The following is a 54030-nucleotide window of genomic DNA, read 5'->3' as shown; positions in this document are numbered from 1 at the left end:
CGCATATCAGGTAGAGGCCCGCGCTATAACCGATGACCGCGCAGCAGACAACGCCCCTCCCCCCCGGTTCCGCACTCGAATGGCGGATTACGCCCGGACGGCTTCCCTATACCGAGGCGCTGGCCGCCATGGAGGCGCGCGTCGCCGCCATCCGCGCGGGCGAGCAGCCGGAGGCGGTCTGGCTGGTGGAGCATGAGCCGACCTACACGGCCGGGACCTCCGCCAGGCCGGAGGATCTGCTGGAAACGCGCTTCCCGGCCGTCGCCGCCGGGCGCGGGGGGCAGTGGACCTATCACGGGCCGGGGCAGCGGACGGGCTATGTGATGCTCGACCTGAACCGGGACCATGGGACGGTGAAGGCGCGGGACGTCCGTGCCTTCGTCCATGGGCTGGAGGAGTGGATGATCCGCGCGCTCGACCGCTTCGGCGTGAAGGGGGAGCGGCGGGAGGGGCGGGTCGGCATCTGGGTGGTGGACCGGTCGCGCGGCACCGAGGACAAGATCGGCGCCATCGGCGTGCGCGTGACGCGCTGGGTGAGCTGGCACGGGGTGGCGCTGAACGTGGACCCGGAGCTGAGCCACTTCGGCGGGATCGTCCCGTGTGGGATCGCGGAGCAGGGGCTGGGGGTGACGAGCCTGCACCGGCTCGGCGTGCTGGCGACGATGGAGGAGGCGGACAGCGCGTTGATGGCGGCCTGGGGAGAGGTGTTCGGCTGAACCCCCCTCCCCCACCAGGTCAGTGGGTGTCGGTGCGGGAAGGGGCGGTCAGGAAGCTGTGGACCGCGTGGTGGAAGATGGCGCGGTTCTTCCCGAGGTAGCTGACATGGGCCATGCCCGGCAGCACCGCGAACTGGCGGTCCGTCGTGCCGAGGCCGCTGTAGAATTCCAGAAGATCCTTCTCGGTCGCGATGCCGTCATGCTCCCCGCGCAGAATCAGCGTGGGGCAGGTGATCTTGGCGGGGTCGTTCACCGGCAGGATGGAGCACATGTCGAGGTAGGTGCCGTTCGGCACGGTGTTGCCATCCGCCAGCTCCGCCGCGGCCAGGGCATCGGCGACACCTTCCTCCGAGGTGCCGGGATGGTCGCGGTTGAAGATGGTGTGGAAGAAGGCCTGGTTGATCGGGCGGCAATTCGTGTCCCGCCACTTGGCGATGTTCCGCCGCCGCGCGATCAGGGTCGGGGCCTGCCAGCCCGTCCAGACATAGGCATCGAGGATGAGGCGGCTGACGCGATCGGGCTTCGCCTCGGCGTATAAGGCCGCGCGGATGGCGCCGGAGGAGCTGCCGTAGAAGGCGACGCGGGACTGGCCGGTGGCCTTGGTCACGACCTCCATCGCCGCATGCGTATCGGCCACCGCGGTGTCGAAGCCGGAATAGCCTGATGTGCGGGCGGAGCGGCCATAACCCTCGAAGTCGAAGGTCCAGACATCGAAGCCGCGAAGTGCGAATTCGTCCATGAAGGAATAGCCGGGCTTGCCGGGGACCTGCAGGTCGAAGCCGTTCTTGCCGCCGAAGCTGCTGCCATGGACCAGCATGAAGACGGGCGCATCGGCGGGGGCCGAGGCCAGGCGCTTGCGATAGACGGACAGCTTGATGCCGTCCCGCTGCGTCCAATGATCCTCGGCGATGATCTCGGGCATGTCTCGCATTCTCTCCTTCATTCCGCGCGCATGTTGGCGGCGCGCACCAGGGTGGCCCAGCGGGGGACACTCTCCCGGATCAGATTGCCCAGGACCTCCGGCGGGCCGCCCACGATCTCGAACCCATTGTCGAGCAGGGTGGCGCGGACGCGAGGCTCCGTGAGCGCATCGTTGATGATGGTGTTGAGCCTGGCGATGATGGGCGCGGGCGTGCCGGCGGGGGCCAGCATGCCGTACCAGTTCGGGACATCGTAGCCAGGCAAAGCGATCTCCGCGACAGTCGGCACATCCGGCAGCAGCGGGAAGCGGTTGGGCGTGGTGATGGCGAGCGCGCGCAGCCGCCCGCCGCGGACATGGCCGATGACCGCACCCAGCGTGACGAAGGCGGCATCGACATTGCCGGCGATGAGGTCGTTGATCGGCGTCGCCCCGCCGCGATACGGCACGATGGTCCAGCGCGCGCGCGTCTGGTGCTGGATAACGGCGCCACTCAGATGCCCGCCGGAGCCGATGCCGGAGACCGCGACATTCAGCCGGTCCGGCTCCGCCGTCGCGACGCGCATGAACTCCGCGAAGTCGTTGATGGGGCTGCGGAGATGCGTGACCAGGATGTGCGGGATGCGCGCCATCAGGGTGACGGGGGCGAAGGAGGCGACGGGGTCGTACTCCACGCGGGCGTAGAGCGTCGGGTTCACCGTGAGGCTGTCGAGGCCGATCAGCAGCGTGTGGCCATCGGCCGGCTGCGTCGCGACATGGGCATAGGCCAGGTTGGAACCGGCACCGGGACGGTTCTCGACGAAGAACTGGCCGAGCGAGCGGCGGTTCAACTCCTCCGCCAGGACACGGCCGATGAGGTCCGTGGACCCGCCCGGCGCGACGGGTGCGACGATGCGGACGGGGCGCGAGGGGTAGTCCTGGGCGCGGGCCGTGGCGGGTAGCGCGAGTGCGGCGAGCGTAAGCGCCCGGCGCGTGAAGCGAGGGGACATGGACGGACTCCCGTTGTCGCGGGTCTCTGCCCGCAATCCTTTGCAGAAGACGTGGCAGCGGGGGCGCGGGGCGTCAACGGGCTTGCGTGGGATGACAGAGGGCAGAGCAGGCCAGGGGCGCTGCCCCTGGACCCCGCCGGGGGCCGTGGCGGCCCCCGGGCCCCGCCGTCAATGGAGCCATTTGCAGAGGGCGAGGGCGACATAGGCGGCGGCGACGATGAGATAGAGGGTGGGTTCGAGGGGCATGGCGGACACTCCTTTCGGCTTGTGCGAACGGAGGCTTCAATCCACCCTCGGAAAGGGTCGTGGCGCATCGCCTTTCCGGGTTTCCGGGCGGAAAGGCCGGCAAGGGCGGAAAGCAGAGTGGCGGAAAGGGCCTTTCATGAACTGCTTGCCGGGCACCTGGACGCGGGGACGCGGCCGGGGCTGAAGCCGGGTGCCGTGGGGGCGAAGTGGACGGCGGTGTCGTTCGGCAAGGCTGTCAGCTTTGAAGACCGCACGATCCGCAACTGGCGCAACGCCAGCACGCTGCCCGATTCCGAGGCCTTGGCCTTCATCCTGGCCGCGCTATTCGGCGACGACGCGGCGCTGCGCGCTGACCGCGCCGCCCTGCAAGAGGCCTGGGATGCCGCACAACGCCGGCGGCTGGAGCGGACGCCACAACAAGCATCCGGCCTGCGCTTCCGGGTTGAAGGCGAGCAGTTCGTCAGCGACGCCACGCCGGACCCGAACGACGCGGCCGCCGCGCGGGACGCGGCGGTGCGGCAGCAATTCGAGATCGTCCGGCAATCGGTGGCGAAACTCCGTGGGTTGGTAGAGCGGCGGCACAACAGTCTGACGCCGTACTGGGACGATCTTCTGCCCTCGGTAACAGCAATCGAGCGCCGGCTAAGCGGCCCGATCGAGGCGCTGCTGCCCAACATGAGCTGGTTCTACAACGAAGCCATCGCGATCGGGTCGCTGCTGGAGCAGCAGGCAAGCCTGCTGGCGCGCGCGGAGGAGGGTGAGAACCCGCTGCCGGGCGATCTGCATCGGGTGCTTGGCGACATGGTCGGCGCGCTGGCGCTGCTGGTTCGGGGTTTTCCATCTAACAGGGAGCGAGACGCCCAATTTGCCATGTTCTGGGACCGCGATGCGGTGACGGCGGCACGGGCTGTGAAGGCGATGGCTGCCGGGCTGCTGGCCGCCCCGGAAGCGGCGTTGTTGGATGCGGTGGAACGGACGGCGGAACGGCCTAGCGTCCAGGGCGATAAGGCAAAGGGGAGCCTGATTGCGAGCATCGGCAATCTGGCGCTGGCAGCGACGGTGAGCCTGATGCTGTCCGGCGTCGCCAATGAGTCGCCCTTCATCAAGAAGGTCAGCCAGTTTGTAGTGCGGATCGAGGAGCCCATCGGGCGGGTCCTGGGCAGCCTGCCGCAGGATATCGGGGCGGCCATCCGGTTCGCGATGGATATGGCGAAGGGACTGCCGGATGCCTTACCGCCGCGACGCATCGAGCGCGTGTCGCCGTCCACATCCGCCGGCGAAGTGCAAGAGGACCCACATACTGAAGACCAAGCGCCAAGTCCTGACGCTTTATACCCACCAAGATATAATTTCTGGAAGCTTCTCGAATACATCGAAGCGGGGGCCACACCCCCCGCATACATGGCTCAGCATGTCGTTGAGCTCAATCTTCATGGACGGCGTGTGCCAGACGCTTCGGTATTGCTTCACCTTCCTAATTTGCGCCGCTTAGGCTTCAGAAAATCAGGCGCGCCTGACCTGTCCCAGTTCAATCTGGCACACTCGCTGCGAGAGGTCGCAATAGCAAGGACGGATTTCACGTACGCGGCAGAGCCTAGATTTCCTGCATCCCTAAAAAAACTGAATATTTCGGGGTCGAATTTTAGAAGCCTTGATTTTTTAACAGAGCTGATCGCCCTCGAAGAACTGTCCTTAGGCGAAGTCGAAGTGCAGTCTCATTTTACATGGAACTCAGCGCCATTGAGGCATCTAGCTGGCCTGACGCATCTGGCTGTCTACAACAATGAAAACTTCGGTGTCGACTCCTTGAAGGACCTGACTAGACTCCACACCTTGAAACTGGAGCAAACGGGAATCCACGACCTGACGGAACTTGCAACGCTCAGGACCGTCCGCCACCTCAGTATCGCAGGCAACGCCGCTCATGATTTTATGCCACTCTCTAACATGACAGAGCTCAGGTCGCTAAAGCTGAGCAACACGCCAGTGACTGATTTGAGAGCGCTATCGAAGCTCCAAAAGCTCGAAACACTAAATCTATGCAACACCAATGTCCGTGATCTGCGACCGATAGCGCAGCTGCCAAATCTGAAATCCATTTATTTTCTCGAAAGTGACGCGATAGACGAGGCAATGGTGTCAGCATTCACGGCAATGGCGCCGCAGGTGCGCATCGTCCGCAACGCGCACGCCTACCATGCCGATACGCTCTCGGTGGCAGCCATCGCGTTTCAGCCATATGAAGAGTTGCCGCCTTAATGCTTTTGAGCGAAGGGGCGTTTGCTCGTACAAAGCCCCGACCGCTCATCACCGCATTACGGTCCGTCTTCCTCGATCTCCCACCCCTGCGCGAGGTATCGCGCCAAGATCGCCTCGTGGCGGTCGTCCTTGTGGCTTTCGATCACCTCGTCCTCGCCGTCCAGGACTTCGGTCTGGCCGTTGGCGGTGACGATGACGAGGGTGGCGGTTTCGCCTTTCATCAGGACGGTTTCGCGCATGGGGGGGCCTCTGGTTGGTGCGTCAGGGCGCGCCGTACCCCCACCCTGCCTCCCCCGCAAGCGCGGGGGAGGAGTTGTGGCGCGCGGGGTCGTCGGTTGGTTCGCGTTCCCCGTCCTGGCGCCAAACTGCCGACGGTCCAGGGGCATCACGCCCCTGGCGGAAGGGGTTTGGGGAAGGCGGAGCCTTCACCAAGCTTCACGAGAAGTGGCTAAGCCCCCTCACCCAACCCTCTCCCCCCGTCAGGGGGAGAGGGCTTTTTGTCACCGCTTGCGCAGGAAGGCCGGTGCGGCGTCGCGGAAGTCGCCGTCGCGCCAGGCGCGGTCCTTGGACGCGGCCGTTGCGGGGGCGGTCGGGCGGCGGACGGGGGCTTCGCCGCCGCGGGGCGTGCTCGGCTTGGCGGGGCGGGCCTGCTGGGGCGGGCGCTGGCCGCCGCCGCCACCACCGCCGGAGCGGCCTCGGCCGCCGGGCTGGCCGCGACCGCGGCCGGCGCCAGCACCGGCCGCGGGCTTGATGGCGTCGGGGCGGCCCTGGGTGCGGTACATGGGCACGGAGACGTCCTGGCGCTCATCGGTCGCCGGGATGGGCATGCGGATCAGTTTCTCCACCTGCCACAGCTTCTCCCGCTCATCGGGCGCGCACATGGCGACGGCGATGCCGGAGGCGCCGGCGCGGGCGGTGCGGCCGATGCGGTGGACATAGGCTTCGGGCGTGTCCGGCATGTCGTACTGGATCACGTGGGTCACGCCGTCCACGTCGATGCCGCGGGCGGCGATGTCGGTGGCGACGAGGACGGGCGCGCGGCCGGACTTGAAGTCGGCGAGGGCGCGTTCGCGCTGGCCCTGGCTCTTGTTGCCGTGGATGGCGTTGGCGGCGATGCCGTCGGCCTCCAGGTTCTTCACGATGCGGTCGGCGCCGTGCTTGGTGCGGGAGAAGACGAGCGCGCGGCCGACGCCGTCCATCCGCAGCAGTTCCGCCAGCTTGGCGCGCTTGCGGCCCTGTTCGATGACGACGAGCTTCTGGGTCACGCGCTCGGCGGTGGAGGAGACGGGCGCGACCTCGACGCGGATGGGGTCGCGCAGGATCTCGCCGGCCAGCTTGGCGACTTCCGTCGGCATGGTGGCGGAGAAGAACATGGTGTGCCGGGGCTGGGGCAGCTTCGGCAGGATGCGGCGGATGGCGGGCCAGAAGCCCTTGTCCAGCATCTGGTCGGCCTCATCGAGGACGAGCGCATTCACCATGTCGAGGCGCGCGGAGCCCTCATCCATGTGGTCCTGCAGGCGGCCCGGCGTGGCGACCAGGATGTCGATGCCATGAGCGAGCGCGCGGCGCTGCGGGCCATGGGGCACGCCGCCGAAGATGACGGCGACGGAGAGGCCCATGTGCCGGCCATAGGCCTTCAGGCTGTCGGCGATCTGGCTGGCCAGTTCGCGCGTCGGCGAGAGGATGAGCGCGCGGCAGCCGCCGCGGGGCGGGCGGCCCTTGGATTCGGCGAGGTTGTGCAGCAGCGGCAGGCCGAAGGCGGCGGTCTTGCCGGTGCCGGTCTGGGCGATGCCGAGGATGTCCTTGCCCTTCAGGGCGTGGGGGATGCTGTCACGCTGGATCGGGGTGGGGGTGGTGTAGCCCTCCTCCTCCAGCGCCTGGAGGATGCGGGGGGCGAGGCCGAGTTCGGCGAAGGTCGTCATGAAGAATGATCAAATCCGGTCATCCCGCGCGGCGCGGTGCCGGGCGGGAGGGTGGTGGAAGGACCTGCCCGCGTGCCGGGGCCGGTCCGATGTTGTCCACTGAGGCGCGGCTGCCCGGGGCTTTGGTCCCCTTCGGCAAGTGCCGCGTGCTGCGCCCCGGTCCGGGCCTCCGTCCGCGCCTGAGTCCCTGGTTGGGGTCCGGCGCCAGGCCCGCTCACGCGGCCGGGGCGCGGCGGGACATCGCCCGCCGACGGGGCGGTAGATAGGACAGTATGGTTAACCGGACAAGAACTATCCGCGGATGGGACGGATCAACCTGTCGGAAGGCGGTGGAAGCCGGGGTCGCCGGGGGGTTCGGCCAGGCTTTCGTCGATCAGGTCCACGCGGGCCAGCATGGGGCCGCGGCGGCAGGCGGAAAGCAGCGTCAGGACGGCACCTTCCTCCCCGGCGACCAGGGCCTGGACGCTGCCATCGGGCCGGTTGCGCACCCAGCCCTGCAGGCCGAGGCGGTTGGCCTGCTTCACCATCCAGTCGCGGTAGCCGACGCCCTGGACCCGCCCCTCGATCCGGAGGAGCCGGGCCTTCATGCGGCGGCGAGGGTGACGAGACGCGCGGCGAGCGCGATGTCGGCCGCGGCGCCGGCCCGGCGGGCGGTGGATTCGGGGTCCGTGCCCCAAAGCTCCTCCTGGAAGGTCTCGTCCAGGGTGGCGAGGCGGTGCGCCTCCTCCGGCGCCAGGTGCCCGCCGGCGACGGCGAGGCCGAGGACCAGGCTGCCGAGCGCCGGCACGGCGACGCCGAGCGCGGCCAGGGCGAGCGGCGTCTGGCGTTCGACGGCGTGGTGCAGGGCGCGGAGGGCCTGTTCCGTCTGCGCCACGGGCATGACGCCGGTGGTGACGCGGAGCGGCGCGTCGAGTGCGCGGGCGGACCAGGCGAGCCAGGGGTCCCAGGCCTCCGCCTGGCGGGCGGCGAGCTTGGATTCGCTCGCGCGGTAGCAGAGCAGGTCGCTTTCGCCGTAGCGGGCGATGGCAGCGACCGTGCCGGCGGGGTCGGGCGCGATGCGTTCCTCGGCAGTGCCGACCAGGCGGGTCAGCGGCACCTGTTCGGGGCGCATCTCGCCCCCCTTGGTGCCGCCGGCCTGGCGCCATTCCTCGGCGATGGCCTCGGCGAGGTCACGCGTCGCGACGCGGAGCTTCGCGCCGGAGGGAAGGCGCACGGGACGGCCATCGAGCAGGATGGCGAAGCCCCCCTCCGCCTCCTCGGCCCGCGCGTCGTCCCAGAAGCGCTTCACGCGAAGACCCGGCTCAGCGCGCCTGGGCGGCGGCGCGGGTCGTCGCGGCCGGGCGGATGCGCGCCGGCGTGGCGCGTTCCGGGCAGGCGGGCGCGGCCATCGGGTTCAGGATGTTGCGGTCGGAGGCCAGCGTGGCCAGGGAGTTCATGTCGGACTGCGCGAGCGCGACCTGGAACAGGGCCACGGCATTCGGGCAGAAGGCCGTGCCCTGGCGCAGGCCGTCCTGCGAATGGTCGTTGGCGAGCTGGGTGATGAAGCCATCGCGGGCGCGGGCGAAGTTGCCGCCGCCGGTGCGGCGGAAATGCGTCTCGATGGAGGAGTAGGCGCTGCCGAGTTCGCGGCGGAACTTGGTGACGAAGGCGTTGTAGTCCGCGTCGCGGCTGCAGGTCAGCGCGGTGACCATCAGCTGGCTCTGCAGGGCGCGGATCTCGAAGGCCGAACGCTCGGCGGGCTGGACGCAGGCCTGGGCGAAGGCCGGCCCGGCGATGCCGGCGGCGGCCAGGCCGGCGAGAAGGCGATAGGCGATGGTGGCGCGACGCATGGCGCGGGAACTCCCCCTTGAGGATGCCATGCCTGCCGCATCGGCTCGCGCCGCGCAACCATCGTTGCGTGACCCGAGCAGAGGGTGGGGCCCCCCGGCCCCCTCGGCATCCCCGGAATGGGGGAAGTCTAGCCTAATCCGGGGCCTGACGCACGCGGTTGAAGCGTCATCCGAGCACGCCGAAGAGCCAGAGCAGGATGATGATCGGGATGGGGATGCCGATGAGCCACAGGAGGATGCCGCGCATGCCACGTCTCCACGAGGGTTGCCCAGATGGGTAGTGGGGCGGCAACGCGGGGTCAGGCGGCTCGTTTCGCGCCCGCCCCCGCCTTGGGACGTTGCAATTTCGCGAGGCCGGCGAGGCGGCGGTCGAGGAAGGCCAGCGTCCGCGGGAAGCCCTCCTCCTCATCCTGCAGCCAGAAGGCCAGCGTCGCGCCATAGACGCCGGCGAGGGTGGCGCGGCGGGTGTACCAGGAGAAATCGGCGGAGGTGTCGCCGGCCGCCGCCCACATGGCGTCCGCGGTGCGCGCCACGGTGCGCATGGCGGAGGGGACGTTCCAGGGCAGCGCCTGGTGGCCGAGCGCCAGGCGGATCGCCTCCCGGTGCGGGGCGGCCTGTTCCAGCCGGATCACGATGACGCGGCGGATGCGGGCGGGGGTGCGCAGCGCCGAGAGGTCCTCGGCAGCGGCCGCCGCCTCCATCTCCCGGTCCGCCAGGTCGCACCAGGCCTCGATCGCCTCCACCGGTCCGCGCGGGAAGAGCCAGTCCTGCTCCAGCGCGTCGCGGCCGAGATCGGCGAGGCCGGCGGACAGGGCCGCGCGGGTCCAGCCGAGGCTCGGCACATGCGGGAGCGCGGCGCGGAGCGCGCTGTCCCGTTCCTCGCTGCGTTCGATCATGCGGCGTCTCCCTGGGTGGCGCGGGCCTGGACGGCGGCGCGGGACAGTTCCTCGGTGAAGCCGAGCAGGCTGAGATCCGGCATCCGCATGGGGTAGAGCACGCCGTCCAGGTGGTCGGTCTCATGCTGCATGACGCGGGCGGCCAGGCCGGCGGCCTCCCCCTCCATGCGGTTGCCGTCGATGTCGAAGCCGCGGAAGCGGATGCGCTTGGCGCGCGGGACGCAGCCGCGGAGGCCGGGGATGGAGAGGCAGCCTTCCCAGGCATCCTCCGTCTCCTCCCCCACCGGCTCGAGCTCGGGGTTGATGAGGGCGAGGATGTTGCCCGCGCCGCCGCGCCAGACGAAGAGGCGGAGGCCGACATGGACCTGGGGGGCGGCGAGGCCCAACCCCTGGGCATCCTCCATCGTCTCCGCCATGTCGGCGACCAGGCGGCGGATCTCGGGGGCGCTCGGGTCCTCCACCCGCAGGGCGGGCTTGATCAGGACGGGATGGCCCATGCGGGCGATCTTCAGGATGGCCATGGCGGCGGGAGTTCCGGATGCTGCGGGCGCGAAGAGGGCGCTGGCCTTAACGTAATGCGTGCCGGGCGGTGCGGGAGGGTCTTTCACAGCGCCGGGCGCCCATGCTATGGCACCCGCCTTCGCGTCGGCCGGTCCGGGCAAGCCCGGAACCGGTCGGCGCGCATCCGCGTTTCGTGCCATCAACCCCCAGTGAACCAAGGAGGTTCCACCGCGTGCAGGTCGTCGTCCGCGACAATAACATCGACCAGGCCCTGAAGGCGCTGAAGAAGAAGCTCCAGCGCGAGGGCGTGTTCCGTGAAATGAAGCTCCGCCGCCACTACGAGAAGCCGTCCGAGCGCCGCGCCCGCGAGGCGGCGGAAGCCGTTCGCCGCGCCCGCAAGGTGGAGCGCAAGCGCCTGGAGCGCGAGGGCTTCTGAGCCGTCCTTCCCGAGTCCCGGCGCGAGCGCCGGGTTCCGGGAGGTAGCGCCAGGCCTGCGGGGGCAGGACCCCCTCCCCGCCCTCCCCGGCGGAGCATGATGCCGACACCGATCGATGGTCGGTTCCGATGCCGAAAGGCCGCGGTGCGATGGCTTGTGCCCTCGCTAGCCGCGGCTTTTGGCGTTGTTGCCTTCCCAATCCGCATGTTGCGGCGCAGCAGGAAAGCCTGTAGCCCTGCCGCGATGGGTCGAAACCTCGTTCGCCTGAGGGCTGTGCTGGCGCCGCCGTAACGGCGGTCCTTGCCGGTTAGCGAATCGTCGCCGCAGCACCGCGCGGCACGTCCTGAGGCCTGGCCGCCTGCGCGGCCCGCAAGACCCGAGCATTGCCATGTCCCTCTCGAAACTCCGCGCCGAATGGGCGCCGGACATCACGCGCGACCTGCTGGCCGGCACGGTCGTCGCGCTCGCTCTGATCCCGGAGGCGATCGCCTTTTCCATCATGGCGGGGGTCGATCCGAAGCTCGGCCTCTACGCCTCCTTCTGCATCGCCGTCGTCACCGCCATCGCCGGCGGCCGGCCGGCCATGATCTCAGCCGCCACGGGCGCCATGGCGGTGGTGATGGTGACGCTGGTGCGGGATCACGGCGTACCCTACCTGCTGGCCGCAACGATCCTGACCGGCGTCCTGCAGATCGGCGCCAGCCTGTTGCGGCTCGGCGACCTGATGCGCTTCGTGTCGCGGTCGGTCGTGACCGGCTTCGTCAATGCGCTGGCCATCCTGATCTTCATGGCGCAGCTACCGGAACTGGTCGGGCCCCGGTGGGAGATGATGGGCTGGCCAGTCTATGCGATGGTCGCGGTGGGACTGGTCATCATCTACGGGCTGCCGCGGATCACGACCGTCATCCCCTCCCCCCTCGTCACCATCGTGCTGCTGACGGGCTTCGCCATGGCAACGGGGCTGGATGTCCGGACGGTGGGCGACATGGGCGAATTGCCGAGCGACCTGCCGGCCTTCGCCTGGCCCAGCGTGCCGCTGAACCTGGAGACGCTGCGCATCATCCTCCCCTATGCGGCGACGCTCGCGATGGTCGGGTTGCTGGAAAGCCTGATGACGGCGGCGATCATCGACGAGATGACGGACACGGATTCGAACAAGAACCGGGAATGCGCGGGACAGGGGCTCGGCAACATCACGGCGGGGTTGTTCGGCGGCATGGCGGGCTGCGCGATGATCGGGCAGTCCGTCATCAACGTCTCCTCCGGCGGCAGGGGGCGGCTGTCCTGCCTCTGGGCGGGTGTCTTCCTGCTGTTCCTGATCGTGGCCCTTGGCCCCTGGGTGACGCAGATCCCGATGCCAGCGCTGGTGGCGGTGATGGTCATGGTCTCGATCAACACCTTCCAGTGGCACTCGCTGCGCACGCTGGTCACGCATCCCCGCAGCTCCAGCATCGTCATGCTGGCCACCGTCGGCGTGGTGCTGGCCACGCATGACCTGGCGAAGGGCGTGCTGGCGGGGGTGGTGCTGAGCGGGCTGTTCTTCGCACAGAAGGTTTCCCGGTTCTTCGGCGTGGAGTCGCTGATGGAAGACGGGGTGCGGCGCTATCGCGTGACGGGGCAGATCTTCTTCGCCACCGCCGAGGCCTTCCACGGCGCCTTCGACTTCCGGGAGGAGGCGAAGGGCGTGGTGATCGACCTGCATGCCACGCATTTCTGGGACATCACCGCGATCAACGCGCTGGACCGCGTGGTGCTGAAGTTCCGCCACCACGGGGTGCCGGTGGACATCACGGGCATGAACGAGGCGACGCGCAGCCTGGTGGACAGGCTTGGCCGGCACGACAAGCCCCCGGGACCGAACGGGACAGCGGTGGCCTCCGCCGGGCATTGATCTTGCCCGCCTGGCGCCTGGCGCCCTCTACTCGCAGCGGACAGCTGGAGGCGGGGCCATGGACATGCCGGTGCAGGTTGGGGACCGGGAGGAAGCGCTGAAGGCACGCGCCCGACGCGTGCTGCCGGGCGGCACCTTCGGCAACTTCCCTGGCGACGTCATCGTCAGCCATGGCCAGGGCGGGCGCGTCTGGGACGTGGCGGGGCGGGAATATGTCGATTTCCTGTTGGGCTCCGGTCCGATGTTCATCGGCCATGGCCATCCCGAGGTGCTGGAAGCGGTGCGGGAGCAGCTTTCGCGCGGCACCACCTTCTTCGCCAACAACGAGGCCGGCATCGCCCTGGCCGAGGCGATCGTGGAAGCCGTGCCCTGCGCGGAGCAGCTGCGCTACGTCTCCTCCGGCTCCGAGGCCGATCTCTACGCCATGCGACTCGCCCGCGCCTTCCGCGGCCGCGACCGGATCGTGAAGTTCGAGGGCGGCTACCACGGCATGAGCGATTACGGGCTGATGTCGCTGGCGCCCCGGCAGCTCGCCAACTTCCCGCAGGCGGTGCCGGACAGCCCGGGCATCCCCCGCGCGGTGCGGGACGAGGTGCTGGTCTCGCCCTTCAACGACCTCGAGGCCGTGACACGGCTGGTGGAGGCGCGGCACGAGGAGATCGCGGGCATCATCGTGGAGCCGCTGCAGCGGCTGATCCCGCCGGCGCCGGGGTTCCTCCAGGGGCTGCGCGACCTCTGCACGCGCTTCGGGATCGTGCTGATCTTCGACGAGGTCGTGACGGGCTTCCGCTTCGCCTATGGCGGCGCGCAGGACTACTACGGCGTGACGCCGGATCTCTGCACGCTGGGCAAGGTGATCGGCGGCGGGTTTCCGCTGGCCGCGGTGGTGGGCAGGGCCGAGATCATGGCGCTGTTCGACCGTGCGGCGGTGGGCGAGGACCGGTTCCTGATGCAGGTGGGGACGCTGTCCGGCAACCCGATCGCCGCCGTGGCGGGGCTCAAGACGCTGGAAGTGCTGCGCCGGCCCGGCGCCTATGAGGGCGTCTTCGCGCGCGGCCGGGCGCTGATGGACGGGCTGGCGGCGGAGGTCGCGCGCGCCGGAATCGCGGCGCAGGTGGTGGGCGAGCCTCCGCTCTTCGACCTGGTCTTCACCGAGGGGGCGGTGGGCGACTATCGCGCGACGCTGCGGGCGGACAAGGCGATGGCCGCGCATGTGAACCGCGCCATGCGTGCCGGCGGCATCCTGAAGGGCGACAGCAAATACTACATCGCGACGGCGCATGAGGATCGCGACATCGACCAGGCGCTGGCCTCTTTCGCCACGGCCATGCGAACCCTGCCTTCCCAGGCGGGGTAACGCGGCCGGGCAACGCAGCGTTCACAATGCGGGACCAAACCGGCAGCACGCACAGTGCCGGGACGGCAGGAATGGTCACCAGCGATCAGCGGCTCCACCGCGTGGTCTATACGAGCCGCCTTTGCGAGGACCAGGCCGACGTCGAGGACCAGGTGGTGGCGCGGATCGTGGATTCGGCGCGGCGCAACAATCCCCGCCGCGGCGTCACCGGCGTGCTGGTCCACGGCAAGGGCGCCTTCGCCCAGGTGCTGGAAGGCAGGCCGCTGGTGGTGCGCGGCCTGCTGACGGTGATCCAGCGCGACACGCGGCACACCGACATGCGCGTGGTGAAGGTGGATGTGGTGGAGGACCGCATCTTCCCGAGCTGGAGCATGGCCCTGCTGCGGGACCTGGACGAGGTGCCGGCGGAATTCGCGGCGGGCAATGCCTCCCTCCTCATGCTCATGCGGCTGCGCACGCTGCTGCATACCGGCGAACTCGGGGCCTGAGACTGCGCTTAACCGCGCATTAGGGTTCGTCCCATATAAGATATTCGCCTCACAGGAGGCGATCACTCCCATGTCGAGCCTTCCCGCTCCGCTGACGCGAATCATCTACACCAGCCGTCGCGCCGCCCAGACCATGCATCTGGAGGAGGCAGCGCTGGTGGAGCAGATCCTCGGCGTGTCCCGCGTGAAGAACGCGACCTGGCGCCTCTCGGGGCTGCTGGTGTCCGGCCATGGCCGCTTCGCGCAGACGCTGGAGGGGCCGCCGGATCTGGTGGCGGGGATGTTCGACGTGATCCGGCAGGATGAGCGGCATCACGACGTGCGGCTGCTGCACCAGGCGCCGACGCCATCGCGCTGCTTCGCGACCTGGACGATGGCCTATCTCTCGGATCTCGACATGGTGCCGGCGGAGATGGCGATCCGGAACGACGCCATGGCGCTGGTGCTGACCCTGCGGGCCGTGGTGCGCGGCGGGCCGGCGGCCTTCGCGGCGACGCCCTTCGGCACGGTGGCCGAGGCGGCCTGAACGAAAAAGGGGGCCGCCTCGGCGACCCCCCTTCCCGTCGTTCCTGCCCGGAAGCGCCGGGCGCCCGGCCGCCTTTCGGCGGCCGCCGTGTGAAGTGCCGCGATTACTTCTGCAGGCTCTGCACGATCTGCTGCGTGACCTTCTTGGCGTCGCCGAACAGCATCATCGTGTTGGGGCGGAAGAACAGCTCGTTCTCCACGCCGGCATAGCCGGACGCCATGCCGCGCTTGACGAAGAACACGGTCTTGGCGCGCTCCACGTCGAGGATCGGCATGCCGTAGATGGCGGAGGACTTGTCGGTCTTGGCCGCGGGGTTCGTCACGTCGTTCGCGCCGATGACGTAGGCGACGTCGGCGTCGGCGAATTCCGCGTTGATCTCCTCGAGCTCATGCACCTCGTCATAGGGGACGTTCGCTTCGGCCAGCAGCACGTTCATGTGGCCGGGCATGCGGCCCGCGACGGGGTGGATGGCGTAGGAGATCTCGGCGCCTTCCTTCTTCAGCAGGTCCGCCATTTCGCGGACGACCTGCTGCGCCTGGGCCACCGCCATGCCGTAGCCCGGCACGATGATGATCTTCTGCGCGTTCTTCATGATGTAGGCCGCGTCTTCCGGGCTGCCGGCCTTCACCGGCGCACGGTCCGCGGCACCCGCGCCGCCGCCCGCCGCCGCCGCGCCGCCATCACCGCCGAAGCCGCCCAGCAGCACGTTGACGATGCTGCGGTTCATGCCCTTGCACATGATGTAGGACAGGATGGCGCCGGAGGCACCGACCAGCGCGCCGGTCACGATCAGCAGCAGGTTGCCGATGGTGAAGCCGATGCCCGCCGCCGCCCAGCCGGAATAGCTGTTCAGCATGGAGACGACGACCGGCATGTCCGCGCCGCCGATCGGGATGATCAGCAGGAAGCCCAGCGCGAAGGACAGGATCGCGATCAGCCAGAACAGGACCGGGCTGCCCGTGATGACGAAGGCGATGACCAGCACCAGCAGCAGCGCGCCGAGCGCCGCGTTCAGCATGTGCTGGCCCTTGAAGATGATGGGCGAGCCGGACATGCGGCCATCGAGCTTCGCGAAGGCGATCACGGAGCCGGAGAAGGTGATGGCGCCGATGGCGAGGCCGAGCGACATCTCCACCAGGGACGCGCCCTTGATGTTGCCGGGCACGCCGATGCCGAAGGACTCCGGCGCGTAGAAGGCGGCCGCCGCCACGAAGACCGCCGCCATGCCGACCAGGGAGTGGAAGGCCGCGACGAGCTGGGGCAGCGAGGTCATCTGGATGCGCTGCGCCAGCACCGTGCCGATGGTGCCGCCGATGGCGAGGCCGGCGAGGACGATGACGATGCCGCCCGCGCCCATGCCGGGTTTCAAGAGCGTGGCGACCACGGCGATCGCCATGCCGACCATGCCGAAGAGGTTGCCCTGGCGGCTGGTCTCGGGGTTCGAGAGGCCGCGCAGCGCCAGGATGAAGAGGACGGAGGCGACGAGATACGCCAGCGTCGAGAGCGTCTGGGCCATCGGCTCAGCTCCCCTTCTTCTTGAACATGGCGAGCATGCGCCGGGTGACCATGAAGCCGCCGAAGATGTTCACCGCGGCCAGCGTCACGGCGAGGAAGCCGAAGATCTTGGCGGCGATGCTGTCGGACAGGCCCGTCGCCAGGATCGCGCCCACGACGATGACGGAGGAGATGGCGTTGGTGACGCCCATCAGCGGCGAATGCAGCGCCGGCGTGACGTTCCACACCACGTGGTAGCCGACGAAGCAGGCCAGCAGGAAGATCGTCAGCAGCAGCAGGAAAGGCTCCGCCGCGGCGGCGACGGGGGCCACGGCCGTGGCCCCGGCGATGGCGAGCTGGCGCGCCTGCTCGGCCAGGGTCATGGCCTCCTGCGCGCGGGCGCTGGCCTGGTTGGCGATGTCGATCGCGTTCATCGGAATGCTCCTCAGGCCAGCGAGGGATGGACCACGGCGCCGCCGCGGGTGAGCGTGACGCCCTTCACGATGTCATCCTCGGCCGGCATGGCGGGCTTCTTCGCTTCCTTGTCCCAGAAGGTGGTCAGGAAGGTCAGGAGGTTGCGCGCATAGAGGGCGGAGGCGGCGGCGGGGATGCGGCCGGGCCAGTTGGTGAAGCCCAGCACCTTCACGCCATTCGCGGTCAGCGTCTCCTGCCCCGGCTGGGTGACGGCGACGTTGCCGCCGGCATCGGCCGCGATGTCCACGATCACGCTGCCCGGCTTCATGGAGGCGACCATCGCTTCCGTCACCAGCGTCGGCGCCTTGCGGCCCTGCACCAGCGCCGTGCAGATGACGATGTCCTGCTTGGCGATGTGCGCGGCGACGACCTTGGCCTGCTCGGCGTAGAAATTGGCGGAGAGCTGCTTGGCGTAGCCGCCCGCGGTCTGGGCCGCCTTGCTCTCCTCATCCTCATAGCCGACGAAGCTGGCGCCGAGGGACTTGATCTCCTCCTTCGCCGCCGGGCGGACGTCGGTGGCGGAGACGCGGCCACCGAGGCGGCGCGCCGTCGCGATGGCCTGCAGGCCCGCGACGCCGGCGCCCATGACGAAGACATTGGCGGCGCTGATCGTGCCGGCCGCCGTCATCAGCATCGGGAAGGCTTTGTCGAAGGCGCCCGCGGCCTCGACCACCGCGCGGTAGCCCGCCAGGTTCGCCTGGCTGGACAGCACGTCCATGGACTGGGCGCGGGTGATGCGGGGCGCCAGTTCCATGGCGCAGGCATCGATGCCGGCGCTGGCATAGGCGCTGGCCGCGTCCTTGTCGGCCTGCAGCGTGCCGATCAGGATGGCGCCGCGCGGGATGAGCGCCTGCTCCGCCGCTTCCGGCGCGCGCACCGCCAGCACGATCCCCGCGCCGGCCAGGGCCGCGGCCGGATCGGCCGCGACCTCGGCGCCCGCCTCGGCATACTGGGCGTCAGGGATGCCGGAGGAGAGGCCGGCGCCGGCCTCCACCGCCACGGTGCATCCCATGCCGATGAGCTTCTTCACCGTCTCCGGCGTGGCGGCCACCCGTGTCTCCGCCGCGCGCCGTTCGCGCAAAACCGCAACGCGCATCAATCCGACCCCCGTGCTCGGCCAAAGTGGCGGGCCATATGAACGGCTGTTTCACCAATGGCAAGCGCGCTGGCCCTGGCGAGGTGCTTCTTCGCGCGGCATTCTGCAAACCTTTGCGGAAAAGGGGGCGCGGATGCTGTTCCGGGAGGCGGCGGATGGCAGCTGGCTGGCGGTGAGCCAGCCCATGCATGCCCTTGTTTCCGGCCAGATGCTGCGCGCCTGGGGGGCGCCCGGCTTCGCCCGGCCGGATCCGTTCGAGGATGTGGCAACGGCCTGCGCCCACCACGATGTCGGCTGGATGGGGTGGGAGGCGGCGCCGACGCTCGACCCCGCCACCAAGCGCCCGCATGTCTTCCGCGCCATCGGCGCCCGATTCCATGCGCCGATGTGGGCGGAGGGCGTGGCGCGCGCGACCGCGAGCTGGGGGCCCTGGGTCGGGCTGCTGGTCAGCCGCCATGGCAGCCTGATCTATTCGCACTACGACGACCGCCACCAGGACCATCCGGAGGACGGCCCCGCCGCGCGCCACTACCGGGAGAGCCAAGCGGCAATCCAGGCGGCGCTGATGGCGCAGATCGGCGCGACGGAGGAACAGGTCGCGACGGCCTCCGCCCTGGTCGCGGTGACGGATGCGCTGAGCCTGGCCGTGTGTGGCGGCATCGCCACCATGGGGGGCGTCGGCCAGGCGCCGATGGCCGATGGGTCGCGGGTGCCCCTGACGCTGACCGAGGGCGACGGCGTGCTGGCCATCGCCCCCTGGCCCTTCATCGTGCCGGAGGTCCGGCTTTCCTGGCGCGGACGGCGCTTCGGCCGCGGCCAGGTCTGGATGACGGAAGCCGCGATGCGCGCCAGCCTGGCCGCCGCGCCAGTGGAGGAAGTGACGGCGCGGCTCGTGCCCGGTTAATCAGGCGGACCGGTCAGCTGACCGGTCCGAGCGCCCGAATGGGCGCCGCGGCAGGTGCGCCACGCCGGAGGCGTGCCTGCGGCACGGTCACGGCGCTGCCGTGACGCCAAGGAAACCGGAGGTTTCCGCGTCACGCCGAGGCGTGCCTGCGGCACGACGCGTCTGAGGGGGCCCTGAAGCGGAACGCGGAAGGGCCGTTGATCAAGCCGCGCGCAAGGCACCCAGCGCCTGGCCGATGCCGCCGCGGAGTTCGTGGCCCTGGCGGGCGACCTCCGTGCTGATGACCTGAAGCTCCTTCACCGCGCCGGAGGTCGCCTCCACGCCCCGGCTGAGATGCACCACGGCGTCGGAGACGCGGGTGGTGCCGCCGGCGCCGACCGTCGCGCTGCGCGCGATCTCCTGCGTCGCGGCGCCCTGCTGGGTGACGGCGGCGGCGATGGACTGAGCGATGGCATCGACCTCCCCCACCACCGTGCCGATGCCGCGGATGGCGTCCACCGCGCCGGTGGAGGCGCTGCGGATGGCCTCGATCTGGCTCGCGATCTCCTCGGTCGCCTTGGCGGTCTGGCTGGCCAGCGTCTTCACCTCGCTCGCCACCACGGCGAAGCCCTTGCCAGCCTCACCGGCGCGCGCCGCCTCGATGGTGGCATTGAGGGCGAGGAGGTTGGTCTGGCCGGCGATGCCGGAGATCAGGCGCACGACGTCGCCGATCCGGGCCGCGCTTTCGGTCAGGCCGCCGACGGCGATGTCGGCGCGGCGCATCTCCTCCACCGCGCGGCGGGCGACGGCGGCGGCATCGTCCACGCGCTGCGTGATCTCGTTGACCGACATGGAGAGTTCCTCCGCCGCCGCGGCCACGGTCTGGACGTTGCCGCTGGCTTCCTGCGCGCCGGCGGCGACTTCCCGGACCTGGGTCGCGGCGCTCTCGGCCGTGCCGCGCAGCACGTCGGTGGCGCCGGCGAGGTCGGTGGCGGAACGGCCCAGCGCTTCCACGATGCCGCCGACCGCGCTTTCGATGGAATCGGCGGCGCGGCGCGTCGTCTCGATGCGGTCGCGCTCCGCCTGCTCGCGCAGCGTTGCGGCCTCGGCCTCCAGGCGCTTGCCCTCCAGCAGTTTCGCATGCAGCACGGTGGCGGCGGCGGCGATGCGGCCGACCTCATCCTTGCCCACGGGCGGCAATACCACCTGGTCGAGCCGGCCTTCCGCCATGGTGTCGATGGCCGCCGTCAGCCGGCCGAGCGGCTTCGCCACGGTTTCGCGCACACGCCAGAGGATCAGCGCCAGGACGAGCACGACGGCGATGGCGCTGGTGGCAAGCAGCAGCGCCGCGGTGCGATGGCCGGCCTCGACCGTCGCCGCGGTCTCGCGGTCCAGCACCGCGGTCAGCGCCTCGTTGAGCTGGTCGAGGCCACGGTTGAAGGCTTCCCGCGCATTGCGGTTCTGGTCGTTGTTGCCGAGGCGGTTGGCGGCTTCCCGCCCCTCCTCCACGCCGATGCGGGCGAGGTCCGTGCGCATGGTGATGAAGGCGCGGACCGCGGGCTCCACGCCATCGGCCAGGCCCTGGAGTTCCGCCGGCAGGACGCGACGGAGCGCCTGCCATTCCGATTCCGTATCGCGCAGATGGGCCCGCAGACCGTTGGCGAAGCGCTCCGCCTGGGCGCGGTCGGCGGCGAGGTAGAGGCCGCGGCTTTCCATGACGACGGCATAGATTGCGCCGCGCATCCGTTCGATCATCGGCCGCGCGCCGGCCTGCTCGCGCAGTGCCTCCATCGTCTCGGCCTGGCGGCGGTCGGTCTCGAAGGAAACAAGCGCGCCGCCGAGGGCGACGAGGCCGAGGATCGAGGCAAGAATGGCGAAGCGGGCGCCGATGGTACGAAGGCTGAAAAAGGACATTGAGGCACTCCTGGCTCCGAGCCAGGATGGGCGGCAAGTATTGGGTTACCCTTAACGGCGCCGCCGCGCCCCGATATTCGTATGCAATAGGCGAGACTTCGCGAGACTTCCCGACGTCTCAGTCCCGCGGAACGCCCGCCGCCGCCACCGCCGCCGCCTGCCGTTCCGCCACGGCCTGCTCCGAGAAATCCTCGACCAGTTCCATGAAAAGGCGGTGCCAGTTGGCCTGGGCGCGCAGCCGGAAGAAGACGCTGCCGAGGCCGATGGCGGCGCGGTCCATCAGCGGGAATTCGCGCGGGATCTTCACGCCGCCCGTCCGCTTTAGCCCCTCATGCACGGTCTGCGCGACCTTCCGGCCATAGCTGGGGTCGTCGGAGGGCGTGATGGAGCGGACACGATCCTCGACGAGGGGTTCGTAGAGGAAGAGCGCCCAGAGGTTCAGCACCTCCATCGTTTCCTTCGACAGGTTCCGGAAGCCCCAGACGCCATAGGCATGGGCCGCCTTCTCGATGTCGTGGTCGCGCACCGCCTCGTACAGCATCACCACGCCGGTGACGAAGCTGGCGGGGAAGATGCGGATGACGCCGAAATCGAGCAGGTTCACGCCATGCCCGGTCTCGGCATCCTCCCGCACCTGGTAGTTGCCGAGATGCGGGTCGCCATGGATGACGCCGTAGCGGTAGAAGGGCACGTACCAGGCGCGGAAGAGCGCGCGGGCATAGGCGTTGCGCTCCTCCTCGCCAGGGTCTTCCTCCAGCCGCCGCAGGATCGGGCGGCCCTGCAGCCAGGTCATGGTCAGCAGGCGCTTGGTGGTGAGTTCCGGGATCGCCTCCGGCACCGCGACGCCGGGCGTGCCGGCCAGCATGGCGCCGTAGAGGCGCATGTGGGACGCCTCGCGCTCGTAGTCCAACTCCTCCCGCAGCCTTGCCGCGAGTTCGTTGTAGGCCTCCTCGTTGTCGAGGGTGTTGTCCATGCGGCGATAGACGCTCATCGCCAGCTTGAGCTGGCGGAGGTCGGCTTCCACCACGCTCGGCATGTCCGGGTATTGCAGCTTGCAGGCGACGTCGCGCCCATCGGGCAGGGTCGCGCGGTGCACCTGGCCGAGGCTGGCGGCGGCCGCGGCTTCCTGGCCGAACTTCGTGAAGCGGGACTGCCAGGCGGGGCCCAGCTCCCCCTGCATGCGCCGGCGCACGAAGGCCCAGCCCATGGCGGGTGCGTTGGATTGCAGCGTCGCCAGTTCCTGGGCGTATTCCTCCGGCAGCGCCTCCGGCACCGTCGAGAGGAACTGCGCCACCTTCATCAGCGGGCCCTTCAGCCCGCCCAGGATCTGCTTCAGATCCTCCGCATGCGCGGCCTTGTCGGTCTTGATGCCGAGGAAGCGTTCGCCGGCCACGCGGGCGGCGATGCCGCCGACGGCGCCGGAGGTGCGGACCATGCGGCGCACCTCCCCGAACAGGGTGGACTGCTTGCGGTCCTCGGCCATGCTGGTCAGCCCGCCTGTTCGAGTTCGTCGATGAAGCCGCTGATGACGTCGAGCCCCTTGCGCCAGAAGGCGGGGTTCGAGGCATCGAGGCCGAAGGGCGCGAGGAGTTCCTTGTGGCGCTTGGTGCCCCCCGCCTTCAGCATCTCCAGGTACTTCTCCTGGAACCGCGGATGCCCTTCGCGGAAGACGCCGTAGAGGGCGTTCACCAGGCAATCCCCGAAGGCATAGGCATAGACGTAGAAGGGCGTGTGCACGAAGTGCGGGATGTAGGCCCAGTAGACGCCGTAGTCCGGCGTGAAGTCGAAGGCGGGGCCGAGGCTTTCGGTCTGCACCTGCATCCAGATCTCGCCGATCCGCTCATGCGCGACCTCGCCCTTGCGGCGTTCCTCGTGCAGCAGCGTCTCGAAGCGATAGAAGGCGATCTGGCGGACCACCGTGTTCAGCATGTCCTCGACCTTGCCGGCCAGCAGCGCCCGGCGCTTGCGGGGATCCGTCTCCGCATCGAGGACGGCGCGGAAGGTCAGCATCTCCCCGAAGACGGAGGCGGTTTCCGCCAGTGTCAGCGGCGTGGAGGACATCAGGTAGCCCTGCTGCGCGGCCAGCACCTGGTGGACGCCGTGGCCGAGCTCATGGGCCAGCGTCATCACGTCCCGCGCCTTGCCGTGGTAGTTCAGCAGCAGGTAGGGGTGCGCGGAGGGCACGGTCGGGTGCGCGAAGGCGCCGCTCGCCTTGCCGGGGCGCAGCGCCGCGTCGATCCAGGGCTTCTCGAAGAAGGGGGCGGCGATCCGCTCCAGCTCCGGGCTGAAGGCGCCGTAGGCGGCGCGGACGCGCGCCACGGCCTCCGGCCAGGGGATCGTGGTGTCGGCATCGTCCGGCAGCGGCGCGTTGCGGTCCCAGTGCATCAGCTTCGGCAGGCCGAGCCACTTCGCCTTCATCGCGTAGTAGCGGTGGGACAGGCGGGGGAAGCTCTCCCGCACGGCGGCGACGAGGGCGTCCACCACCTCGTCCTCCACCATGTTGGCGCGGTTGCGCGAGGAGGTGGCGCGGGGGTAGCGGCGCCAGCCATCGATGATCTCCTTGTCCTTGGCGAGGACGTTGGTGATCAGGCTGAACAGGCGCACACGCTCCCCGAAGGCCGCCGAGACGCCCTTGGCGGCCGCGGCGCGCACGGCGCGGTCGCCGTCCGAGAGCTTGTTGAGCGCGGCGGAGACGGTGAGTTCCTCGCCCCCCACATCGACGCGCATGGAGGCGACCGTCTCATCGAAGAGGCGGTTCCAGGCGGAGCGGCCCGTGACCTCCTTCTCGTGCAGCAGCTTCTCCAGCTCATCCGACAGCTGATGGGCGCGGAAGACGCGGAGGTCGCGCAGCCAGGGGCGCCAGCGCGCCAGCGCCGGGGAGGAGAGCAGCTTCTGCTCCAGCGCCGCATCCTCCAGCCGGTTGAGTTCGAGCGTCAGGAACAGCAGGTGGCTGCTGATCGTCGTCACCCGTTCCTGGATGGTCTGGTAGAAGCGGCCATTCTCCGCCGATTGCGCATCGCCGGAGAAGACGAGCTGGGCGTAGGACATGGCCCGGCCCAGCACCTCCTCGATCGCCTCATAGGTGGTGATGGCGGCGGCCAGGGCATCGCCGGAGAGGCTGGCGAGGCGGCCGGCATGGCTGGCCTCGAAGGCGCGGGATTCCGCTTCGGCCCTGTCGAGGTCGGCGGCCAGGCGCGGGTCATCCGGCGCGGCATAGAGGTCGGACAGGTCCCAGGCCGGCAGCGCCTGCGCGGTGGCCGGTGCGTGGGAGACGGAATCGGGGGCGGCGGTGATGTTCTGGGTCACCTCCTGCATATAGCCCGCCCTCGCCCAAGGCCAACGGGGGCGGGCCCGATCCTTTTGGCCGGGTGCGGCGCGCTGCGGCCGTCAACGGTCCGGCAAAACATGTCCGGCATAACGGCCCGGATTGTCAGGAGTGTCGGTCCTTGCGCATCCGGATGCTGTTCATCGTCGGCTTCTGCCTGGTCGCCATCCCCGGCGGGCTTGCCAGCCTGTGGGTGGCGGGAGAGGCGATCCGGGACCAGCGGCGCATCGCGCAGGCCACGGCGCAGCTGCAGGCGACGGCCGATGCGCAGCGCGCGGTCAGCGCCATCGCGGTGGAGGTCGGCGCCTTCGGCACCGTGCTGCGGCAGGCCTCGCCGGATCGCGGGCAGCTGAACGGCGATGCGGCGGCGACGCGCCGCCTGATGCAGGCGGCCGCGGCCAGCGCCACGGCCGCCGGGCTGGATGGTGCCGCCATCGCGCAGCTGGCGACGGAGGTGGAGGCGGTGCGCGGCCGGGTGAACCAGGCGCTGGACCAGCCGCTAGACCGTCGCGATGCCGGCCTGGCAGCAACGGCGGTGGCGGCGCGCAACCGCGCGGTGGAAGGCCTGCTGGCCGTCGCCGCGAAGGGCGCGCAGAACGTGGCGCTGAGCGCGCCGGACCTGGCGCTGCTGGTGGAGGTCTCCTCCGCCGTGATGGATCTGCGGGACGTGGTCGGCCGGCGCAACGCGCAGATCCTGGCCTGGCTGTCCGGCACGCCGGTGCAGCTGGATGCCTTCCTGGGCGCCCAGGCGGCGACGGGGCGGGCGGAGCAGGCCTGGATGGCGGCGCAGCGGCTGATCGAATCCGCACCCGCCAACCCGCTGCTGCGGGATGCGCTGGCCCGGCAGCGGCAGAGCTATGCCGGGCGGGACGAAGGGGAGTGGCGCCGCTACCTGGCCACGGCGCAGCGTCGGCTGTCCGCGCCGGAGACCGATTTCGGCATCACGGTGCAGGCCTATCGCGACTGGTCGCGCGGCGCCCAGGCCTCGATCCTCGACCTGCGGGACGCGGCCCTGACCGCCGCCCTGCAGGGGGCGGAGGGGGCGGCGGCGGAGGCGGCGCGCACGCTGTGGCTGGCGGCGGGGCTGGCGCTGCTGTCCCTGGCGGCCGCCATCGGCGGCGCGGCGCTGCTGCTGCGCCGGCTGGTCGGGCCGATCCGCGACCTGACCGGGACGGTGGGGCGCATCGCCGGCGGCGATTTGGCGGTCGCGGTGCCGGGCCGCGGCCGGACCGACGAGCTGGGCGAGATGGCGGCCGCGGTGGAGACGCTGCGGGCGGCGAGCCTGGAGCGGCTGGCGGAGACCGAGGCGCGCGCCGCCGAACAGGCGCAGCGCCTGGCGCGGGCGGAGCGCGTGGACGCGATGCTGCGGGAGTTCGAGGAGAAGGCCGGGACCATGCTGGCGGGCGTCGCCTCCGCCGCCACCGAGCTGGATGCGACGGCGGAGAGCATGGCGGGCATCGCCAGCGATGGCAGCCAGCACGCCGCCGCCGTGGCGGCCGCGGCGGATCTCGCCAATGGCGGCGTGCAGACGGTGGCAGCCGCGACGGAGGAACTCGCGGCCTCCTTCGGGGAGGTGACGCGCCAGATCCGCCACGGGTCGGAGCAGGCGGAGGCCGCCACGGGGGCGGCGGAACAGGCCGGCCAGACCGTGCGCGGGCTGGCGGAGGAGGCGGAGCGGATCGGCGACGTGGTGCGGCTGATCAGCGACATCGCGGGGCAGACGAACCTGCTGGCGCTGAATGCCACGATCGAGGCGGCGCGGGCCGGCGAGGCCGGCAAGGGCTTCGCCGTGGTGGCCGGGGAGGTGAAGGCCCTCGCCGCCCAGACCGCCAAGGCGACGGAGGAGATCGGCAGCCAGATCGCCGCCATGCAGGCGGAGACGGGGCGCACCGTCTCCGCCATCGCGGAGATCGCCCGCATCATCGCGGTGGTGGGCGAAGCCACCGCCCAGGTGGCGGCGACGGCGGGCGAACAGGCGCAGGCGACGCAGGAGATCACCCGCGCGGTGGCGGAAGCAGCGCGGGGCACGGCCGACGTCTCCGGCCATGCCAGCGGGGTGAATGCCGATGCGGACCGGACGGGGCATGCGGCGGCGGAGGTGCGCACTGCCTCCGCCGACCTGTCCCGCCAGGCGGAGACGCTGCGGGCGGAGGTCGGGCGCTTCATGGCGGCGCTGCGCGCGGCCTGACGGACCCGTTGCGGAGAGCGGAATCGGGGCGCGACCCCGCCGCCATTCCGTGATACCCGGGGGCGCAAACCGGGGAGCGTCTTCAGGCCATGAGTAGCGCCGAGGCCAGGGGCTGGACCAGCCTGCCGCAGATGATGCTGGACCTGTCGCGGGGCTGGCATGGCAGGCCGATGCTGCGGGCCTGGCAGGGCAAGGCCTGGCGGCAGGTGAGCTGGGGCGAATTCGCCGCCCGCACCGCCTCGGTCGCCGCCTTCCTGCGGGCGGAAGGCGTGGCGCCGGGCGATCGCGTGCTGCTGGTCAGCGAGAACCGGCCCGAATTCCCCATCGCCGATACCGCCATCATGGCGATCGGCGGCGTCACCGTGCCGACCTACACCACCAATACCGTCGCCGACCACGCGCATATCCTGCGTGACAGCGGGGCGAGCGCGGCCATCGTCTCCACCCGCAAGCTGGCGGCGGCGGTGGCGGCGGCCTCCGCCATGGCGGGGCGGCAGCTGGATTTGCTGGTCTGCATGGAAGCCGAGGCGCCCGGCGCGGCGGTGGCCAGCCATGCCTGGGCGCGGGCGGAGGCGACGCCATCCGACCCCGCGGGCCTGCTGGCGGAGGCGGAGCTGATCCCGCCGGGAAGGCTGGCCTGCATCGTCTATACCAGCGGCACCGGCGGGCTGCCCAAGGGGGTGATGCTGCCCCACCGCGCGCTGCTGGCGAACCGGGAGGGCGTGGCGAGCCTGGCGAAGCAGCTGCAGCTGGAGGGCACGCCCTACCTCTCCTTCCTGCCGCTGTCGCACAGCTACGAGCATACGGTGGGCGGCTTCCTGCTGCCCTCGCTGGGCGTGGAGGTGGTGTATTCCCGCGGCGCCGACCGGCTGGCCGGCGAGTTCAAGGAGATCCAGCCCAGCATCATCACCGCCGTGCCCCGGCTGTTCGAGGTGCTGCGCGGCCGGATCGAGGCGGGGGTGGAGAAGGAAGGCGGCTTCAAGGCGGTGCTGTTCCGCCAGGCCCTGGCTCTCGGCCTGCGGAAGATGGACGGGCCGCCGCTCGGCCTGCTGGAACGCGTGCAGGATTTGGTGCTGGAACGGCTGGTGCGGGCCAAGGTGCGGGACCGCTTCGGCGGCAAGCTGCAGGCGATGGTCTCGGGCGGCGCAAGGCTGGACCCGGACCTCTCCGGCTTCTTCCTGGCGCTGGGGCTGCCGGTGATCCAGGGCTATGGCCAGACGGAAGCCGGGCCGGTGATCAGCGTGAACCCGCCCTGGGCCAATCGCCGCCAGACCGTGGGCCCGCCCCTGCCGGGGGTGGAGGCGCGGATCGCGGAGGATGGGGAGCTCTGCGTGCGCGGCGACCTGGTGATGGATGGCTATTGGGGCGATCCGGAATCCACCGCCAAGGCGCTGCGCGATGGCTGGCTGCACACCGGCGATGTGGGGGAGATCGGCGCGGGCGGCTACATCCGCATTACCGACCGCAAGCGGGATTTCATCAAGACGCTGGGCGGGGACATGGTGAGCCCGGCCAAGATCGAGAGCCTGCTCATGGCGGAGCCCGAGGTCGCGCAGGCGGTGGTGGCCGGCGAGGGCAAGCCCGGCATCGTCGCGCTGCTGGTACCGGCCGAGGGGATGGAGGAGAAGGTAGGCGCGGCGGTGGAGCGGGTGAACAAGAAGCTGTCGAGCATCGAGCGCATCCGCCACACCGCGGTGGTGCCCCCCTTCACGGTGGAGAACGGGCAGCTGACGCCGACCATGAAGGTGAAGCGCCGCGTGGTGCTGGAACAGCATGCAGCGGTGACGGAGGGGCTGTTCCAGCGGTGATCAGTCGATCCTGACGCGCGTCTCCCGCACCACGCGTTCCCAGGTCGCGGTCTGGGCCTCGATGAACTGGCCGAAGGCGGCGGGTTCCGACATCAGCAGGTCGAAGCCGAGACCCTCGCGCAGCCGCTGGCCGATGGTGGGCTGCTCGACCACCTTGATCAGCGCATCGCGGAACTGCCGCAGGATGGGCTCCGGCGTGGCGATGGGGGCCAGGACCCCGGTGAAGGAGACCGCGTTGATCCCGGGCACGCCGCACTCCGCCAGGGTCACGAGGTCCGGGTACTTCCCGGACCGCTCGGCGCCGGTCTGGGCGAGCGCGCGGACCAGCCCCGAGGCGACGTGGCCGGACAGCGCGGCGGCACCGAGGGCAAGGTCCGTCTGGTTGGCCGCCGCGGCCGTGGCGAGCGGCCCACCGCCATTGTAGGGCACGTGCAGGAAGGTGAGACCGAGTGCCTTCTGCATCTGCGCCAGCACGAGATGGGTCAGCGTGCCGTTGCCGTTGGAGGCGCAGGAGATGGCCTCCGGCTCCGATCGCCGGGCAGCGTCGAAGACCTCCTCCAGGCTGCGCCAGCGGCGGGGCGCGGGGGTGACGACCAGCATCGGCGTGGTGCCGATCAGCGTGATGGGGGCGAGGTCGCGCGCGGAATCGAAGCCGCGATTCGGCATCAGCGCGGGGTTGGTGACGTGGCTGTCGAAGACCAGGACGAAGGTCTGGCCATCCGGCGCGGAACGGGCGACGGCGGCGGTGCCCATGGTGCCGCCCGCGCCGGGCCGGTTCTCCACCACCACCGGCACGCCGAGATCGGCCTGCAGCCCGGGCTGCACCAGGCGGCAGACGGCGTCGACGGTGCCACCCGGCGCATAGGGGGCGACCAGGCGGATGGGACCGCGCGGCCAGGCGGGTTGCGCGAGGGCCGGCATGGCGAGACCGGTGCCGGCAGCCAGCAGATGGCGTCGTGACAGGGCCATGGTCGTCCTGATCCTCCCGTTTCGGGGGAGGTTAGGACGGAAGCGGCGCGGCGCTACCAGGCCTGCCGGCGCGTTCCGTATCCCGGAACGCGCCCGGGGTCACACATGCCGCGTCAGCCCGCCATCGACGCGCAGCGACTGGCCGGTGACGTAGGAGGCGTCGTCGGAAAGCAGGTAGGCGACCGCGGCCGCGATCTCCGGCGCATGGGCGTAGCGGCCCAGCGGGATGCGGGCGCGGCGCGCCTCCTTCTCCGGCAGGCTGTCAACGAAGCCGGGCAGCACGGCGTTCACGCGGATGCCCTTGGGCGCCAGCGTATCGGCGGCGAGCTTGGTCCAGGCGCCGAGGGCGGCGCGCAGCGTCGTCGCCGGGAAATCGCCCTCGGGCTCCAGCGCGGCGTAGGAGGAGAGGTTGACGACGGCGCCGCTGCCCTGCGCCTCGAAGGCCGGCAGCACGCAGCGCAGCGCGCGGATGGCGGAGAGCATCACCATGTCGAAGCCGGCATGCCACTGCGCATCCGTCAGGTCGAAGAGCGGCGCCTTGGGCGGATGGCCGGCATTGTTCACCAGCGCGTCGATGCGGCCGTATTTCTCCAGTGTCGCGGCCACGAGGCGCTCGATGTCGGCGACCTCCGTCACCGATCCGGTCACGCCGAGCGCGTCCGGCAGCGTGGCGGCGAGTTTCTCCGCGTTGCCGGAGGGCGACATGACGGCGACGCGCCAGCCATCGCTCGACAGGCGCTGCGCGACGGCGGCGCCGATGCCGCGGCCGGCGGCGGTGACGACGGCGACCTTCGACATCGTCAGTGGTCCCCACCGCCGGGGCGATAGGCGCCGTTGTCGGTGGGGCGGAGCGCGCTGAACATCTCCGTCACCTGGCTGTAGTCGCGGTAGCCGCAGCGGGCGACGGCCTGGGCCTTCACCGTGTCGAACAGCCCGTCGGTCAGGAACTCCTCATTGATGTGGACGCCGACGACCTGGCCCACGATCAGCCAGCCGCCAGTGCTGGTGCCATCGACGGTGTGCAACTCCATCGAGTGCACGACCTTGCATTCCAGGCTGGCGGGGGACGCCGCGACGCGGGGCACGGCCACCTTGTGGCAGGCGCCCTTCTCCAGCCCCGCGGCCTCGAACTCATCGACGCCGGCGCCGAGCGCGGCGGAGGTCGCGTTCATCGCATCGAAGAGCGGGCGGGAGACAAGGTTGAAGACGAATTCGCCGGTGGCGATGGCGTTCGCCGCCGTGTGCTTCATCCCGTCGCTGGAGAACATGCAAAGGGGCGTGCGCGTCTGCACCATGTTGAAGAAGCTGTAGGGGGCGAGGTTGGGACGCCCCTCGGCATCGAGCGTGGAGATCCAGCCGATGGGGCGCGGCGCGATGATGGCCTTGATGGGATCATGCGGCAGGCCGTGGCCGCTTCTCGGTTCGTAGAACATCCTGGTCGTCGCATCCCGGGCGCTGGTCGATGGAGGCTTGGCTGCCTGTCGCGGCTAGTTACGCCGCGCCGGAACGCGAAAACAACCCCGCCCGGGGCGCAGGCCGGCCGGTCAGTGCAGCGTCCGGTTGCCCGGGAAGACGATGATCCGCCCCTCCGCCGGCAGCCGCAGCCCCGCTTCCGTCATGGCGGCGGCGAAGCGCCAGGCGGCCTGCAGCGCGGATGGCACCGCTTCCTCCGGCAGCCAGTCGCGCAGCACCAGCAGGCCCGTGGCGCGGTCGGAAGCCTGCAGCGCGGCCAGGAGGCGGAGCATCGCCTCCTCATCCTCGCCAACGCCGCAGCAATGGCAGCAGCGCATGTCGATCAGCCGGATCGCCTGCGACCCGATCATGGACATCAGCGCATCGAAGGCCTGCACGCCCGGCGCGCCGACACCCGCCATGGCGAAAAGGTCGCGGCAATCCGGATGATCCTCCCCGGGGCGCATCAAGGGCGCGACCCAGCTGCGCAGCGTGGCGACGACGAAGAGCGCGGCGGCGTCGAGGTCGATCGCCTCCCGCGGCGCGCGGCTGCCCCCTGGCGCGGGCGCCGGATCGGCGGAGGGGTCGAGCAGGAAGGGCGAGAGGGGCGGCTTCGGCATGAGTGACCTCCGATGAAGCGACCATATTGCGAATGCGAGTGATTCGCAAATATGCTGGGTCATCCCGGATGGAACCGCCGATGCCCGACACCATGCCTGCCTTCAACCCGGCGCTTGCCGCCCTGCTGGCCCGCGCCTCCGTCCCCGCGCGGATGCTGCGCGATCCGGGGCCGGATGATGCGGCGATCGACCTGGCCGTGGCGGCCGCGCTGCGCGCGCCGGACCATGGCGGGCTGCGGCCCTGGCGCTTCGTCGTGGTGCGCGGGGAGGCCCGTGCGGCGCTGGGCGAGGTGCTGGCGGATTCGCTCGCGCGCCGGGCGCCGGATTCGTCGCCGGACCGGCTGGCGCTGGAGCGCGCTAAGCCGTTGCGCGCGCCCGTCGTGATCGTGGCCGGGGCGGCGCTGCGCCCTCAGCATCCCGTGCCGGTGTGGGAGCAGGAGGCTACGGCGGCCGCGGGCGTCATGAACCTGATGAATGCGCTGGATGCGCAGGGCCAGGGCGCAATCTGGCTGTCCTCCGCCGCGCTGCGCGACGATGCGGTGAAGGCCGCGCTCGGCTTCGCGGCGGGTGATGCGCTGCTGGGCTGGATCTATGCTGGCACCCCCGCGGCGGACCGCCCGCGCCCCGTCCGGCCGGCGCCGGACGGCTTCTGGCGGGAATGGCGCGGGGCGGATGACATGGCATGACGGATCTCGCGCGCTGCATCCCGATCCTCGCCTCGCTCGACCTGGCGGAGACGCTGGCCTTCTACGGCGAGCATCTCGGCTTCACGGGGGAGCGGTGGGGCGACTACGCCATCCTCCGCCGCGATGCGATGGAGATCCATTTCTGGCTGGCGCCGGACCGCATCCATCCCGAGCACACCTCCTGCTACATCCGCGGCGGCCAGGTTCCGGCGCTGCATGCGGAATTCAGCGCGCGCGCCGTGCCGGGGCTGTCACCCTTCGAGGTGAAGCCCTGGGACATGAAGGAATTCCACCTGATCGACCCGCACGGCAACCTGCTGCGCTTCGGCTGCGCGCCGCAGGAGATCGCGTCCCACCCCGACCCCAAGGAGGAAAGCTGATGTTCGTCGCCGCCAATCGTTTCCGAGTCATCCCCGCCGAGGCCGAGACCTTCGAGCGGACCTGGCTGAACCGGGAGAGCCACCTGCATGAGGTCGAGGGCTTCGTGACCTTCCACCTGCTGAAGGGGCCGCAGGCGGAGGATCACATCCTCTACTCGTCCTTCACGCTCTGGGCATCGCGCGAGGCGTTCGAGGGCTGGACACGATCCCAGCAGTTCCGACGGGCCCATGCCGGTGCGGGGGCCTCGAAGCCGGTGACGCTCGGGCCGCCGCAATTCGAGGGCTTCGAGGTGCTGCAGACGATCGGCGCGCCGGCGCGCGCCTGAAGCGTGAGGGCCGGCGCCGCCGCTGCGCGATCCGCGCGGCGGCGCCGGGACAGCCTACATGCCGAGCGCGCGGCGGTAGAGGTCGAGCAGCGTCTCCTGCTCCTCCACCTCGGCGGGCTCCTTCTTCCGGATGGAGATGATCTGCTTGATCACCTTCACCTCGAAGCCCGCGGACTTGGCTTCCGCGAAGATGTCCTTGATGTCCCCGGCCAGCGCCTTGCGTTCCTCCTCCAGGCGCTCGACGCGCTCGATGATGGAGCGGAGCCGATCGACGGCGATGCCGCCGACCTCGGGGTCCGGGTCCTTCTCCTGGCGGTCACGGCTGGCGGCCGCTTCCTGCAGGTCAACGTCGCTCATCGAGGGTGCTCCGGGCAGTGCGGCCGCGCGCGCCCTGAGGGGCAGGCGGCTTGGGTAGGAAGGGGCGCGATATACCCGTGGGAGAGGGGGGGCGCAAACCGCCTGCGCCCCTTCGGTACGTCAGTGGCCCGGGTTGGCGGCGGCGAACTTCGCCTTCTGCTCGGCGCTCGCCTCCTTCTGGTACTTCGCCTGCCATTCCTTGTAGGGCATGCCGTAGATGATCTCCCGCGCATCGGGGTCGGAGAGGGGGATGCCCTTCTCCTCCGCCGCGGCGCGGTACCACTTGGACAGGCAGTTGCGGCAGAAGCCCGCCATGTTCATCAGGTCGATGTTCTGCACGTCGTTGCGCTCGCGCAGGTGCTGCACCAGGCGGCGGAAGGCGGCGGCCTCCAGCTCGGTCTGGGTCGGCTGGTCGATATCGGGCATGGCTGGTCCTCCGGTGCTTGGGTGAATTTGGGGCCTGGGCGCCAGCCATGCCAGTGGCGCTACAGGTTCGCGCCCTTGATCGCGGCGATGACGGCGTCCGTCACCTCCGCCGTCGTGGCGGTGCCGCCGACGTCGCGGGTGCGGATGCCGGCCGCGCAGACGCGCTCCACCGCCTCCATCAGCAGGCGGCCGGCGACGGGCTCGCCCAGGTGTTCCAGCATCATCGTCGCGGTCCAGAAGGTGGCGACGGGGTTGGCGACGCCCTTGCCCGCGATGTCGAAGGCCGATCCGTGGATGGGCTCGAACATCGAGGGATGGCGGCGGGACGGGTCAAGATTGGCCGTCGGCGCCACGCCGAGCGAGCCGGCGACGGCACCCGCGAGGTCCGAGAGGATATCGGCGTGCAGATTGGTGGCGACGACGGTGTCGATGCTGCGCGGCCGCTGGATCATGCGCGCGGCCATGGCATCCACCAGCTCCTTCTCCCAGGTCACCTCGGGGAAGTCCTTTGCGACTTCGGCGGCGATCTCGTCCCAGAAGACCATGCCGTGCTTCTGGGCGTTGGACTTCGTCACCACCGTCAGCAGGCGGCGCGGGCGGTTCTTCGCGATCTCGAAGGCCGTGCGCATGATCCTTGTGACGCCGGCGCGGGTGAAGATCGCGGTCTCGGTCGCGATCTCCTCCGGGTGGCCGCGATGGGCGCGGCCGCCATGGCCGGCATATTCGCCCTCGCTGTTCTCGCGCACGATGACCCAGTCGATGTCACCGGGCTCGACGGCGCGGAGGGGGCTGGTCAGGCCGGGCAGCACGCGAGTCGGGCGGATATTGGCGTATTGGTCGAAGCCCTGGCAGATGCGCAGCCGCAGGCCCCAGAGGGTGATGTCGTCCGGCAGGTCCTTGTCGCCGACCGCGCCGAAATAGATGGCGTCGAAGCGCTTCAGCGTCTCCAGCCCATCCTCCGGCATCATGCGGCCATTGGCGCGGTAGTAGTCGCTGCCCCAGTCGAAATGCTCGACGTCGAGCCTGAAGTCGCCGCAGCGTTCCGCCAGCGCGCGCAGCACGGCGAGGCCGGCGGGGATGACTTCCTGGCCGATGCCGTCGGCGGGGATGGCGGCGATCCGGTGGGTGCGCATGGCTGTGGGGCCTTCCTGGTTGATGGTATGAAGGACGGGATGGACAACGCGCTGCGACAGGACCGGGTGAGACCGGCCGTCCCCTCCCCCGCCCGGCCAAGCCTGGCGGAAGCGGCCTATGCAGCGCTGAAGGCGAGCATCCTCGAAGGGCTGCTGCCGCCGGGGCATGAGGCGGTGGAACAGGCGATCGCCGACCAGCTCGGCATGAGCCGGACGCCGGTGCACGAAGCCGTGCTGCGCCTGCAGCACGAAGGCATGGTCCGCATCCTGCCGCGCCGCGGCGTGATGGTGCTGCCGATCGACCCGGAGGATCTGCGACAGACCTACCAGGTGCTGATCGCGCTGGAGGGCGAGGCCGCGGCGCTGCTGGCGGCGCGCGGGGCTGCGGCGGCCGATACGCTCGCCGTGATGCGGGACGCCACGGCGGCGATGGAGGCGGCGCTGGCCGGCGGCGACCGGGCCGCCTGGGCGGCGGCGGATGACCGCTTCCACCGCGCCCTGCTCTCGGGCTGCGGCAACCCGAAGCTGGCACGGCTCGCCGAGACCGCGGCCGACCAGGCGCAGCGCGCCCGCGCCGCGACGGCAGCACGGCGCGGGGAGCCGGAGACCTCCGGCATCGAGCACGCAGCCATCATGGCGGCGCTGGAGGCCGGCGACCCCGACGCCGCCCGGACGGCGCTGGCCCGCCACCGCGCCCGGGCGAGCGCGGACATCCTGCGGGCGCTGGGGCGCTGAGGGCGAAAACGCGGCACTCATCTCGCATGGTTTCTTCCATGCCACGAGGAATTCCACAAGCGCGCCGACGCCCGCCGTGGTTGATCGGCGCGCCGGCCCCGTCATGATGCACGCAACGCCGGGAGGGCGAAGCATGGCCTGGGATGACGCTGCCGCACGCGGGGCACTGGAGAAACTCTTTGCGGCGGCGGTGGCGAGTGCCGATCCGCGGGTGGTGCTGGCGCGGCACCTGCCGCAACCGCCGAAGGATGGCCGCGTGGTGGTGGTGGGCGCGGGGAAGTCGGCGGCGGTGATGGCGGCGGCCGTGGAGGCGGCCTGGCCTGACGTGCCGCTCTCCGGCGTCGTCGTCACGCGCTACGCCCATGGCTATCCGACGCAGCGCATCGAGGTGCTGGAAGCATCGCACCCCGTGCCGGATGCTGCCGGCGCGGCCGGGGCGCGGCGGGTGCTGGACGCCGTCACGGGGCTGACCGAGCGGGACCTGGTGCTGTTCCTGGTCTCCGGCGGGGGATCGGCGCTGACGACGCTGCCGGCGGAGGGGCTGACCCTGGACGAGCTGATGGCGGTGAACCGGGCGCTGCTGGCCTCCGGCGCCACGATCAACGAGATGAACTGCATCCGCCGGCACCTCTCCGCCTTTTCCGGCGGGCGGCTGGCCGTGGCGGCGCATCCGGCGCGCGTCGTGACGCTGGCGATCAGCGACGTGCCAGGGGACGACCCGACGGTGATCGCGAGCGGCCCGACGGTGCCGGACCCCTCGACGTTTGGGGAAGCCCGCGCGCTGGTGGCGCATTACGCCATGGCGCTGCCCGATGCCGTCGTGGCGCATCTGGCGCGGGGGACTGACGAAAGCCCGAAGCCGGGGGATCCGCGCCTCGGCACGGTCGATTACCGCTTCATCGCGACGCCGCGCATGGCGCTGGAGGCGGCGGCCGAAGCGGCACGCGGCATGGGGCTGGCGCCGCTGATCCTGGGCGATGCGCTTGAGGGCGAGGCGCGGGAGTTGGGCAAGGCGATCGCGGGCATCGCGCTCTCCGCCCGCGCGCATGGCCATCCCCTGCCCGGCCCCTGCGTGCTGCTCTCCGGCGGCGAGACGACGGTGACGATCGGGCGGGAGGGCCATGGCCGCGGCGGGCGGAATGCTGAGGCGCTGCTGGGCTGCGCCGTGACCCTGGCCGGTGCGCCGGGCATCTGGGCGCTGATGGGCGACACGGACGGGATCGACGGGTCGGAGACCAATGCGGGCGCCATCGCCACGCCGGATACGCTGGCCCGCGCCCGCGGAAAGAGCTTGGACCCCCGCGCCATGCTGGCGCACCATGACAGTTACAGCCTCTTCGCGGCGCTGGGTGACCTGCTGGAACCCGGGCCGACACTCACGAATGTCAACGATTTCAGGGCGGTGCTGGTGGCATGACCTTCGCGACGATCCCCCTGCCGGCGGCGCCGGACGTGTACGCCCCGGATGGCGCGGAGGTGCGGCTGCTGGTCCGCGCGGCCGGCGGCACCATGGCGCATTTCAAGCTGAACCCGGGGGAGGTCTCCATGGCGGTGACGCACCGCACGGTGGAGGAGCTGTGGTTCGTCATTGCCGGGCGCGGCGAGATGTGGCGCCGGGACGCGACGCGGGAGGAGGTGACGCCGCTCGTGCCCGGGGTCAGCCTCAGCATCCCGTTGGGGACGGAGTTCCAGTTCAAGGCGGCCGAGGACGAGGCCTTCGAGGCGGTGGCGATCACCATGCCGCCCTGGCCGGGGATGGATGAGGCGGTGCATGTGCAGGGGCGCTGGGCGTCGAAGGTGCCGGTCTGACGCCTGATCCATCGGATGAATGACAGGCATCAGATGGACCAATCATTCGATTGATCCGCATCAAGCCCGCGAAGCTTCCGTGCGGGCAAGGTTCGGCCATGGAAGGCGCTCCCGATTCAGGGGCCGCCGGGATGCCCGAGGAGGCAACCATGGCTTTCGACAAATCCGAGTTCGACGTGACCGATCCCGCCGTCGCCGTGCGGCTGATGGCCGGGCTGTTCTACGTGCCGCATGCGCTGTTCAAGGTGAACGGGCTGGAGGGCGCGGCGGGGCTGTTCGGGCGGATCGGCTTCCACCCGCCGATGCTCTGGGTGTGGCTGGCGATCGCGGCGGAACTGGCCTGCGCGGTGGCGCTGACCCTCAACATCCAGGTCAAGTGGATGGGGCTCGTCTCCGCCTTCGTCATGGCGCTCGCGGGCTATGCGGTGGTGATGACCAAGGGCCCGGTGTGGCTGTGGAATTTCGGGGGCGTCGAATACATCGCCTTCTGGGGCGTGGCTTCCCTCGCGCTCGCCGCGCAGGCCTGGAAGCGGGAATACGCAGCCTATGGGCGGGTCTTCCTGCTCTGGCCGAGCCTGGAACGCGGCGTCGTCCGGGCCTGATACGAGAACGGCCGGGGGATCGCTCCCCCGGCCGCCTTCGTCACGCCGTTGCGGGCGAGATCAGCGGAGCACGATCTCGACGCGGCGGTTCTGCGGCTCGCGCACGCCGTCGGCCGTCGCGACCAGCGGACGGCTCTCGCCGAAGGCCTGGACGCTGATGTTGCCGCGGGCAACGCCCTGGCGCTCCAGCTCGCTCGCCACCGCCGCCGCGCGACGCTCGGACAGGCGCTGGTTGTACTGCGGCGTGCCGGCGCGGTCGGCGTGGCCGGCCACCTCGATCCGCGTGGTCTGGACGCGCGTGGAGTTCTGCGCGGCGTCCGCGATGATCTGGCGGGCACGGTCCGTCAGGTCGGCGCGGTCGAAGTCGAAGAACACCAGGTAGGTGCGCGCGGGCGCGGGCGCCTGCACGACGGGCGCGGCCGGGGCCACGACCGGGGGCGGCGGCGGCGTCTGGCCGAAGGCGTAGCGGATGCCGAGCAGGATGGAGTGGTTGTAGTTCTCGCTGCGCGTGTCGCCGCGGGAGACCGTGAAGGAACCACCGCCGCTGCTGGTGTCGAGCTTGTGCTCCAGCGTGCCCATGAAGCGGTATTCCGCCGTGAACGCCAGGCCCGGGGCCCAGGCGGTCAGCGGCACGGAGGCGCCGGCGATCGCCTGGTAGGCGAAGCGGCCATCGGTGCCATCGGTGCGGACCTGGCCGCCCAGGACATTGGCGCGGACGTTGTCGAACTCGCGCCAGACATAGCCGGCGCCGACGCCGACATAAGGCTGGAAGGAGAAGCCGCCGAAGTTCAGGCCGAGGTCGAAATCGTACAGCGCATTGGCCATCACGCCGTAGCTGCGCGCCTTGCCCGTGGCGTTCGTCGTGCCGCCGAAGCCGCTGATCTGGTCGACCTCGTTCTCGCGGTAGCTGCCCTCGATCTCGGCCCGCACGCCGTTGCCGAAGCCGTAGCCGAGGCTGACCACGCCGACCCAGCCCATGTCGAAGGAGATGTCGCCGCGGGTGCTGCGGCCGCTGGCGGCGAGGGACTGGCCGAGCTGGCCGGTCGCCGAGAGGTCTGCATCCTGCAGCCAGTTCACGCCGGCGCCAGCGCCGATATAGAGGCCATTCACCTGCTGGGCCTGGGCCGCCGTGAAGGGCAGCGCCAGCAGCGTGGTGGCGAGGAGGGTTTTCCTGAGGCTCATAACATCTCTCCGAGGGAAGGCCGGACGGGCTGGCCAGCGGCCTTGCGAGCCACCGTGTCCGCTGGTCCCAACGCGGTTCCCGGGAAAAGTCGCCAAGGCGAAAAATGATTCGGGAGGGGTGTGGCGAATTGGACACAGGGCGGGGTGGCCGCCTTGTAACACACCGCGACGCGCCCGGACCGACACTTAAGTAAACTAAGCTACAATCCGAAACTGGCGTAGTTGGCTTAGATGACTTAAGGTAAGCCCATGCGCGACCCAGCCCTCGAAGCCCTGCTGACCCAGCGGGGCGCCGTCACCCGTATCGCCACCGCCCTCGGCATCTCCACCGCCGCCGTTTCCCAATGGAAGCGCGTGCCGGATGACCGCGTTGCCGAAGTGGCGCGTGCGCTTGGCGTGCCGCCCACCACCATCCGGTCCGATGTGCCGGAGGTGCTGCCCGAGTCCCCACGCCGCGAAGGATTTTCGAGAGTCATGGCCCAACGGATCCCGCTGCGACGCCGGCGCCGGACGAAGATCATCGCGACGCTGGGGCCGGCCTCGTCCTCCGCCGAGGTGATCGAGCGGCTGTTCCGCGCGGGGGCCGACGTGTTCCGGCTGAACTTCTCCCACGGCTCCCACGCCGATCATGCGGAGCGCATCGCCATCATCCGGGCGCTGGAGCAGAAGGTCGATCGCCCGATCGGCATCCTGGCCGACGTCCAGGGCCCGAAGCTCAGGGTCGGCAAGTTCCAGGGCGGGCGGGTGCAGTTGCAGACGGGGCAGAAGTTCCGCCTCGACCTCAGCCCCAACCCCGGCGATGTCCGACGCGTGCAGCTGCCGCATCCCGAGATCATCGAGGCCGCCGGCATCGGCACCACGCTGCTGCTGGATGACGGCAAGCTGCGGCTGCGGGTGCTGCACAAGCGGGAGGACCACCTGGAGACGGAAGTGGTCGTCGGCGGCGCGCTGTCCGACCGCAAGGGCGTGAACGTGCCGGACGTGGTGCTGCCGATCCCCGCCCTGACGGAGAAGGACCGCGCGGACCTCGACTTCGTGCTCGAGCAGGGCGTCGAATACATCGGCCTCAGCTTCGTGCAGCGGCCGGAGGACGTGATCGAGGCCAAGCAGATCGCGGCCGGGCGGGCCTGGATCATGGTCAAGATGGAGAAGCCGCAGGCGGTCGAGAACCTCGACGCCATCGTGTCGCTGGCGGATTGCGTGATGGTGGCGCGCGGCGACCTCGGCGTGGAATGCCCGCCGGAGGAGGTGCCGCTGATCCAGAAGCGCATCGTCCGCACCGCCCGCGCCGCCGGCAAGCCGGTGGTGGTGGCGACCCAGATGCTGGAGAGCATGATCACCGCCCCCTCCCCCACAAGGGCGGAGGCCTCGGATGTCGCGACGGCGGTGTTCGATGGCGCCGATGCGGTGATGCTCTCCGCCGAGACGGCGGCCGGGCAGTTCCCCTATGAGGCCGTGAACATCATGGACCGCATCATCGCGCGGGTGGAGAGTGACCCGGGCTGGCGGACGCTGACCGATGCGGAACGCCCGGCGCCCGAGAAGACCAGCGCCGGCGCCATCGCCGCCGCGGCCCGCCAGGTGGCGCAGACCATCGAGGCGGAGGTGATCGCGACCTTCACCTCCACCGGTTCCACCACGCTCCGCGTGGCGCGGGAGCGGCCGTCCTGCCCGATCCTCGGCCTCACCTCCTCGCTCCAGACCTCGCGCCGCATGGCGGTGGTGTGGGGGGTGCATCCGCTGGCCTCGGTGGAGCCGCATTCGATGACGGACATGGTCGCCAAGGCGATCCGCGCCGCCAGCCAGGAAGGCTTCGCGAAGCATGGGGACGAGGTGGTGGTGACGGCGGGCGTGCCCTTCGGCACGCCGGGCACGACCAACGCGCTGCGCGTCGCGATCGTCAAGTAGAGCCGGCTTGACGCCAGCGGGCGGCGCGCCTTCCCTGCGCCCCGCCTGCCAGGAGCCACGCCGATGAACGCCCGCCGCCTCGCCCTCGCGCTGCCGATCCTTGCCGCCATGGCCAGCCCGGCAGCGGCCCAACGTGCAGGGCTGTATGACGTGACAGGGACGAACCTGGATGGCACCCCCTACACGGGGCAGGCACAGATCCGGGCGGCCGGGCTTTCGTCCTTCGTCATTGCCTGGCGCATCTCCGGCCAGGTGGTGGAAGGGGTCGGCTTCGCCTCCGGCCGGACCATCGCGGTTGCCTATGGGCTGTCCCAGCGCCCGGGGCTCGGCATCTACACGCTGAATCCGGATGGCAGCATGGATGGGGAGTGGACCATCGTCGGCGCGCCGGCCAATGCGCGGGAGCGCCTGGTGCCGCGAGATCCCGCGCCCGCCACGGCCGCGCCAGCCGCGCCCGCCCCGGCGCCCGCGCCCGCGCCGAACTAGCCGCGCCGCGCGCGCTTCTCCGCCGCCAGCAGCGCGGCCTTGCGGGGCACGCCCCAGCGATAGCCCGTGAGGTCGCCGCTGGCGCCGACCACCCGGTGGCAGGGGACGACGAGGGAGACCGGGTTGCGCGCGCAGGCCCGGGCGACGGCTCGCGTGGCCGCCGGGGCGCCCATCTCGGCGGCCAGGCCCGAATAGGTGCGGGTTTCGCCCAGCGGGATCGCCACCAGCGCCTGCCATACCCGCCGCTGGAAGGCGGTGCCGCGGAGGTCGAGCGGCAAGGCGAGGGCGGCCTTCGGTTCCTCGATGAAGGCGGCGACCTGGCGGATGGTGTCGGCCAGCGCCTCGGGCGCTTCCTCGATGCGGGCCTGCGGGAAGCGGGCACGGAGGTCGCCCTCCAGCGCCTCCTGCGGTTCGTTGAAGCCGATGAAGCAGATGCCGGCCTGCGTGGCGCCGACCAGCAGCGGGCCCATGGCGCTGTCGGCGCGGGCGATGCGGATCACCTCCCCCTGCCCGCCGCGGCGCGCGGCGCCGGGAGTCATGCCCAGGTGCCGGGCGGTATCCTCATAGACGCGGGATTCGCTGCCGAAGCCGGCGCCGGCCACGGCATCGGCCACGCGTTCCCCGGTGGCGAGCGCGGATTGCAGGCGGCGGGCGCGCACCCCCTCGGCATAGGATCGCGGCGTCACGCCGGTGATGTCCCGGAACATCCGGAGAAAGTGGTGGCGGGCATAGCCGGCGCGGGCGGCCAGCGCCTCCAGGCTCGGGATGGTCTCCGATTCCTCGATGAGGGCGCAGGCGGCGGCCACGGCGTCCGCGTGCAGGCGGGCGCGGTCGCCCTTGGGGTCGCATCGCTTGCAGGCGCGGAAGCCATCGGCCTCCGCCGCCGCCGCATCGGCATAGAAGCGGGTGTTGCGGCGGAGCGGCGGGCGGGAGGGGCAGCCGGCCTTGCAGAACACGCCCTGGGTCGTGACGGCGTAGAGGAAGGGTGCGCCGGCAAGGCCGGGATCGCGGGACAGCACGGCCTGCCAGCGCAGCGCATCGGGATCGGGCATGGCGTCGGGCATGGGAGCCTCCGGAGGTCGGTGGCCGGATGTGACGCCATCGGGCGCGCCGGGACCATCCGCGGATTGCGCTGGCGTGGAGAGAAGCGACACCGGCTGAACGCTACAGCGGATTTAGCCGATTTAGGACTTTTAGCACATTTAGTGCGTGATTCGGAGCCGAAGAACGGAACCCAGCGCTGCCGGCAAAGCCCCCAGGCGGCGACCCTCCCCCCGCGTCGCGGGGAGAGGGTGCAGGGCAGGCCATCGCAGGAGGGGGAAGTGGCGATGGTGATCGGAACATAACAGGAACGAACGCCGGCATGCCAGCGTTTTTCGTGCCCCGCGTAGGTCCTACAGGGCGTCACCCTCCGCCCGGCGCGCCAGTTCCCGGCGCCGCTCCGTCCCCCCCGGCATCCGCGGGTGCAGCGCCAGCGCGGCATCCAGGCTGCGGAGCGCGCCGGCCAGGTCGCCCGCTTCCTCCTGCAACTCCGAAAGCTGAAGCAGCGCACCGAAGTGGCGGGGCTCGAGGCGCAGCGCCTCCCGCAGGTCACCGGCCGCCGCGACGCGATCGCCGAGGCGCGCCTGGGCGCGGGCGCGCAGCAGCCAGGCATCGGCGGCGCCGGGGTCGAGCACCAGGGCGGCGTCGAAATCCTCCAGCGCCTCCGCAGCCTCATTGCCCTGGAGGTTGCGCATGCCGCGGCGGAGCAGGAGGCCGGTGGCGGGAGAGGCGGCTTGGGCCCAGAGGGCGCGGATGCGGGTTTCCACCAGCTGGCCGCCCTGGATGTCGGGGGCGGTCTTCAGCGCCTCGAACAGCCGGTCGAGTTCGGCGCGGCGCGCCTCCGCGGGGTTCGGCCGGCCGGCAGGCGGCGAGGCCGCGGGCGGTGCCGGTTGGGCCGCGAGCGGCGCGGCGACCAGGGCCAGGGGCAGCAGAAGGAGACGACGCATGCCGGCAGAATTCGGCATCCCGCCGGCCGGGCGCAAGCCTCGGCTTGTCGGCGCTGGTGCGGCTGCGTAAAGGCGGGCCATTGCCGGAGGAAATCCCACATGACGACACGACGCATGATCCTGGGCAGTGCCCTGACCCTGCCGCTTGGCGGCGCGGCGGTCGCGCAGCCCGCCTGGCCGGAACGGCCCGTGCGCTTCGTCGTGGCCTTCGCCCCCGGCGGTTTCGCCGACCTGATCGGCCGGATGCTGGGCGAGTATCTCGGCGAGATCTGGCGCCACCCCGTGGTGGTGGAGAACCGGGGCGGTGCGGGCGGCAATGTCGCGGCCCAGCAGATCGCGCGCGCCACGGCGGATGGCTACACCGCGCTGGTCACCACCGGCGCCTTCGCCATCAATCCGAGCCTCTCCCGCGCCCCCGGCTACCGGCCGGAGGAATTCGCCGTGGCGGGCGTCGTCGCCGGCACGCCGAACCTGTTCGTGGTGCGGGCGGACAGCCCGGTGCGGACGCTGCGGGACCTGGTGGAGTTGGGGAAGCGCCGGCCGATCAACTACGGCACCGCCGGCGTGGGCGTGGCGGCGCATCTCTCGGCCGAGCTGCTGTTCAAGCGGGAGGGCGGCGTGGATGCGCAGCACATCCCCTTCACCGGGGCGGGGCCGGCCATGCTGGCGCTGCTGGCGGGGACCGTGGACATGGTCGCGACCTCCCTCCCCTCCGCCGTGTCGCAGGTGCAGGGGCGGCAGGCGCGCGGCCTGGCGGTGACGAGCGCCACCCGCAACGCGACGATGCTGGACGTGCCGACGGTGGAGGAGGCGGGCTTCGCGCCGATCATCGATGTCGCCTGGGTGGCGGTGCTCTACCCCGCCGCGGTGCCGCCGGCGGTGCTGGCCAGGGTGAATGCCGACATCAACCGCGTCATGGCCCTGCCCGCCTTCCAGCAGCGGCTTGCGGCCGCGGGCTTCGACCCGATCGGCGGCAATGTGGAGCAGGCCCGCGCCTATGTGGCGGAGGAGGTGCGCAACTGGCGCGAGGTGGTGCGCACCATCGCCATCCAGATCGACTGAGGCCCCCATGCTGATCCAGACGCCGGATGGCATCACCCTCTCCGCCGACCTGCTGGGCGAGCCCGGGGCGCGGACCGTTTGCCTCGTGCATGCGCTCGCGGCCGATAACGGCCTCTGGGCGGAACAGGTGCCGGTGCTGCTTGCCGCCGGGTACCGCGTGCTGCGGGTGGAGTTGCGCGGCCATGGCGGGAGCCAGGCGACCTCTGGCGCCTACACGATGCGGCTGCTGGGCGACGATTTGGCCTTCGTGCTGCGGCGGCTCGACCTCGGCCCGGTGGATTATGTCGGCCTCTCGCTTGGCGGCATGAGCGGCCAGGCGCTGGCGCTGGACCATCCGGGGCTGCTGCGCAGCATCGTCATCTGCGACGCGCTGCCGGAATCGCTGCCCAACGCGGATGCCATCTGGGGACCGCGGCTGGCGGCGGTGCGGGCGGCGGGGTCGGTGCGGCCGGTGGCGCAGGCGACCATCGAACGCTGGCTGACGCCCGCCTTCCAGGCCGCAAACCCGGCCCGCTTCGCGGAGATCCTCGGCACCATCGAGGCCACGACGGCCGAGGGCTATGGGGGCTGCGTCGAGGCCATCATGGCCTTCAGCCATGTCGCCCGCCTGCCGCAACTCTCCATCCCCGCCCTGATCCTCTGCGGGGAGGATGACCACGCCGTGCCGCCCGCGGAGGGCGAGCGGATCGCGCGCCTGGTGCCGGATGGGCGCTTCATCGCGGTGGAGGGCGCGCGCCATCTGCCGAATGTCGAGAAGCCCGGCGACTTCAACCGGGTGCTGCTGGAATGGCTCGGGCGGTGAGGGCGCTGTTGCGCCCGTGATTCGCGAGGGGCGCTGCCCCTCGCGCTCCCCGCCGAGGGGCAGCGGCCCCTCGGAACCCATGAGATTGGTCGGAAGGCGGGAGAGGGGCGCGGAGCGCGCGCTTGTTCAGCGCGACCGCGGTGCCCCTCTCCCGCCTTCCGATAAAACCTCGCGGTCCAGGGTCCCGCCGGACCCTGGCAGGGGGTGCAGGGGGACAGCGTCCCCCTGCGAGCCACCCGCGCGACATGGCCATCACCGCCCCAAGGCGATCCCCGCAACCCGGACGATGTCGCGGAACTTCGCGAGCTCCGCCGCCAGGAAGGCGCGCGCTTCGGCCGGGGTGTTGGGCGCGGCGGCGTCCACGCCGGCGGTGGCCATGCGGTCGCGGACCTGGGGCTCCGCGAGGGTGGCGTTCACCGCCTCGTTCAGGCGGGCGACCAGCGGTGCGGGCAGGTTCCTCGGGCCGAGCAGCATGTTCCAGGTGGTGACGTCGAAATCGGCCAGGCCGGATTCGGCCAGGGTCGGGATCTCCGGCATCAGCGGGTGGCGCGTGCGGCCGCTGATGGCGAGGCCGCGGGAGGTGTTGTCGCGGAGGTGCGGCGTGGCGGAGGCCAGGACCTCGCAGGACCAGTCCACCTCCCCGGCCGCCATGGCGGCGAGGACCTGCGCGCCGCCGCGATAGGGAATGTGCTGGGAGCGCAGCGAACCGCCGGCGCCGCCCGCGCGGGCCATGAAGTACTCGCCCGTGAGGTGGCCGATGCCGCCGGCGCCGGAGGTGGCGAAGGACAGGCGGCCGGGTTCGGCCCGCATGGCGGCGATCAGGTCCTGGATGGTGCGGAAGCGCGACCGCCCCGGGACGACGATGACCATGGGGCCACCCCCGAGGATGGCAATCGAGGAAAAATCCTCCAGCGCGTCGTAGGGGGTGGTCTGCGGCAGCGCGGCGGGGTTGGTGCCGTGGGAGGAGGCGGTCGCCACCAGCAGCATGTAGCCATCGGGGTTGGCGCGCTTGACGACATCGGCGCCCAGCGATCCGCCGGCACCGGCGCGGTTCTCGATGATGAGGCGGGCATTGGGGCCGAGCTTCGGCGCCAGGCGCTCCGCGATGATGCGGGCCGCGATGTCGGTGGAGCCGCCCGGGGTGAAGGGGACGATGAGGGAGACGGGACGCTCCGGCCAGCTGCCCTGGGCGAAGGCCAGGCGGGGCGTGGCGAGGAGGCTGGCGGCGGCGATCAGGGCGCGGCGGCGCATGGGTTTCCTTCCGGCGTTGTTGCGGCGGGAGGAAGCGGGGCGCGCCGGGACTGTCAAGCTATCCGGGCTGGCGGGACTTCTTCTTCAGTGCGGTGGTGACGGCGGGGGGCGCTTCCCCACCCGCCATCCAGTCCAGCAGTTCCACCGTATGGACCGTGGGCATGGCGCCGCCCGCGAGCTGGGTCAGGCAGCCGATATTGCCGGCGGCGATCAGGTCCGCGCGGGTGCGGTCGAGGTTGGCGAGCTTGCGGTCCCGAAGCTGCCCCGCGATCTCGGGCTGCAGGATGTTGTAGGTGCCCGCGCTGCCGCAGCAGAGATGGCCCTCCGCCGGTTCCTTCACCGCGAAGCCGGCGCGCTTCAGCAGATCCTTCGGCGCGGCGGTGATCTTCTGGCCATGCTGCAGGGAGCAGGCGGCGTGGTAGGCGACGGTCAGGCCGGGGGCGGCGCGCGTCGGCGCATAGCCGAACTTCAGCAGGGCCTCGGAGATGTCCATGGCCAGCGCGCTGACCTTCGCGGCACGCTCCGGCCAATCGCCCGCCTCCGCGCGGAACATGAAGCCGTAATCCTTCACCGTGGTCCCGCAGCCCGAGGCGTTGATGATGATGCCGTCGAGGTCGCCCGCCTGCGTCCAGGCGGCGATGTTGGCGCGGGCCAGCGCCATGGCGGGGTCATGGTGGCCCATATGGTGGTCGAGCGCGCCGCAGCAGCCCTGCTCGCGCGTCACCACCACCTCGATCCCCATGCGCGTCAGCAGGCGGATCGTGGCCTCGTTGATGGAAGGCGCCAGCACCTGCTGCGCGCAGCCCGTCAGCAGCGCGACACGGCCGCGCCGTTCGCCGACGGCCTTGTGGACACCCGGGCGGTCGAGCGCGCTCGGCCCGGGGACATGGCCGGGGGCCAGCTTCAGCATGGCGCGGAGACGCTGCGCGGTCATCGACGCGCCGGGGACGAAGCGGGCGAAGGGCCGGCCGAGGGAGGCGCCGATCAGCGCCAGGCGGAAGCGCGCGGGATGCGGCAGCAGGAAGGACAGCAGGCGGCGCAGCGCGCGCTCGGCCTTCGGGCGTTCGTAGGTCTCCTCGATATGCCGGCGGGCGTGATCGACCAGGTGCATGTAGTGGACGCCCGACGGGCAGGTCGTCATGCAGGACAGGCAGGAGAGGCAGCGATCGACATGCTTCACCACCTCCGGCGTCGCCGGGCGGTCATTCTCCAGCATGTCCTTGATCAGGTAGATGCGGCCGCGGGGGCTATCCAGCTCATCGCCCAGCAGGGCGAAGGTCGGGCAGGTGGCCGTGCAGAAGCCGCAATGCACGCAGGTCCGGAGGATGCGGTTGCTCTCCGCCGTATCGGGGTCGCGGAGCTGTTCCTCGGTGAAGCTGGTCTGCATGCCGGCGCGTTCCTCTCTGGGGGCGAAGATGGGGCCTGGGCGGCTGGCGGGGAAGCGCTTGGCACGCGCGTTGCGAAATTGGTCGTGTCGGAGGACCCGACTTGCAACTTGCAACGCAGGATGCCGTTTTCATGACAGTTTTCAATCGACGGTCTCGCGCCGGCCGCGTTATCATTGCGGCATCGGAGGAACGCAGAATGCGGAACGACCAAGGCCGGCACAGCCCGGTGAGCGCGCAGCCCATGGCTGAGTCGCGGATTGCCTGGATGGGGCCGGTGGAGGCCGCGCGGCAGGAGGCACTTCTCCGGGTCAATGGCGGCGTGAAGGCGGATCGGCGCGAGGGTGACCGGCGCCGGGGCGACCGCCGGGACCAGGCGGCGCGCTGAGGCGCCGCTACGGCCAGGCCGCCTCCGCATCCAGCGGGAAGACGGGGCGCGGCAGGCCGGTGAAGGTGAAGCGGGAGAGCACGGGGCTGACCAGGCCGGGGGCATCGACTTCCCAGGTGCGGTCCGGCGTCGCGTAGAGGTCGAAGCCCGCGCGGAAATGGCCGCGCGACTTCACGACGATGGTGCGGGCGGCGTCCACATCGACGCCGAGCAATTCGAGCATCGCGGGGTCCTGCAATTGCCGGCGGAGCGATCCGACGGCGAGCAGCAACCCGCTGCCCTCCAGTTCGAGCAGCGCCGAAGGGCCGAGGGTGAAGGCGCGGCCGGCAAGGCCACCGCGGCGGCCGACTCCGTGACCATCGGAAAGGGTGCGCACACGGGCCATGGCGCGGAAGGTTTCCGCGAACGGGGATGGGGCGGCATTGGCCACGGCCTCGATCCGCGCGCCCTGCCCGGCCGCGTGGCAGGTGGCGGCCAGAGCCGGGTCCACCAGCACACCGAAGACCACCCCCCGCGCGCCGGAGGCGTGCAGGGCCGAGAGCAGCGCGGTGGTGTTGCCGCCGCCGCCCCCGCCGGGATTGTCCGCGACATCGGCCAGGATCAGGCTCGGGCGCGCAGGGTCGGCGCCGGTCGCGACGGCCTCGGCCACCGCATCCTCGATGCTGGTCAGGGTGCGGGAGAGGGCGGCGCGGTTCTCCCAGATCCCGCGCGCCAGGGCCTCGGCCGCCGCGCGGGCCTTGGCCCCCTGCCCCGCCCGCGCCGTCGCCCAGACGCACAGGCCGCATTTCGGGATGTCGGTATAGGCGAAGCCGCCGGTGACGGAGATGCCGAGCAGGTCGGCGTCCGAGTCGCGCATCGCGACCCCCTGCCGGATGGCGTCGGCATAGGGCGATCGCTCGGCGGTCAGCAGCGTGACGGTGGGCGGTGTCAGCGGCAGGCGGATGAAGTGGGTTTCCGGCCTCTCGCACGTCGCCAGCAGGTGGCGGATGGCGTCGGCGGCCTCCGCGGCGCGGTCGCGCATGTCCACATGCGGGTTGGTGCGGTAGCCGATGAGGAGGTCGGCCAGCGCCACCTGGCGGTCGCTGACATTGCAGTGGAGGTCGAGCGTGCCGACGATGGGCACGTCTGGGCCGAGGCGCTCGCGCAGCAGGGCCAGGATGGCGCCATCGGTGTCCGCCTCCTCGACCGACCGGCTGGCGCCGTGGCTGCCGACATAGACGGCGTCGATGGGGCCGGCTTCATCCAGGCGGCGCGCCAGGCGCGCCAGGAAATCGGGGAAGAGGCCGGGCTCCATCATGCCGCCGGGGGGCGCGCTGATCATGATGAGGGGAACGGGCTCCCACGGCCCTGTCTCGTCCATGCGGCGGTAGAAGCCGGGCACCTCCGCGGGGGTGGCGGAGACGGCGGCGCGGCCGGCCTCGGTGATCGCGTCTCCCTCCACCCAGGACAGCGCCTCGAAATCGGCGCGGGTGGTAAGGGGGGAGAAGGCGTTGACCTCCAGGTGGAGGCCGCAGATAGCAACGCGCGGTGTGGTCACTGCCCCGCCCTCATGCGGCCGGGGTTGAACAGGCCGGCGGGGTCCAGCGCCGCCTTCACCCGGGCGGCGATGGCAGCCAGCGCGGGAGCTTCCGGCGGGATGACGGCGACGGCGGCGCGCAGCGGTTCGGGGGCGCGGAACAGGGTGTAGCTGCCCCGGGCGGCGATGGTGGCGGCGAGGACGGCCTGGTGCGCCTCCTCCGTCGCAGGTCCCGCCACCCAGACCAGGCCGCCGCCCCAATCCAGCAGCAGCCGCGCGGCGAAAGCCTCCTGCAGCGCCGCGACCAGCGCCGGCGCGGCGGAGGGGCGGATGGAGAGGCGCCAGATGGCGTGGTCCGGCCCGCCATTGATGGGATCGGCGTCGCGGATGGAGCGCCAGAGCAGGCGGGATTCCGGCGCCTCCACCATCGAGACCTCGCCGAAGCGCGCCAGGTCCTCCCGCAGCCGGGCTGCGCGGTAGGTGACGGATTCGGCAAAATCCTCGAGCCGCAGCAGGGCGGTCGGGCCCATCGGCAGCAGGGCGGCGCCGGTGATGCCATAGGGGCTGGTGAGGCCCGCGCTCAGCGCGCGGATGCCGGTGGCGATGTCGGGCACGGCGACCTTCAGCGTCGCCGTGGCTTCCGTGGCGGGCAGGACCTTCATCGTGATCTCGGTGAGCACGCCGAGCGTGCCGTGGCTGCCCGCCAGCAGCTTGCAGAGGTCGAGCCCCGTCACGTTCTTCAGCACGCGCCCGCCGCTGCGCACCACCTCCCCGCGGCCGTTCACGAAGCGGATGCCGAGCAGGTGGTCGCGGATGGAGCCGGCATTGATGCGCCGCGGGCCGGAGAGGTTGGTGGCGACGATGCCGCCGATAGTGGCGGGCTGGCGGACGCCGAACAGGGCGTGGGTGTCCGGCGGTTCCGGCGCCAGCATCTGGCCGCGCTCCGCGAGCGTCGCCTCGATCTCCGGCAGCGGCGTGCCGGCGCGGGCGGAAAGGACCATCTCCGTCGGCTTGTAGAGGGTGATGCCGGAGAGGTTGCGGGTGGACAGCGTCTCCGCCGCCTGGACCGGGCGGAGCAGGCCGCGCTTCGATCCGTTGCCCTCGATGGCCAGCGGTTCGCGGGCGGCCAGGACGGCGTCGACGATGCCGGCCTCTGTATCCGGGGCGTTCACTGGGGCAGCGCTTCCAGCGGGAAGACCTTGTGCGGGTTCAGCAGCCAGGCGGGGTCGAAGGCCGTCTTGATGGCGCGCTGCTGGGCCAGTTCATGCGGCTGGAACTGGACATGCATGAGGTCCCGCTTCTCCACCCCCACGCCATGCTCCCCGGTCAGGCAGCCGCCGACCTCGACACAGAGCTTCAGGATGTCGGCGCCGAAATCCTCCGCGGCGCGGAAGCTGGCGGGATTGTTGGCGTCGAACATGATCAGCGGGTGCAGGTTGCCGTCCCCGGCATGGAAGACGTTGGCAACCTGCAGCCCGTATTGGGTGCTCATCTCCCCGATCCGCTTCAGCACGAAGGGGAGCTCCCCGGTCGGGATGGTGCCATCCATGCAGAGATAGTCGGGGGAGATGCGGCCGACCGCGCCGAAGGCGCCCTTGCGGCCCTTCCAGATCGCCATGGATTCCTCGGCGGACGTCGCGACCTTCAGGCTGATCGGATCGAAGCGCGCGCAGATCTCCTTGATTCGGGCCAGGAGAAAATCCTGCTCGGCGACGCTGCCCTCGACCTCGATGATCAGCATCGCTTCCGCATCCAGCGGGTAGCCCGCATGGGCGAAGGCTTCGCAGGCATGGATGCAGGGCTTGTCCATGAATTCGAGCGCCACGGGGATGATGCCGCTGCCGATGATGGCATCGACCGCGGCGCCGGCGATCTCCGTGCCCTTGAAGGCGGCGAGCATGGCCCGCGCCCCCTCGGGGCCGCGCAGGATGCGGACGGTGACCTCGGTGACGATGCCGAGCATGCCCTCGCTGCCCGTCATCAGGCCGAGCCAGTCATAGCCCGCGGTGTCGAGGTGGTCGCCGCCGACCTCGACGATCTCGCCTTCCGGCGTCACCAGCTTCAGGCCCAGCAGGTTGTTGGCGGTGACGCCGTATTTCAGGCAATGCGCGCCGCCCGAGTTCATGTTGACGTTGCCGCCGATCATGCAGGCGAGCTGGCTGGACGGGTCGGGCGCGTAGAAGAAGCCCTCATGCTCCACCGCCTTGGTGATGCCGAGGTTGGTGACGCCGGCTTCCACCACCGCCAGGCGGTCGTCGAAATCGATCTCCAGGATGCGGTTCATGCGCATCAGGCCGATCACCACCGCATCGGCCAGGGGCAAGGCGCCGCCCGACAGCGACGTGCCGGCGCCGCGGGGGACGACGCGAATGCCGTTCCCGTGGCAGTAGCGCATGACGGCGGCCACCTGCTCCGTCGTGGTGGGCAGCACCACCGCCAGCGGCGGCTGGCGGTAGGCGGAGAGGCCATCGGTCTCATAGGGCTTGAGGCGCGTCTCGTCGCCGATGACGCCCTCCCCCGGCACCAGGGTGCGGAGTGCGGCGATGATCGCGTCCCGCCGCGCGAGGATCTCGGGCTTCGGGGGCGGCAGCGGGATCATGGCGACCTCGGACGTGTCATTGCCACGAAGATGGCCGTGCGCCCGGCTTGCGGCAAGCAGGCGGGCATGCGTCCCCCCTGGCGCCGCGGTGCCAGGCATGCCTCCCTTGATCCTTGCGTAACCGGTCCGTGGCAGGACGGGGGCGCCAACAGGGACAGGAGGCACCATGAAGACCAGGATCATCGCGGCGGCGCTGCTCGGGCTGCCGCTGCTGGCCACGCCGGCCGCGGCGCAGCGCGCCGGCTTCTATGTGGTGGAGGGCGCCGGGGGCGACGGGTCGCGCTATTCCGGCACCGTGCAGTTCACGCCGACGGGGCCGCAGACCTGGCGCCTGTCCTGGCGCGTGGGGGGCGAGACCATCAATGGCATCGGCGTGTCCAACGGCAAGATCCTCGCCGTGGGCTACAGCCAGGGCGGCACGCTCGGCACCGTGCTCTATGAGATCGCGCCGGACGGGTCGATGCAGGGCATCTGGACCGCGGGGCGCGAGGGGGGCCTCGGGACGGAGCGGCTGACGCCGCGCTGACGGCCTGCCCCGACCCAAGCGGACAACGGAAAGCCGCGCCGGGTTGCCCCGGCCCAACGGACAACGGAAAGCCGCGCCGGGTTGCCCCGGCCCAACGGACAACGGAAAGCCGCGCCGGGTTGCCCCGGCGCGGCGATCAGAACCCCACGAAAGCATCCCGGGCGCGATGGCCCGGGGCGCGCAGCCTCAGCCCTGGCGGGCCTTCAGGCGCGGGTTCTTCTTGTTCAGCACGTAGACGCGGCCCTTGCGGCGAACCAGGAAGCAGTTCTTGTCGCGGGTCTTGGCGGTCTTGAGGCTGTTGCGGATCTTCATGGTCGTGGTCCTGGTGGGGTGCGGCGGGATAGGTGGCGGAGGCCGAACTGTCAACCTCGGGCCCTTCATCCACAGCCCCCGAAGCAGGGCGAAATGGTTCGGGGGCAGGGTCGCGATATCTTCTTGCGCGCGGGTCCGATGACCGACCCGGCCGAGGAGAAAGAGAATGGGCGAGATGGCGTCAACGGGCCTGGAGGGCGTGCTGCCGGGCGGGTTCAATGCCTCCCTGGAAACGCCGAAGGACCCGGCGGCCCTGGCCAAGCTGAAGGAGGCCTGCGCCGCCGCCTACAAGGATCACCCGAATTCCTGCTCCCACGCCGTCAACGCCATCGTGCGGACCGTGCTGGGGATGAGCGAGCAGGCCTGGCCGCAGCGCCAGGCGAACGACCTGGTGGCCTTCCTGACGCAGAGCACGGATTGGACGGAGGTGACGCTGGACCGCGCCTATGAGCTGGCGCTGCAGGGCGTGCCGGTGGTGGGCGGCAAGGCGGAGACGGGCACGAATGGCCACGTCATCATCGTCTATCCCGGGCTCCGCAAACCGCGCGGTGGCTATGGCTACACGGACAAGACAGGCGCCGCGAAGACGGTGGCGGTGAAGGGGTCCTACCCGCTGGCGCTGTCCACCTCGCTGGGGTCCTGGCCCGGGGCGCGGAGCAACGGGGACAAGACCGTCTGGGACCCCTGGGGGAAGGACGCATCCTTCGAGCTGGTGAAGTTCTGGGCGCCGGCCAAGAGCGCGAGCGGGAAGCCGGATGTGAGCGCGATGCTGCGGAAGGGGGGAATGCGATACGGGTAGGGATTGGGGCGGCACGCCCCCCTCACCCAACCCTCTCCCCCCTCAGGGGCTAGTAGATTCACACATCTGCATAGGTCTGGAGGGTTTTGAGAGCGGCTTTGCCGGCCTGGAAGTGGGTCCATCCGTCGAGCATGACGATAGGACCTGGCTTGCCGTAGTAGCCGGTCCAGCCGC

55 protein-coding genes and 1 tRNA gene (1 of these 56 only partly in view) are annotated in these 54030 nt (G+C 70.8%); 24 read left to right on the top strand and 32 right to left on the bottom strand.

All coding sequences use genetic code 11. From position 1 onward, the window contains the following. Positions 1-3, bottom strand: a tRNA-Leu gene (locus G3576_RS05605) (it extends 83 nt beyond the left edge of the window). Positions 4-32: 29 nt separating this feature from the next. Here G3576_RS05605 and lipB point away from each other — a divergent pair. Beyond that, positions 33-716, top strand: coding sequence for a lipoyl(octanoyl) transferase LipB (gene lipB / locus G3576_RS05600; protein ID WP_164693374.1), 684 nt, complete (start codon positions 33-35; stop codon positions 714-716). Between the two features lie 19 nt (positions 717-735). Here the strand turns inward: lipB and G3576_RS05595 are convergent, their stop codons facing one another. Beyond that, complete coding sequence (locus G3576_RS05595; RefSeq protein ID WP_207622679.1) at positions 736-1638, bottom strand: alpha/beta hydrolase; 903 nt, start codon at positions 1636-1638, stop codon at positions 736-738. 17 nt (positions 1639-1655) lie between these two features. Continuing rightward, complete coding sequence (locus G3576_RS05590; protein WP_164693372.1) at positions 1656-2624, bottom strand: Bug family tripartite tricarboxylate transporter substrate binding protein; 969 nt, start codon at positions 2622-2624, stop codon at positions 1656-1658. A 363-nt stretch (positions 2625-2987) separates the two neighbouring features. Here G3576_RS05590 and G3576_RS05585 point away from each other — a divergent pair, with 363 nt between their 5' ends. Further along, on the top strand, positions 2988-5129 hold the full coding sequence (locus tag G3576_RS05585; protein WP_164693371.1) for a leucine-rich repeat domain-containing protein: 2142 nt from the start codon (positions 2988-2990) through the stop codon (positions 5127-5129). Positions 5130-5185: 56 nt separating this feature from the next. Here G3576_RS05585 and G3576_RS05580 read toward each other — a convergent pair whose 3' ends face one another. From G3576_RS05580 to def, 7 genes are all read right to left on the bottom strand, one after another. Beyond that, on the bottom strand, positions 5186-5368 hold the full coding sequence (locus G3576_RS05580; RefSeq protein ID WP_092961000.1) for a hypothetical protein: 183 nt from the start codon (positions 5366-5368) through the stop codon (positions 5186-5188). A 261-nt stretch (positions 5369-5629) separates the two neighbouring features. Continuing rightward, entirely contained in the window at positions 5630-7051 is a 1422-nt protein-coding gene (locus G3576_RS05575) for a DEAD/DEAH box helicase (protein WP_207622678.1), read from the bottom strand. A gap of 311 nt (positions 7052-7362) precedes the next feature. Next, positions 7363-7638: an acylphosphatase gene (locus tag G3576_RS05570; RefSeq protein WP_164693370.1), complete on the bottom strand. Its 276-nt coding sequence runs from the start codon at positions 7636-7638 to the stop codon at positions 7363-7365. Further along, positions 7635-8339 carry an ATP12 family chaperone protein gene (locus G3576_RS05565; protein WP_164693369.1) on the bottom strand — a complete coding sequence of 235 codons (705 nt, stop codon included), beginning with the start codon at positions 8337-8339 and terminating at the stop codon, positions 7635-7637. The genes G3576_RS05570 and G3576_RS05565 overlap by 4 nt, the downstream gene beginning before the upstream one ends. A 13-nt stretch (positions 8340-8352) precedes the next feature. Then, positions 8353-8880 carry a hypothetical protein gene (locus G3576_RS05560; RefSeq protein ID WP_164693368.1) on the bottom strand — a complete coding sequence of 176 codons (528 nt, stop codon included), beginning with the start codon at positions 8878-8880 and terminating at the stop codon, positions 8353-8355. Between the two features lie 299 nt (positions 8881-9179). Continuing rightward, entirely contained in the window at positions 9180-9776 is a 597-nt protein-coding gene (locus tag G3576_RS05555; RefSeq protein ID WP_164693367.1) for a COQ9 family protein, read from the bottom strand. Continuing rightward, positions 9773-10297, bottom strand: a complete 525-nt coding sequence (gene def, locus G3576_RS05550) for a peptide deformylase (protein WP_164693366.1) — start codon at positions 10295-10297, stop codon at positions 9773-9775. The genes G3576_RS05555 and def overlap by 4 nt, the downstream gene beginning before the upstream one ends. Before the next feature lie 212 nt (positions 10298-10509). Between def and rpsU the strand changes: the two genes are divergently transcribed. The 5 genes from rpsU to G3576_RS05525 all read left to right on the top strand — a co-directional run bounded on the left by rpsU (position 10510) and on the right by G3576_RS05525 (position 14975). After that, positions 10510-10713 carry a 30S ribosomal protein S21 gene (gene rpsU / locus G3576_RS05545; RefSeq protein WP_007006360.1) on the top strand — a complete coding sequence of 68 codons (204 nt, stop codon included), beginning with the start codon at positions 10510-10512 and terminating at the stop codon, positions 10711-10713. 388 nt (positions 10714-11101) lie between these two features. Then, positions 11102-12604, top strand: a complete 1503-nt coding sequence (locus G3576_RS05540) for a SulP family inorganic anion transporter (protein ID WP_164693365.1) — start codon at positions 11102-11104, stop codon at positions 12602-12604. Positions 12605-12662: 58 nt separating this feature from the next. Continuing rightward, a complete protein-coding gene (locus tag G3576_RS05535) occupies positions 12663-13961 on the top strand; it encodes an aspartate aminotransferase family protein (protein WP_207622677.1) in 1299 nt (432 codons plus the stop codon). A gap of 71 nt (positions 13962-14032) precedes the next feature. Beyond that, positions 14033-14449, top strand: coding sequence for a BLUF domain-containing protein (locus tag G3576_RS05530; RefSeq protein ID WP_164693364.1), 417 nt, complete (start codon positions 14033-14035; stop codon positions 14447-14449). Positions 14450-14519: 70 nt separating this feature from the next. After that, positions 14520-14975: a BLUF domain-containing protein gene (locus tag G3576_RS05525; RefSeq protein WP_164693363.1), complete on the top strand. Its 456-nt coding sequence runs from the start codon at positions 14520-14522 to the stop codon at positions 14973-14975. Between the two features lie 103 nt (positions 14976-15078). Here G3576_RS05525 and G3576_RS05520 read toward each other — a convergent pair whose 3' ends face one another. From G3576_RS05520 to G3576_RS05510, 3 genes are read right to left on the bottom strand one after another with little or no spacing between them, the layout of a single operon-like run. Then, complete coding sequence (locus tag G3576_RS05520; RefSeq protein ID WP_164693362.1) at positions 15079-16491, bottom strand: NAD(P)(+) transhydrogenase (Re/Si-specific) subunit beta; 1413 nt, start codon at positions 16489-16491, stop codon at positions 15079-15081. 4 nt (positions 16492-16495) lie between these two features. Next, positions 16496-16903 carry an NAD(P) transhydrogenase subunit alpha gene (locus G3576_RS05515; RefSeq protein WP_164693361.1) on the bottom strand — a complete coding sequence of 136 codons (408 nt, stop codon included), beginning with the start codon at positions 16901-16903 and terminating at the stop codon, positions 16496-16498. 11 nt (positions 16904-16914) lie between these two features. Further along, entirely contained in the window at positions 16915-18039 is a 1125-nt protein-coding gene (locus G3576_RS05510; protein ID WP_207622676.1) for a Re/Si-specific NAD(P)(+) transhydrogenase subunit alpha, read from the bottom strand. A gap of 133 nt (positions 18040-18172) precedes the next feature. Between G3576_RS05510 and G3576_RS05505 the strand changes: the two genes are divergently transcribed. Next, the gene (locus G3576_RS05505; protein WP_164693359.1) at positions 18173-18943 is read left to right on the top strand and encodes a DUF3891 family protein; all 771 of its coding nucleotides are present in this window, start codon (positions 18173-18175) and stop codon (positions 18941-18943) included. A gap of 201 nt (positions 18944-19144) precedes the next feature. Here G3576_RS05505 and G3576_RS05500 read toward each other — a convergent pair whose 3' ends face one another. From G3576_RS05500 to G3576_RS05490, 3 genes are all read right to left on the bottom strand, one after another. Next, a complete protein-coding gene (locus tag G3576_RS05500) occupies positions 19145-20836 on the bottom strand; it encodes a methyl-accepting chemotaxis protein (protein ID WP_164693358.1) in 1692 nt (563 codons plus the stop codon). A gap of 118 nt (positions 20837-20954) precedes the next feature. After that, a complete protein-coding gene (locus G3576_RS05495; protein WP_164693357.1) occupies positions 20955-22319 on the bottom strand; it encodes an ABC1 kinase family protein in 1365 nt (454 codons plus the stop codon). Between the two features lie 5 nt (positions 22320-22324). Then, the gene (locus G3576_RS05490; protein ID WP_164693356.1) at positions 22325-24151 is read right to left on the bottom strand and encodes a M3 family oligoendopeptidase; all 1827 of its coding nucleotides are present in this window, start codon (positions 24149-24151) and stop codon (positions 22325-22327) included. Positions 24152-24282: 131 nt separating this feature from the next. Here G3576_RS05490 and G3576_RS05485 point away from each other — a divergent pair, with 131 nt between their 5' ends. Both G3576_RS05485 and G3576_RS05480 read left to right on the top strand, forming a co-directional pair. Beyond that, a complete protein-coding gene (locus G3576_RS05485) occupies positions 24283-26349 on the top strand; it encodes a methyl-accepting chemotaxis protein (RefSeq protein ID WP_164693355.1) in 2067 nt (688 codons plus the stop codon). Positions 26350-26438: 89 nt separating this feature from the next. Then, the gene (locus tag G3576_RS05480) at positions 26439-28157 is read left to right on the top strand and encodes an AMP-dependent synthetase/ligase (protein ID WP_164693354.1); all 1719 of its coding nucleotides are present in this window, start codon (positions 26439-26441) and stop codon (positions 28155-28157) included. Here G3576_RS05480 and G3576_RS05475 read toward each other — a convergent pair whose 3' ends face one another. From G3576_RS05475 to G3576_RS05460, 4 genes are all read right to left on the bottom strand, one after another. Further along, positions 28158-29126: a Bug family tripartite tricarboxylate transporter substrate binding protein gene (locus G3576_RS05475; RefSeq protein ID WP_164693353.1), complete on the bottom strand. Its 969-nt coding sequence runs from the start codon at positions 29124-29126 to the stop codon at positions 28158-28160. 99 nt (positions 29127-29225) lie between these two features. Then, positions 29226-29924 carry an SDR family oxidoreductase gene (locus tag G3576_RS05470; protein ID WP_207622675.1) on the bottom strand — a complete coding sequence of 233 codons (699 nt, stop codon included), beginning with the start codon at positions 29922-29924 and terminating at the stop codon, positions 29226-29228. Positions 29925-29926: 2 nt separating this feature from the next. Beyond that, positions 29927-30559: a flavin reductase family protein gene (locus tag G3576_RS05465; protein ID WP_164693352.1), complete on the bottom strand. Its 633-nt coding sequence runs from the start codon at positions 30557-30559 to the stop codon at positions 29927-29929. A 111-nt stretch (positions 30560-30670) separates the two neighbouring features. After that, positions 30671-31198 (bottom strand): hypothetical protein, encoded by a 528-nt coding sequence (locus tag G3576_RS05460; protein WP_164693351.1) that lies wholly within the window; start codon positions 31196-31198, stop codon positions 30671-30673. Positions 31199-31278: 80 nt separating this feature from the next. Between G3576_RS05460 and G3576_RS05455 the strand changes: the two genes are divergently transcribed. Genes G3576_RS05455 through G3576_RS05445 form a run of 3 tightly spaced genes read left to right on the top strand, consistent with a single transcriptional unit; the run spans position 31279 to position 32590 of the window. Next, the gene (locus G3576_RS05455; protein ID WP_164693350.1) at positions 31279-31884 is read left to right on the top strand and encodes a nitroreductase family protein; all 606 of its coding nucleotides are present in this window, start codon (positions 31279-31281) and stop codon (positions 31882-31884) included. After that, the gene (locus G3576_RS05450) at positions 31881-32264 is read left to right on the top strand and encodes a bleomycin resistance protein (RefSeq protein WP_164693349.1); all 384 of its coding nucleotides are present in this window, start codon (positions 31881-31883) and stop codon (positions 32262-32264) included. Before G3576_RS05455 ends, G3576_RS05450 begins: the two co-directional genes overlap by 4 nt. Continuing rightward, positions 32264-32590, top strand: coding sequence for an antibiotic biosynthesis monooxygenase family protein (locus G3576_RS05445; protein WP_164693348.1), 327 nt, complete (start codon positions 32264-32266; stop codon positions 32588-32590). Before G3576_RS05450 ends, G3576_RS05445 begins: the two co-directional genes overlap by 1 nt. A 54-nt stretch (positions 32591-32644) precedes the next feature. Here the strand turns inward: G3576_RS05445 and G3576_RS05440 are convergent, their stop codons facing one another. From G3576_RS05440 to G3576_RS05430, 3 genes are all read right to left on the bottom strand, one after another. Next, complete coding sequence (locus tag G3576_RS05440) at positions 32645-32947, bottom strand: DUF2312 domain-containing protein (protein ID WP_235951542.1); 303 nt, start codon at positions 32945-32947, stop codon at positions 32645-32647. Positions 32948-33067: 120 nt separating this feature from the next. Further along, entirely contained in the window at positions 33068-33373 is a 306-nt protein-coding gene (locus tag G3576_RS05435) for a DUF1244 domain-containing protein (protein ID WP_164693347.1), read from the bottom strand. A 59-nt stretch (positions 33374-33432) separates the two neighbouring features. Then, a complete protein-coding gene (locus G3576_RS05430; protein WP_164693346.1) occupies positions 33433-34506 on the bottom strand; it encodes a tartrate dehydrogenase in 1074 nt (357 codons plus the stop codon). Positions 34507-34545: 39 nt separating this feature from the next. Between G3576_RS05430 and G3576_RS05425 the strand changes: the two genes are divergently transcribed. The 4 genes from G3576_RS05425 (at position 34546) to G3576_RS05410 (ending at position 37652) form a co-directional block, all read left to right on the top strand. Then, positions 34546-35241: a GntR family transcriptional regulator gene (locus tag G3576_RS05425; protein WP_164693345.1), complete on the top strand. Its 696-nt coding sequence runs from the start codon at positions 34546-34548 to the stop codon at positions 35239-35241. A 133-nt stretch (positions 35242-35374) separates the two neighbouring features. After that, the gene (locus G3576_RS05420; RefSeq protein WP_164693344.1) at positions 35375-36658 is read left to right on the top strand and encodes a glycerate kinase type-2 family protein; all 1284 of its coding nucleotides are present in this window, start codon (positions 35375-35377) and stop codon (positions 36656-36658) included. Continuing rightward, on the top strand, positions 36655-37050 hold the full coding sequence (locus G3576_RS05415) for a cupin domain-containing protein (RefSeq protein WP_164693343.1): 396 nt from the start codon (positions 36655-36657) through the stop codon (positions 37048-37050). Before G3576_RS05420 ends, G3576_RS05415 begins: the two co-directional genes overlap by 4 nt. Positions 37051-37199: 149 nt before the next feature. Then, positions 37200-37652, top strand: a complete 453-nt coding sequence (locus G3576_RS05410; protein ID WP_164693342.1) for a DoxX family protein — start codon at positions 37200-37202, stop codon at positions 37650-37652. Between the two features lie 60 nt (positions 37653-37712). Here G3576_RS05410 and G3576_RS05405 read toward each other — a convergent pair whose 3' ends face one another. After that, entirely contained in the window at positions 37713-38834 is a 1122-nt protein-coding gene (locus tag G3576_RS05405; RefSeq protein ID WP_164693341.1) for an OmpA family protein, read from the bottom strand. A gap of 474 nt (positions 38835-39308) precedes the next feature. Between G3576_RS05405 and pyk the strand changes: the two genes are divergently transcribed. Beyond that, positions 39309-40742, top strand: coding sequence for a pyruvate kinase (gene pyk, locus G3576_RS05400; protein WP_164693944.1), 1434 nt, complete (start codon positions 39309-39311; stop codon positions 40740-40742). Positions 40743-40805: 63 nt separating this feature from the next. Further along, positions 40806-41228 (top strand): hypothetical protein, encoded by a 423-nt coding sequence (locus G3576_RS05395; protein WP_164693340.1) that lies wholly within the window; start codon positions 40806-40808, stop codon positions 41226-41228. Here the strand turns inward: G3576_RS05395 and ada are convergent. Both ada and G3576_RS05385 read right to left on the bottom strand, forming a co-directional pair. Then, a complete protein-coding gene (gene ada / locus G3576_RS05390; RefSeq protein ID WP_328728496.1) occupies positions 41225-42292 on the bottom strand; it encodes a bifunctional DNA-binding transcriptional regulator/O6-methylguanine-DNA methyltransferase Ada in 1068 nt (355 codons plus the stop codon). The genes G3576_RS05395 and ada overlap by 4 nt on opposite strands. A 330-nt stretch (positions 42293-42622) precedes the next feature. Continuing rightward, positions 42623-43216, bottom strand: coding sequence for a tetratricopeptide repeat protein (locus G3576_RS05385; protein ID WP_164693339.1), 594 nt, complete (start codon positions 43214-43216; stop codon positions 42623-42625). 99 nt (positions 43217-43315) lie between these two features. Between G3576_RS05385 and G3576_RS05380 the strand changes: the two genes are divergently transcribed. Together G3576_RS05380 and G3576_RS05375 are read left to right on the top strand one after the other, a co-directional pair. Next, complete coding sequence (locus G3576_RS05380; RefSeq protein ID WP_164693338.1) at positions 43316-44278, top strand: Bug family tripartite tricarboxylate transporter substrate binding protein; 963 nt, start codon at positions 43316-43318, stop codon at positions 44276-44278. 7 nt (positions 44279-44285) lie between these two features. Next, positions 44286-45080, top strand: coding sequence for an alpha/beta fold hydrolase (locus G3576_RS05375; protein WP_164693337.1), 795 nt, complete (start codon positions 44286-44288; stop codon positions 45078-45080). Between the two features lie 252 nt (positions 45081-45332). On the opposite strand, the gene G3576_RS05370 is transcribed toward G3576_RS05375, so the two are convergent. Both G3576_RS05370 and glcF read right to left on the bottom strand, forming a co-directional pair. After that, a complete protein-coding gene (locus G3576_RS05370; RefSeq protein WP_164693336.1) occupies positions 45333-46331 on the bottom strand; it encodes a Bug family tripartite tricarboxylate transporter substrate binding protein in 999 nt (332 codons plus the stop codon). A 58-nt stretch (positions 46332-46389) separates the two neighbouring features. Further along, entirely contained in the window at positions 46390-47718 is a 1329-nt protein-coding gene (gene glcF / locus G3576_RS05365; protein ID WP_164693335.1) for a glycolate oxidase subunit GlcF, read from the bottom strand. Between the two features lie 242 nt (positions 47719-47960). On the opposite strand from glcF, the gene G3576_RS05360 reads away from it, so the two are divergent. After that, positions 47961-48104, top strand: a complete 144-nt coding sequence (locus tag G3576_RS05360) for a hypothetical protein (protein WP_164693334.1) — start codon at positions 47961-47963, stop codon at positions 48102-48104. Positions 48105-48111: 7 nt separating this feature from the next. On the opposite strand, the gene G3576_RS32505 is transcribed toward G3576_RS05360, so the two are convergent. From G3576_RS32505 to G3576_RS05345, 3 genes are read right to left on the bottom strand one after another with little or no spacing between them, the layout of a single operon-like run. Next, positions 48112-49641, bottom strand: a complete 1530-nt coding sequence (locus tag G3576_RS32505) for a M81 family metallopeptidase (RefSeq protein WP_164693333.1) — start codon at positions 49639-49641, stop codon at positions 48112-48114. After that, the gene (gene glcE / locus G3576_RS05350; protein WP_164693332.1) at positions 49638-50792 is read right to left on the bottom strand and encodes a glycolate oxidase subunit GlcE; all 1155 of its coding nucleotides are present in this window, start codon (positions 50790-50792) and stop codon (positions 49638-49640) included. Before glcE ends, G3576_RS32505 begins: the two co-directional genes overlap by 4 nt. Then, positions 50789-52219, bottom strand: coding sequence for an FAD-linked oxidase C-terminal domain-containing protein (locus G3576_RS05345; protein ID WP_164693331.1), 1431 nt, complete (start codon positions 52217-52219; stop codon positions 50789-50791). Before G3576_RS05345 ends, glcE begins: the two co-directional genes overlap by 4 nt. A 166-nt stretch (positions 52220-52385) precedes the next feature. On the opposite strand from G3576_RS05345, the gene G3576_RS05340 reads away from it, so the two are divergent. Further along, positions 52386-52745, top strand: a complete 360-nt coding sequence (locus tag G3576_RS05340; protein WP_164693330.1) for a hypothetical protein — start codon at positions 52386-52388, stop codon at positions 52743-52745. Between the two features lie 186 nt (positions 52746-52931). Here G3576_RS05340 and ykgO read toward each other — a convergent pair whose 3' ends face one another. Then, a complete protein-coding gene (gene ykgO / locus G3576_RS05335; RefSeq protein ID WP_092961043.1) occupies positions 52932-53057 on the bottom strand; it encodes a type B 50S ribosomal protein L36 in 126 nt (41 codons plus the stop codon). Between the two features lie 175 nt (positions 53058-53232). On the opposite strand from ykgO, the gene G3576_RS05330 reads away from it, so the two are divergent. After that, positions 53233-53856 carry a hypothetical protein gene (locus tag G3576_RS05330; protein ID WP_207622674.1) on the top strand — a complete coding sequence of 208 codons (624 nt, stop codon included), beginning with the start codon at positions 53233-53235 and terminating at the stop codon, positions 53854-53856. The last annotated feature ends 174 nt before the right edge of the window (positions 53857-54030 follow it).

The organism is Falsiroseomonas algicola, from assembly GCF_011040385.1.
GTDB lineage: Bacteria > Pseudomonadota > Alphaproteobacteria > Acetobacterales > Acetobacteraceae > Falsiroseomonas > Falsiroseomonas algicola.
This window is presented reverse-complemented; position numbering and strand designations above follow the sequence as displayed.

Excerpts from the sequence above, each read along its gene's own strand:
- lipB (WP_164693374.1), top strand. The coding sequence starts at position 33 with ATGACCGCGCAGCAGACAACGCCCCTCCCCCCCGGTTCCGCACTCGAA.
- G3576_RS05595 (WP_207622679.1), bottom strand. The coding sequence starts at position 1,638 with ATGCCCGAGATCATCGCCGAGGATCATTGGACGCAGCGGGACGGCATC.
- G3576_RS05590 (WP_164693372.1), bottom strand. The coding sequence starts at position 2,624 with ATGTCCCCTCGCTTCACGCGCCGGGCGCTTACGCTCGCCGCACTCGCG.
- G3576_RS05580 (WP_092961000.1), bottom strand. The coding sequence starts at position 5,368 with ATGCGCGAAACCGTCCTGATGAAAGGCGAAACCGCCACCCTCGTCATC.
- G3576_RS05575 (WP_207622678.1), bottom strand. The coding sequence starts at position 7,051 with ATGACGACCTTCGCCGAACTCGGCCTCGCCCCCCGCATCCTCCAGGCG.
- G3576_RS05570 (WP_164693370.1), bottom strand. The coding sequence starts at position 7,638 with ATGAAGGCCCGGCTCCTCCGGATCGAGGGGCGGGTCCAGGGCGTCGGC.
- G3576_RS05560 (WP_164693368.1), bottom strand. The coding sequence starts at position 8,880 with ATGCGTCGCGCCACCATCGCCTATCGCCTTCTCGCCGGCCTGGCCGCC.
- G3576_RS05555 (WP_164693367.1), bottom strand. The coding sequence starts at position 9,776 with ATGATCGAACGCAGCGAGGAACGGGACAGCGCGCTCCGCGCCGCGCTC.
- def (WP_164693366.1), bottom strand. The coding sequence starts at position 10,297 with ATGGCCATCCTGAAGATCGCCCGCATGGGCCATCCCGTCCTGATCAAG.
- G3576_RS05540 (WP_164693365.1), top strand. The coding sequence starts at position 11,102 with ATGTCCCTCTCGAAACTCCGCGCCGAATGGGCGCCGGACATCACGCGC.
- G3576_RS05535 (WP_207622677.1), top strand. The coding sequence starts at position 12,663 with ATGGACATGCCGGTGCAGGTTGGGGACCGGGAGGAAGCGCTGAAGGCA.
- G3576_RS05530 (WP_164693364.1), top strand. The coding sequence starts at position 14,033 with ATGGTCACCAGCGATCAGCGGCTCCACCGCGTGGTCTATACGAGCCGC.
- G3576_RS05525 (WP_164693363.1), top strand. The coding sequence starts at position 14,520 with ATGTCGAGCCTTCCCGCTCCGCTGACGCGAATCATCTACACCAGCCGT.
- G3576_RS05520 (WP_164693362.1), bottom strand. The coding sequence starts at position 16,491 with ATGGCCCAGACGCTCTCGACGCTGGCGTATCTCGTCGCCTCCGTCCTC.
- G3576_RS05515 (WP_164693361.1), bottom strand. The coding sequence starts at position 16,903 with ATGAACGCGATCGACATCGCCAACCAGGCCAGCGCCCGCGCGCAGGAG.
- G3576_RS05510 (WP_207622676.1), bottom strand. The coding sequence starts at position 18,039 with ATGCGCGTTGCGGTTTTGCGCGAACGGCGCGCGGCGGAGACACGGGTG.
- G3576_RS05505 (WP_164693359.1), top strand. The coding sequence starts at position 18,173 with ATGCTGTTCCGGGAGGCGGCGGATGGCAGCTGGCTGGCGGTGAGCCAG.
- G3576_RS05500 (WP_164693358.1), bottom strand. The coding sequence starts at position 20,836 with ATGTCCTTTTTCAGCCTTCGTACCATCGGCGCCCGCTTCGCCATTCTT.
- G3576_RS05495 (WP_164693357.1), bottom strand. The coding sequence starts at position 22,319 with ATGGCCGAGGACCGCAAGCAGTCCACCCTGTTCGGGGAGGTGCGCCGC.
- G3576_RS05490 (WP_164693356.1), bottom strand. The coding sequence starts at position 24,151 with ATGCAGGAGGTGACCCAGAACATCACCGCCGCCCCCGATTCCGTCTCC.
- G3576_RS05480 (WP_164693354.1), top strand. The coding sequence starts at position 26,439 with ATGAGTAGCGCCGAGGCCAGGGGCTGGACCAGCCTGCCGCAGATGATG.
- G3576_RS05475 (WP_164693353.1), bottom strand. The coding sequence starts at position 29,126 with ATGGCCCTGTCACGACGCCATCTGCTGGCTGCCGGCACCGGTCTCGCC.
- G3576_RS05470 (WP_207622675.1), bottom strand. The coding sequence starts at position 29,924 with ATGTCGAAGGTCGCCGTCGTCACCGCCGCCGGCCGCGGCATCGGCGCC.
- G3576_RS05465 (WP_164693352.1), bottom strand. The coding sequence starts at position 30,559 with ATGTTCTACGAACCGAGAAGCGGCCACGGCCTGCCGCATGATCCCATC.
- G3576_RS05460 (WP_164693351.1), bottom strand. The coding sequence starts at position 31,198 with ATGCCGAAGCCGCCCCTCTCGCCCTTCCTGCTCGACCCCTCCGCCGAT.
- G3576_RS05455 (WP_164693350.1), top strand. The coding sequence starts at position 31,279 with ATGCCCGACACCATGCCTGCCTTCAACCCGGCGCTTGCCGCCCTGCTG.
- G3576_RS05450 (WP_164693349.1), top strand. The coding sequence starts at position 31,881 with ATGACGGATCTCGCGCGCTGCATCCCGATCCTCGCCTCGCTCGACCTG.
- G3576_RS05445 (WP_164693348.1), top strand. The coding sequence starts at position 32,264 with ATGTTCGTCGCCGCCAATCGTTTCCGAGTCATCCCCGCCGAGGCCGAG.
- G3576_RS05440 (WP_235951542.1), bottom strand. The coding sequence starts at position 32,947 with ATGAGCGACGTTGACCTGCAGGAAGCGGCCGCCAGCCGTGACCGCCAG.
- G3576_RS05435 (WP_164693347.1), bottom strand. The coding sequence starts at position 33,373 with ATGCCCGATATCGACCAGCCGACCCAGACCGAGCTGGAGGCCGCCGCC.
- G3576_RS05430 (WP_164693346.1), bottom strand. The coding sequence starts at position 34,506 with ATGCGCACCCACCGGATCGCCGCCATCCCCGCCGACGGCATCGGCCAG.
- G3576_RS05425 (WP_164693345.1), top strand. The coding sequence starts at position 34,546 with ATGGACAACGCGCTGCGACAGGACCGGGTGAGACCGGCCGTCCCCTCC.
- G3576_RS05420 (WP_164693344.1), top strand. The coding sequence starts at position 35,375 with ATGGCCTGGGATGACGCTGCCGCACGCGGGGCACTGGAGAAACTCTTT.
- G3576_RS05415 (WP_164693343.1), top strand. The coding sequence starts at position 36,655 with ATGACCTTCGCGACGATCCCCCTGCCGGCGGCGCCGGACGTGTACGCC.
- G3576_RS05410 (WP_164693342.1), top strand. The coding sequence starts at position 37,200 with ATGGCTTTCGACAAATCCGAGTTCGACGTGACCGATCCCGCCGTCGCC.
- G3576_RS05405 (WP_164693341.1), bottom strand. The coding sequence starts at position 38,834 with ATGAGCCTCAGGAAAACCCTCCTCGCCACCACGCTGCTGGCGCTGCCC.
- pyk (WP_164693944.1), top strand. The coding sequence starts at position 39,309 with ATGGCCCAACGGATCCCGCTGCGACGCCGGCGCCGGACGAAGATCATC.
- G3576_RS05395 (WP_164693340.1), top strand. The coding sequence starts at position 40,806 with ATGAACGCCCGCCGCCTCGCCCTCGCGCTGCCGATCCTTGCCGCCATG.
- ada (WP_328728496.1), bottom strand. The coding sequence starts at position 42,292 with ATGCCCGACGCCATGCCCGATCCCGATGCGCTGCGCTGGCAGGCCGTG.
- G3576_RS05385 (WP_164693339.1), bottom strand. The coding sequence starts at position 43,216 with ATGCGTCGTCTCCTTCTGCTGCCCCTGGCCCTGGTCGCCGCGCCGCTC.
- G3576_RS05380 (WP_164693338.1), top strand. The coding sequence starts at position 43,316 with ATGACGACACGACGCATGATCCTGGGCAGTGCCCTGACCCTGCCGCTT.
- G3576_RS05375 (WP_164693337.1), top strand. The coding sequence starts at position 44,286 with ATGCTGATCCAGACGCCGGATGGCATCACCCTCTCCGCCGACCTGCTG.
- G3576_RS05370 (WP_164693336.1), bottom strand. The coding sequence starts at position 46,331 with ATGCGCCGCCGCGCCCTGATCGCCGCCGCCAGCCTCCTCGCCACGCCC.
- glcF (WP_164693335.1), bottom strand. The coding sequence starts at position 47,718 with ATGCAGACCAGCTTCACCGAGGAACAGCTCCGCGACCCCGATACGGCG.
- G3576_RS05360 (WP_164693334.1), top strand. The coding sequence starts at position 47,961 with ATGGCTGAGTCGCGGATTGCCTGGATGGGGCCGGTGGAGGCCGCGCGG.
- G3576_RS05345 (WP_164693331.1), bottom strand. The coding sequence starts at position 52,219 with ATGATCCCGCTGCCGCCCCCGAAGCCCGAGATCCTCGCGCGGCGGGAC.
- G3576_RS05340 (WP_164693330.1), top strand. The coding sequence starts at position 52,386 with ATGAAGACCAGGATCATCGCGGCGGCGCTGCTCGGGCTGCCGCTGCTG.
- ykgO (WP_092961043.1), bottom strand. The coding sequence starts at position 53,057 with ATGAAGATCCGCAACAGCCTCAAGACCGCCAAGACCCGCGACAAGAAC.
- G3576_RS05330 (WP_207622674.1), top strand. The coding sequence starts at position 53,233 with ATGGCGTCAACGGGCCTGGAGGGCGTGCTGCCGGGCGGGTTCAATGCC.